At 42.4% G+C, this 57,378-nt stretch carries 62 protein-coding genes, 2 tRNA genes and 1 pseudogene (2 of these 65 cut by a window edge); 36 read left to right on the top strand and 29 right to left on the bottom strand.

Translation table 11 applies throughout. The features are described from left to right. Positions 1-437, bottom strand: the 5' portion of a protein-coding gene (locus tag KW060_RS01930; RefSeq protein WP_249036791.1) for a DUF3450 domain-containing protein. The gene continues 352 nt to the left of window position 1, outside the view; only the first 437 of its 789 coding nucleotides appear in the window; it begins with the start codon at positions 435-437; its stop codon lies off the left edge, out of view. A gap of 745 nt (positions 438-1,182) precedes the next feature. Further along, positions 1,183-1,341 (bottom strand): hypothetical protein, encoded by a 159-nt coding sequence (locus tag KW060_RS01925; RefSeq protein WP_249036790.1) that lies wholly within the window; start codon positions 1,339-1,341, stop codon positions 1,183-1,185. A gap of 343 nt (positions 1,342-1,684) precedes the next feature. Between KW060_RS01925 and ccoN the strand changes: the two genes are divergently transcribed. The 8 genes from ccoN (at position 1,685) to ccoS (ending at position 9,577) form a co-directional block, all read left to right on the top strand. Next, positions 1,685-3,355 (top strand): cytochrome-c oxidase, cbb3-type subunit I, encoded by a 1,671-nt coding sequence (gene ccoN / locus KW060_RS01920; protein ID WP_249036789.1) that lies wholly within the window; start codon positions 1,685-1,687, stop codon positions 3,353-3,355. 10 nt (positions 3,356-3,365) lie between these two features. After that, complete coding sequence (gene ccoO, locus KW060_RS01915; protein ID WP_249036788.1) at positions 3,366-4,100, top strand: cytochrome-c oxidase, cbb3-type subunit II; 735 nt, start codon at positions 3,366-3,368, stop codon at positions 4,098-4,100. A 9-nt stretch (positions 4,101-4,109) separates the two neighbouring features. Continuing rightward, the gene (locus KW060_RS01910) at positions 4,110-4,259 is read left to right on the top strand and encodes a cbb3-type cytochrome c oxidase subunit 3 (RefSeq protein ID WP_249036787.1); all 150 of its coding nucleotides are present in this window, start codon (positions 4,110-4,112) and stop codon (positions 4,257-4,259) included. 2 nt (positions 4,260-4,261) lie between these two features. Next, a complete protein-coding gene (gene ccoP, locus KW060_RS01905) occupies positions 4,262-5,128 on the top strand; it encodes a cytochrome-c oxidase, cbb3-type subunit III (protein WP_249036786.1) in 867 nt (288 codons plus the stop codon). A gap of 82 nt (positions 5,129-5,210) precedes the next feature. Then, positions 5,211-6,710: a cytochrome c oxidase accessory protein CcoG gene (ccoG, locus tag KW060_RS01900; protein ID WP_249036785.1), complete on the top strand. Its 1,500-nt coding sequence runs from the start codon at positions 5,211-5,213 to the stop codon at positions 6,708-6,710. Next, the gene (locus tag KW060_RS01895) at positions 6,710-7,195 is read left to right on the top strand and encodes a FixH family protein (protein ID WP_249036784.1); all 486 of its coding nucleotides are present in this window, start codon (positions 6,710-6,712) and stop codon (positions 7,193-7,195) included. Before ccoG ends, KW060_RS01895 begins: the two co-directional genes overlap by 1 nt. 9 nt (positions 7,196-7,204) lie before the next feature. After that, positions 7,205-9,391: a heavy metal translocating P-type ATPase gene (locus KW060_RS01890; RefSeq protein WP_249036783.1), complete on the top strand. Its 2,187-nt coding sequence runs from the start codon at positions 7,205-7,207 to the stop codon at positions 9,389-9,391. A 3-nt stretch (positions 9,392-9,394) separates the two neighbouring features. After that, positions 9,395-9,577, top strand: coding sequence for a cbb3-type cytochrome oxidase assembly protein CcoS (ccoS, locus tag KW060_RS01885; protein WP_249036782.1), 183 nt, complete (start codon positions 9,395-9,397; stop codon positions 9,575-9,577). On the opposite strand, the gene KW060_RS01880 is transcribed toward ccoS, so the two are convergent. Beyond that, entirely contained in the window at positions 9,574-9,873 is a 300-nt protein-coding gene (locus KW060_RS01880; RefSeq protein WP_249036781.1) for a hypothetical protein, read from the bottom strand. The two genes, ccoS and KW060_RS01880, sit on opposite strands and share 4 nt — an antisense overlap. A gap of 16 nt (positions 9,874-9,889) precedes the next feature. Then, a complete protein-coding gene (locus KW060_RS01875) occupies positions 9,890-10,387 on the bottom strand; it encodes a DUF2244 domain-containing protein (RefSeq protein WP_249036780.1) in 498 nt (165 codons plus the stop codon). Positions 10,388-10,488: 101 nt separating this feature from the next. Between KW060_RS01875 and nth the strand changes: the two genes are divergently transcribed. Next, a complete protein-coding gene (gene nth, locus KW060_RS01870) occupies positions 10,489-11,130 on the top strand; it encodes an endonuclease III (RefSeq protein ID WP_249036779.1) in 642 nt (213 codons plus the stop codon). Here nth and KW060_RS01865 read toward each other — a convergent pair. Together KW060_RS01865 and KW060_RS01860 are read right to left on the bottom strand one after the other, a co-directional pair. Then, entirely contained in the window at positions 11,127-11,528 is a 402-nt protein-coding gene (locus KW060_RS01865) for a hypothetical protein (RefSeq protein WP_249036778.1), read from the bottom strand. The two genes, nth and KW060_RS01865, sit on opposite strands and share 4 nt — an antisense overlap. Next, on the bottom strand, positions 11,525-12,229 hold the full coding sequence (locus KW060_RS01860) for an EI24 domain-containing protein (RefSeq protein ID WP_249036777.1): 705 nt from the start codon (positions 12,227-12,229) through the stop codon (positions 11,525-11,527). Before KW060_RS01860 ends, KW060_RS01865 begins: the two co-directional genes overlap by 4 nt. Before the next feature lie 151 nt (positions 12,230-12,380). Here KW060_RS01860 and KW060_RS01855 point away from each other — a divergent pair, with 151 nt between their 5' ends. Continuing rightward, complete coding sequence (locus KW060_RS01855) at positions 12,381-13,361, top strand: adenosine kinase (protein WP_249036776.1); 981 nt, start codon at positions 12,381-12,383, stop codon at positions 13,359-13,361. Here KW060_RS01855 and KW060_RS01850 read toward each other — a convergent pair. The 7 genes from KW060_RS01850 to hisB are packed head-to-tail and all read right to left on the bottom strand — an operon-like array spanning position 13,358 to position 17,347. Beyond that, positions 13,358-13,717: a histidine triad nucleotide-binding protein gene (locus KW060_RS01850; RefSeq protein WP_249036775.1), complete on the bottom strand. Its 360-nt coding sequence runs from the start codon at positions 13,715-13,717 to the stop codon at positions 13,358-13,360. The two genes, KW060_RS01855 and KW060_RS01850, sit on opposite strands and share 4 nt — an antisense overlap. A gap of 1 nt (position 13,718) precedes the next feature. Beyond that, positions 13,719-14,048, bottom strand: coding sequence for a phosphoribosyl-ATP diphosphatase (locus tag KW060_RS01845; protein WP_249036774.1), 330 nt, complete (start codon positions 14,046-14,048; stop codon positions 13,719-13,721). Between the two features lies 1 nt (position 14,049). Further along, the gene (gene hisF / locus KW060_RS01840; RefSeq protein WP_249036773.1) at positions 14,050-14,808 is read right to left on the bottom strand and encodes an imidazole glycerol phosphate synthase subunit HisF; all 759 of its coding nucleotides are present in this window, start codon (positions 14,806-14,808) and stop codon (positions 14,050-14,052) included. Then, positions 14,808-15,548 carry a 1-(5-phosphoribosyl)-5-[(5-phosphoribosylamino)methylideneamino]imidazole-4-carboxamide isomerase gene (hisA, locus tag KW060_RS01835; protein WP_249036772.1) on the bottom strand — a complete coding sequence of 247 codons (741 nt, stop codon included), beginning with the start codon at positions 15,546-15,548 and terminating at the stop codon, positions 14,808-14,810. The genes hisF and hisA overlap by 1 nt, the downstream gene beginning before the upstream one ends. A 7-nt stretch (positions 15,549-15,555) precedes the next feature. Further along, positions 15,556-16,101, bottom strand: coding sequence for a GNAT family N-acetyltransferase (locus KW060_RS01830; protein ID WP_249036771.1), 546 nt, complete (start codon positions 16,099-16,101; stop codon positions 15,556-15,558). Further along, the gene (hisH, locus tag KW060_RS01825) at positions 16,101-16,742 is read right to left on the bottom strand and encodes an imidazole glycerol phosphate synthase subunit HisH (RefSeq protein ID WP_249036770.1); all 642 of its coding nucleotides are present in this window, start codon (positions 16,740-16,742) and stop codon (positions 16,101-16,103) included. The genes KW060_RS01830 and hisH overlap by 1 nt, the downstream gene beginning before the upstream one ends. Before the next feature lie 2 nt (positions 16,743-16,744). Continuing rightward, a complete protein-coding gene (hisB, locus tag KW060_RS01820; protein ID WP_249036769.1) occupies positions 16,745-17,347 on the bottom strand; it encodes an imidazoleglycerol-phosphate dehydratase HisB in 603 nt (200 codons plus the stop codon). A 181-nt stretch (positions 17,348-17,528) separates the two neighbouring features. Here hisB and hslV point away from each other — a divergent pair, with 181 nt between their 5' ends. The 4 genes from hslV (at position 17,529) to KW060_RS01800 (ending at position 21,418) form a co-directional block, all read left to right on the top strand. Beyond that, entirely contained in the window at positions 17,529-18,080 is a 552-nt protein-coding gene (gene hslV / locus KW060_RS01815) for an ATP-dependent protease subunit HslV (RefSeq protein WP_249036768.1), read from the top strand. 17 nt (positions 18,081-18,097) lie between these two features. Then, complete coding sequence (gene hslU, locus KW060_RS01810; protein WP_249036767.1) at positions 18,098-19,408, top strand: ATP-dependent protease ATPase subunit HslU; 1,311 nt, start codon at positions 18,098-18,100, stop codon at positions 19,406-19,408. Positions 19,409-19,600: 192 nt separating this feature from the next. Next, complete coding sequence (locus tag KW060_RS01805; RefSeq protein ID WP_249036766.1) at positions 19,601-20,464, top strand: MBL fold metallo-hydrolase; 864 nt, start codon at positions 19,601-19,603, stop codon at positions 20,462-20,464. 6 nt (positions 20,465-20,470) lie between these two features. Next, on the top strand, positions 20,471-21,418 hold the full coding sequence (locus KW060_RS01800) for a homocysteine S-methyltransferase family protein (protein WP_249036765.1): 948 nt from the start codon (positions 20,471-20,473) through the stop codon (positions 21,416-21,418). Here the strand turns inward: KW060_RS01800 and KW060_RS01795 are convergent. Next, positions 21,415-21,561, bottom strand: a complete 147-nt coding sequence (locus KW060_RS01795; RefSeq protein WP_249036764.1) for a hypothetical protein — start codon at positions 21,559-21,561, stop codon at positions 21,415-21,417. The two genes, KW060_RS01800 and KW060_RS01795, sit on opposite strands and share 4 nt — an antisense overlap. 160 nt (positions 21,562-21,721) lie before the next feature. On the opposite strand from KW060_RS01795, the gene KW060_RS01790 reads away from it, so the two are divergent. Together KW060_RS01790 and KW060_RS01785 are read left to right on the top strand one after the other, a co-directional pair. Continuing rightward, a complete protein-coding gene (locus KW060_RS01790; protein WP_249036763.1) occupies positions 21,722-22,933 on the top strand; it encodes a multidrug effflux MFS transporter in 1,212 nt (403 codons plus the stop codon). Positions 22,934-22,972: 39 nt separating this feature from the next. Continuing rightward, positions 22,973-24,103, top strand: coding sequence for a TauD/TfdA family dioxygenase (locus KW060_RS01785; protein ID WP_249036762.1), 1,131 nt, complete (start codon positions 22,973-22,975; stop codon positions 24,101-24,103). A gap of 88 nt (positions 24,104-24,191) precedes the next feature. Here KW060_RS01785 and KW060_RS01780 read toward each other — a convergent pair whose 3' ends face one another. The 7 genes from KW060_RS01780 to KW060_RS01750 all read right to left on the bottom strand — a co-directional run bounded on the left by KW060_RS01780 (position 24,192) and on the right by KW060_RS01750 (position 29,625). Beyond that, positions 24,192-25,655 carry a pyridoxal phosphate-dependent decarboxylase family protein gene (locus KW060_RS01780; RefSeq protein ID WP_249036761.1) on the bottom strand — a complete coding sequence of 488 codons (1,464 nt, stop codon included), beginning with the start codon at positions 25,653-25,655 and terminating at the stop codon, positions 24,192-24,194. A 42-nt stretch (positions 25,656-25,697) separates the two neighbouring features. Further along, entirely contained in the window at positions 25,698-26,486 is a 789-nt protein-coding gene (locus tag KW060_RS01775) for an AraC family transcriptional regulator (RefSeq protein ID WP_249036760.1), read from the bottom strand. 382 nt (positions 26,487-26,868) lie between these two features. Beyond that, a tRNA-Arg gene (locus tag KW060_RS01770) sits at positions 26,869-26,945 on the bottom strand. 20 nt (positions 26,946-26,965) lie between these two features. After that, positions 26,966-27,253, bottom strand: a complete 288-nt coding sequence (locus tag KW060_RS01765) for an ETC complex I subunit (protein WP_249036759.1) — start codon at positions 27,251-27,253, stop codon at positions 26,966-26,968. A 100-nt stretch (positions 27,254-27,353) separates the two neighbouring features. Then, a complete protein-coding gene (locus tag KW060_RS01760; RefSeq protein ID WP_249036758.1) occupies positions 27,354-27,782 on the bottom strand; it encodes an RrF2 family transcriptional regulator in 429 nt (142 codons plus the stop codon). A gap of 122 nt (positions 27,783-27,904) precedes the next feature. Next, positions 27,905-29,056, bottom strand: coding sequence for a dual-specificity RNA methyltransferase RlmN (gene rlmN, locus KW060_RS01755; protein ID WP_249036757.1), 1,152 nt, complete (start codon positions 29,054-29,056; stop codon positions 27,905-27,907). Positions 29,057-29,106: 50 nt separating this feature from the next. Further along, positions 29,107-29,625 (bottom strand): invasion associated locus B family protein, encoded by a 519-nt coding sequence (locus KW060_RS01750; RefSeq protein ID WP_249036756.1) that lies wholly within the window; start codon positions 29,623-29,625, stop codon positions 29,107-29,109. Positions 29,626-29,874: 249 nt separating this feature from the next. On the opposite strand from KW060_RS01750, the gene KW060_RS01745 reads away from it, so the two are divergent. From KW060_RS01745 to KW060_RS01700, 10 genes are all read left to right on the top strand, one after another. After that, positions 29,875-30,582, top strand: a complete 708-nt coding sequence (locus KW060_RS01745; RefSeq protein ID WP_249036755.1) for a CoA transferase subunit A — start codon at positions 29,875-29,877, stop codon at positions 30,580-30,582. A gap of 2 nt (positions 30,583-30,584) precedes the next feature. Beyond that, positions 30,585-31,229: a CoA transferase subunit B gene (locus tag KW060_RS01740; protein ID WP_249036754.1), complete on the top strand. Its 645-nt coding sequence runs from the start codon at positions 30,585-30,587 to the stop codon at positions 31,227-31,229. Positions 31,230-31,316: 87 nt separating this feature from the next. Further along, on the top strand, positions 31,317-32,279 hold the full coding sequence (locus tag KW060_RS01735) for a hypothetical protein (RefSeq protein WP_249036753.1): 963 nt from the start codon (positions 31,317-31,319) through the stop codon (positions 32,277-32,279). Between the two features lie 24 nt (positions 32,280-32,303). Further along, entirely contained in the window at positions 32,304-33,176 is an 873-nt protein-coding gene (locus tag KW060_RS01730; protein WP_274757310.1) for a DMT family transporter, read from the top strand. Continuing rightward, positions 33,176-33,652, top strand: coding sequence for a low molecular weight protein-tyrosine-phosphatase (locus KW060_RS01725; protein WP_249036751.1), 477 nt, complete (start codon positions 33,176-33,178; stop codon positions 33,650-33,652). Before KW060_RS01730 ends, KW060_RS01725 begins: the two co-directional genes overlap by 1 nt. A 72-nt stretch (positions 33,653-33,724) precedes the next feature. Continuing rightward, positions 33,725-34,456 (top strand): Bax inhibitor-1/YccA family protein, encoded by a 732-nt coding sequence (locus KW060_RS01720; RefSeq protein WP_249036750.1) that lies wholly within the window; start codon positions 33,725-33,727, stop codon positions 34,454-34,456. A 111-nt stretch (positions 34,457-34,567) separates the two neighbouring features. Further along, positions 34,568-35,779, top strand: coding sequence for a sulfite dehydrogenase (soxC, locus tag KW060_RS01715; protein WP_249036749.1), 1,212 nt, complete (start codon positions 34,568-34,570; stop codon positions 35,777-35,779). Beyond that, a complete protein-coding gene (locus tag KW060_RS01710; protein ID WP_249036748.1) occupies positions 35,769-36,320 on the top strand; it encodes a c-type cytochrome in 552 nt (183 codons plus the stop codon). Before soxC ends, KW060_RS01710 begins: the two co-directional genes overlap by 11 nt. Positions 36,321-36,341: 21 nt before the next feature. After that, on the top strand, positions 36,342-37,571 hold the full coding sequence (locus KW060_RS01705) for an aminotransferase class V-fold PLP-dependent enzyme (RefSeq protein WP_249036747.1): 1,230 nt from the start codon (positions 36,342-36,344) through the stop codon (positions 37,569-37,571). A gap of 6 nt (positions 37,572-37,577) precedes the next feature. Next, a complete protein-coding gene (locus KW060_RS01700) occupies positions 37,578-38,486 on the top strand; it encodes a DMT family transporter (RefSeq protein WP_249036746.1) in 909 nt (302 codons plus the stop codon). Position 38,487: 1 nt separating this feature from the next. On the opposite strand, the gene KW060_RS01695 is transcribed toward KW060_RS01700, so the two are convergent. The 4 genes from KW060_RS01695 to KW060_RS01680 form a co-directional block, all read right to left on the bottom strand. Next, positions 38,488-38,934, bottom strand: a complete 447-nt coding sequence (locus KW060_RS01695) for a TadE/TadG family type IV pilus assembly protein (protein ID WP_249036745.1) — start codon at positions 38,932-38,934, stop codon at positions 38,488-38,490. Positions 38,935-38,944: 10 nt separating this feature from the next. Further along, positions 38,945-39,451, bottom strand: coding sequence for a TadE/TadG family type IV pilus assembly protein (locus KW060_RS01690; RefSeq protein ID WP_249036744.1), 507 nt, complete (start codon positions 39,449-39,451; stop codon positions 38,945-38,947). Between the two features lie 10 nt (positions 39,452-39,461). Further along, the gene (locus KW060_RS01685; RefSeq protein WP_249036743.1) at positions 39,462-40,922 is read right to left on the bottom strand and encodes a TadE/TadG family type IV pilus assembly protein; all 1,461 of its coding nucleotides are present in this window, start codon (positions 40,920-40,922) and stop codon (positions 39,462-39,464) included. 182 nt (positions 40,923-41,104) lie between these two features. Next, the gene (locus KW060_RS01680) at positions 41,105-43,120 is read right to left on the bottom strand and encodes a S9 family peptidase (RefSeq protein ID WP_249036742.1); all 2,016 of its coding nucleotides are present in this window, start codon (positions 43,118-43,120) and stop codon (positions 41,105-41,107) included. 231 nt (positions 43,121-43,351) lie between these two features. Between KW060_RS01680 and KW060_RS01675 the strand changes: the two genes are divergently transcribed. Next, positions 43,352-44,005 (top strand): APC family permease, encoded by a 654-nt coding sequence (locus KW060_RS01675; RefSeq protein ID WP_249036741.1) that lies wholly within the window; start codon positions 43,352-43,354, stop codon positions 44,003-44,005. Between the two features lie 14 nt (positions 44,006-44,019). Next, entirely contained in the window at positions 44,020-44,811 is a 792-nt protein-coding gene (locus KW060_RS01670) for a hypothetical protein (RefSeq protein WP_249036740.1), read from the top strand. Positions 44,812-44,907: 96 nt separating this feature from the next. Here KW060_RS01670 and KW060_RS01665 read toward each other — a convergent pair. The 4 genes from KW060_RS01665 to flgK all read right to left on the bottom strand — a co-directional run bounded on the left by KW060_RS01665 (position 44,908) and on the right by flgK (position 49,332). After that, positions 44,908-44,984 (bottom strand) — tRNA-Met (locus KW060_RS01665). A gap of 96 nt (positions 44,985-45,080) precedes the next feature. Beyond that, positions 45,081-46,220: a tRNA 2-thiouridine(34) synthase MnmA gene (mnmA, locus tag KW060_RS01660; protein WP_249036739.1), complete on the bottom strand. Its 1,140-nt coding sequence runs from the start codon at positions 46,218-46,220 to the stop codon at positions 45,081-45,083. A 58-nt stretch (positions 46,221-46,278) separates the two neighbouring features. Next, entirely contained in the window at positions 46,279-47,196 is a 918-nt protein-coding gene (locus KW060_RS01655; protein WP_249036738.1) for a flagellin, read from the bottom strand. Positions 47,197-47,217: 21 nt separating this feature from the next. Continuing rightward, on the bottom strand, positions 47,218-49,332 hold the full coding sequence (flgK, locus tag KW060_RS01650; RefSeq protein WP_249036737.1) for a flagellar hook-associated protein FlgK: 2,115 nt from the start codon (positions 49,330-49,332) through the stop codon (positions 47,218-47,220). Between the two features lie 470 nt (positions 49,333-49,802). Between flgK and KW060_RS01645 the strand changes: the two genes are divergently transcribed. The 8 genes and pseudogenes from KW060_RS01645 to KW060_RS01610 form a co-directional block, all read left to right on the top strand. Then, positions 49,803-51,731 (top strand): flagellar hook-length control protein FliK, encoded by a 1,929-nt coding sequence (locus tag KW060_RS01645; protein ID WP_249036736.1) that lies wholly within the window; start codon positions 49,803-49,805, stop codon positions 51,729-51,731. 13 nt (positions 51,732-51,744) lie between these two features. After that, positions 51,745-52,434, top strand: coding sequence for a flagellar hook assembly protein FlgD (locus tag KW060_RS01640; protein ID WP_249036735.1), 690 nt, complete (start codon positions 51,745-51,747; stop codon positions 52,432-52,434). Positions 52,435-52,513: 79 nt separating this feature from the next. Further along, complete coding sequence (locus KW060_RS01635; protein WP_249036734.1) at positions 52,514-52,741, top strand: flagellar basal body protein; 228 nt, start codon at positions 52,514-52,516, stop codon at positions 52,739-52,741. Between the two features lie 27 nt (positions 52,742-52,768). Continuing rightward, positions 52,769-53,587, top strand: coding sequence for a flagellar basal body FlgE domain-containing protein (locus tag KW060_RS01630; protein ID WP_249036851.1), 819 nt, complete (start codon positions 52,769-52,771; stop codon positions 53,585-53,587). Next, a pseudogene (locus KW060_RS01625) lies at positions 53,584-55,353 on the top strand (flagellar biosynthesis protein FlhA); the annotation flags it as partial. The gene KW060_RS01630 and the pseudogene KW060_RS01625, both read left to right, overlap by 4 nt. Before the next feature lie 63 nt (positions 55,354-55,416). Further along, positions 55,417-56,448: a flagellar biosynthesis protein FlhF gene (locus KW060_RS01620; protein WP_249036733.1), complete on the top strand. Its 1,032-nt coding sequence runs from the start codon at positions 55,417-55,419 to the stop codon at positions 56,446-56,448. Positions 56,449-56,452: 4 nt separating this feature from the next. Further along, positions 56,453-57,220 (top strand): MinD/ParA family protein, encoded by a 768-nt coding sequence (locus KW060_RS01615; RefSeq protein WP_249036732.1) that lies wholly within the window; start codon positions 56,453-56,455, stop codon positions 57,218-57,220. Between the two features lie 43 nt (positions 57,221-57,263). Next, positions 57,264-57,378, top strand: partial view of a hypothetical protein gene (locus KW060_RS01610; protein WP_249036731.1) — the 5' end (the start) only. 2,021 nt of this gene lie beyond the right edge of the window; the window shows 115 of its 2,136 coding nt (coding positions 1-115); it begins with the start codon at positions 57,264-57,266; its stop codon lies beyond the right edge, outside the window.

Here is a 57,378-nt window from a genome sequence, read left to right as displayed (position 1 = left end):
TTAACACGGTTAAGGCCTTCAAGGCGTGTTTCCATTTGGAAAGGAAGGTCATTGCGGATAAATTGCTCAAGGCCGTCAATCATACGGTCTAGTAGAGGCTCTACCTGACGCTTAACGTCTGTTACGTTTTTGATGTTTTCACTTAATTCTTCCATCGCCTGCATTTGGCGTTCAATGGAACGTTCCATTTGTGCGTTATACACTTTTAGACCGTCTACAGTTTTAAGTACTGATTTGTATTGAGTGATAATCTTGTCTGTGTCGCTCACAATTTCGTTAACACGTGCTTGTGATTCTTGTGCAAGTACATTTGCTGAAATTCCTTCTTCAAGGACTTCGTTTAATGTAGTTTGCCCCATTGCCGCAGTACCCATTGAAAGGGCCCCTGCTGCAACAACGGCTGAAAGAACAACTGTTCTTACTCGATGCTTAATCATGCGTCTTCCTACAGCTTTTTTTGAGTTGTTATGGTTAATCCACATTCCGTGGCATTAATAATACAAAATGAAATGGCAACATTTCGTTCAAGAGATAAATTAGATTGAACGCCCAATGCGCCCGATGTATTTCCCTTAAGCCCCATAATTGCGTATTCCCTTTAGTAATTATACGTTAATTCATTTCGGTTTTCTAATCATAATATTGACTAGCTTTCCCAAACCAATATCCATACTTATCTTATCGCTTAAATTTGTATATTTTTTTCGACAAGATAAACATGGCAGTCACAGCTCCTCCCAGAGCTTTTATCTCAGACTGCGCAAACACTACCTCAATACCTATTCAAATTTCAAGAGCTGCTTTTGGTCAAAATCAAAAAAAACGTATTTTATATCAATTTATCGAAAGGAAATAGCCAAGTTCATGATCCTATGAAACTAGCAAAGTAATTTGCTATCAACAACTTACCTTTTATTTTATATATAAAATTCACCATATAGTAAAATCGCTCTCATACTGCAATTATCACAATAAATTGACCAAATTGTGATCATATATTGCGGTTTTTAAGATAAATTCTATTTTTTTGAAGGATTCTAAAACAAGAGATTCGCGGATTGCGAAACAATAGGAAGTCCCAAGCACTTCCGGCTTGGGTACATTATCACTTTATAATACCACCAGCTTACATAATACCACCAGCTTACAATCAGGTGGCACTATAAAACGACATCGTATTCTTTATGAATGGGAACGAACCATGTTTACGGCTTGTAAAACTTCTTCCCATTTATTTTGAACACAAGTTTGTCTGGCTGCTGTGATTCCAAATCGTCTGATTAATTGATGTGCTAATTCACGTTTATACGCAAAGTCATTTTTTACTTTATACTTACTCATTCTCTCATTCTCCACTTTAATACGCCTTTACTCTAAATACTAATCCCCCCCGAGTCTCATTACTAATTGCCCAATAATCTTTACTTTACACATAAAGTATGAATCCCACGTAAAAAATTAGATACAATTTTATACAATATAAAAACCCTTAAAAACTCTCATAATTTAAAGAATTCAATCGCATTATTTTCGACATTTAGAGTTAATTGACCTAGGTCAAAGAATTAAAATTGCAAAAACCCTACTCAGTGTACTGTTCCGCTTTTTGTGGAAAAAATTTACGGTTTTAGTTACCGTATTAAGACAAAGTACTTTTTACTCTTAAAAACCAATGGGTATAAAAATGACCAATGAACACAATCCACCTACCGTGAACAGCCTCGCGCAGTCACTGACTGCGGGTGCGCTTGGGCTTGGTGCTGTATTTGCCGTGCTTGCTGCTGGTAAAACAACATCGGACGCCTTTCAGTTTCACGCTTTATTAATAGTGGCAGCATTTCTCGCTGGTATTATTGCAATTTTCAATTTAGGCAGCCGCATTAATGACGGTACGCATAAACCGTCACCATCTGGCGTATATTATAATAATACTATTGTGAAATATGGTGTTATTGCCTCTGCATTTTGGGGCATTGCTGGTTTTGTTGTCGGCGACGTACTAGCCTGGCAACTAGCCTTTCCTGCATTAAACTTTGATATGCCATGGACAAACTTCGGACGCCTACGTCCGCTACATACGTCCGCCGTGATCTTTGCCTTTGGCGGTAACGTGCTTTTGGCGACATCATTCTATGTCGTACAAAGAACATGTAAAGCACGCCTTGCAGGTGAAATTGCACCATGGTTTGTGTTCTGGGGTTATCAGCTCTTTATTGTGTTGGCGGCAACCGGATATCTTCTTGGTATTACCCAATCTAAAGAGTATGCAGAACCAGAATGGTATGTGGACCTTTGGCTGACTATTGTCTGGGTGGCTTACCTTCTTGTGTTCCTTTGCACTATCTATAAACGTAAAGAGCCGCATATCTATGTTGCAAACTGGTTCTATCTTGCGTTTATCGTAACTGTTGCGATGCTTCACCTTGTGAACAATGCAACAATTCCGATTTCATGGTTCGAACCAAAAAGCTATACTGTCTTTGCCGGTGTTCAGGATGCACTGACACAATGGTGGTATGCGCATAACGCTGTGGGTTTCTTCTTAACGGCTGGTTTCCTTGCGATCATGTATTATTTCGTACCAAAGCGTGCTGAGCGCCCTGTCTTTTCATATAGACTTTCAATTATCCACTTTTGGTCACTGATTTTCCTATATATTTGGGCTGGTCCTCACCATCTTCATTACACTGCACTCCCTGATTGGGCACAGACACTTGGCATGACATTCTCAATCATGCTGTGGATGCCATCTTGGGGTGGTATGATCAACGGTTTGATGACCCTTTCCGGTGCGTGGGATAAACTTAGAACAGATCCGGTTCTTAAAATGCTTGTGGTATCTGTTGCCTTCTACGGTATGAGTACATTTGAAGGTCCGCTTATGTCTATTAAAGCAGTGAACGGCCTTAGCCATTATACAGACTGGACCATTGGTCACGTGCATTCAGGCGCACTTGGCTGGGTTGCGTATGTTAGCTTCGGTGCTATGTACTGTCTAACTCCATGGTTATGGAATCGTAAAGGCCTATATTCACTTAAACTTGTGAACTGGCATTTCTGGATTTCCACTGTTGGTATCCTACTTTACATCTGTGCGATGTGGGTTTCCGGTATCATGCAAGGATTAATGTGGCGTGCTTACACTGACCTTGGTTTCCTTGAATATTCATTTGTGGAAACTGTGGCAGCGATGCAACCATACTTCATTATCCGTGCTGTTGGCGGCTTGCTCTTCATCGTTGGTAGCTTGATTATGTGCTATAACCTATGGCGCACTATTCTTGGCCATACTGCCGGCGAAAAATCACCTGAAAATATTGACAATGCAATTGCCGCACAGGCGTTAGGCGAGTAGGAGCAAGAAAATGAAATTATTAAACAAACACGCCATTTTCGAGAAAAACCCTATCATCTTGCTAGTCGGTATTCTTGTAATGATATCAGTCGGTGGATTGGTGGAAATTGTTCCATTATTCTATCTTGAAAACACAATTGAAAAAGTGGAAGGCATGCGTCCTTATACACCGCTTGAGCTTGCGGGGCGTAACGTTTACATTCGCGAGGGATGTTATACATGTCACTCGCAAATGATCCGTTCAACACGTGATGAAGTGGAACGTTATGGTCATTATTCACTGGCCGCAGAAAGCATGTATGATCATCCGCAACTTTGGGGTTCTAAGCGTAACGGTCCTGATCTTGCACGGGTTGGTAATAAATATTCTGACGAATGGCATAAAGAACATCTGATCAAACCAAGTTCAGTTGTTCCGGAAACCATTATGCCAGGATATCCATTCCTTGCGACTGCACCACTTAAGTATAAGCTGATTGCGAATGATCTTAAGGTAAACCAAATGATCGGTGTTCCATACACTGATGAAATGGTTGAAAATGCAGAAGCAGATCTTAAAGCGCAGCTTGATGAGTTTTCTGATGGTTATGACGCCTTTATCGAACGTTATCCAAACGCACAGGTGCGAGATTTCGACGGTGATCCTTCACAGATCACTGAAATGGATGCCTTGATTGCATATCTGCAAATGCTTGGCACACTCGTAGATTTCTCAATCTATAACGATAACGAAAACAACCGATAGGAGGACCAGATGTCATATCAAGACGTATCAAGTTTTGCTCAAAGCTGGGGACTGGTGTTCCTGATGAGCATGTTTGTGATCGCGGTTGGTTATGCCCTATGGCCATCCAACAAAGATAAATTCAATAAGGCGGCGCAAAGTCCGCTGGATGAGGAATAATCATGTCAGAAGATAAAAAAGAAATTGATGAAATTAGTGGCGTTGACACCACTGGACATGAATGGGACGGCATTAAGGAACTGAATAACCCAATGCCAAGATGGTGGGTATATACATTTTATGTAACAGTCATATGGGGTGTTATCTATATGTTCCTATACCCTTCGATCCCGCTTATTAACGATTATTACAAGGGCTATTTCGGTAAAACACTGCGCGATGGTGTTCATGAAGAATTGGCCCAAGTTAAACAGGAAAGAAGCCAGTATTCAGACAGAATGGCAACAATGGCCATTGAAGACATTAAAAATGATGGCAGCCTGAATACATTTGCCATGGAAGCTGGACGCGCTGCGTTCGGTGATAACTGTGCACCATGTCACGGTACAGGGGCGCAAGGCTTTGTTGGATACCCTAACCTTAACGACGATGAATGGATCTGGGGTGGTACACTCGATGATATCGAATATACCATCAATTACGGTATCCGCGGTATTCATGATGACACCCGTTTCAATGATATGCCAGCATATCTTCGTGATGAACTGCTTACAAAAGCAGAAATTAACGAAGTGGCCACTTATGTGGAAAGCCTATCAAACGGATCAATCGCGTCCAGCGCAGAAGGACAACAAATCTTTGTGGATAACTGCGCCATGTGTCACGGCGAAGACGGTAAAGGCATGAGAGAATTAGGTGCACCAAACCTAACCGATGCCATTACTCTTTACGTCACAGACCGCGACAGTATCGTTGATATTGTTTCCTATAGCCGTGGCGGCGTAATGCCGACCTGGAACGGAAGACTTGATGATGCGACCATCAAAAGTCTTGCAATTTATGTTCATTCACTCGGGGGCGGTGAATAACATAGTTTATTAATGTTGTTTATTCAGGGCCCGTATACGGGAGGATACTGGCCCTGATAAACAAAGAACAGGGTATATGATCATGGCAGATGAAGATATGAATGCCAAAACTCCCAATGCTGACGCAAGTGAGATTAAAAGAGCAAAAGTAGAAGCCGTTAACAAGGCGGAAGAACGCTCTCTTTATGCACCGCGTAAGAAAATCCATCCACAACGCGCCAAAGGCAAGTTTAGAACCATCAAATGGTTCATGATGCTATTCACACTTGGTATTTACTATATTGCCCCATGGATCAGATGGGACCGCGGTGAAGGAATGCCGGATCAAGCTATCTTGATCGATATTGTAGGCCGCCGATTTTATTTCTTCTTTATCGAAATATGGCCACAAGAAGTTTATTACGTCACGGGGCTAATGATTATGGGGGGTATTGCCCTCTTCCTGGTGACTTCCACCGCAGGACGGATGTGGTGTGGTTATTCCTGCCCGCAAACAATCTGGACAGATTTATTCCTTGTTGTTGAACGCTTTTTCGAAGGCGAAAGAAATGCTCGCCTTAGATTAGACAAAGCCCCTTGGACATTCGACAAAATTAGAAAACGTGTCATGAAGCATACAGTGTGGGTTATCATTGCGCTTATGACTGGTGGCGCATGGATTTTCTATTTTGCGGATGCGCCGACATTGTTCATGCAATTGATGACCAATACTGCATCTTTTGATGCATACTTATGGATGGGATTACTGGCCACATTTACATATGTGTTTGGTGGACTAGCCCGTGAACAAGTTTGTACTTATATGTGCCCATGGCCGCGTATCCAAGCCGTGATGATGGATGAAGAAACCCTTGCGGTAATGTATAGACATGACCGTGGTGAACCACGCGGCCCACATAAGAAAAACGAAACATGGGATGGGCGCGGTGACTGCGTTCAATGTCGCCAATGTATTGTTGTCTGCCCAATGGGTATTGATATTCGTGACGGAATGCAGCTTGAATGTATCCAGTGTTCGCTTTGTATTGATGCCTGTAACGGCATTATGAATAAAATCGGCCGCCCGGAAGGCCTGATCGCGTATGATAGTTTGAAAAATTTCGAACGCCGCAAAGAAGGTAAAGAAAATGTATTTCGGATCATCAGACCGCGCACAATTATTTACAGCATCATTTTGGCAGTTGTCGGTTTCATCATGCTGTTTGCGTTACTCAACAGATCACTGCTTGATGTGAATATCTTAAGAGACCGAAATCCATTATATGTTCAGCTTTCGTCTGGTGATATACGAAATGGTTACACCATCAAGATTATGAACAAATCAACATCGACCCAGAAATATTCCGTCACCTTTAGCGGCATTGAAAATTACAATTTGCGCGCAGATGGCATTAACGAGTATGATGATAATGGAAACCCGATCGTCACTGTTGAACGTGATAAATTAAGATCGCTTAAGTTTTTTGTTTCTGCCCCTGTTACTAATGTTGTTGATAGCAGTATGGATGTGACCTTCAAGATTAAAGAACTTGAAAGTGGTGCAGAAGACATTCAATCCACCACCTTTAAAGGACCAAGATAATGAGCACTCAAGCAAAACCATATACAGGGAAACGCATTCTGGCCTGGTTTGTAGGCTTTTTCTTAGTTGTCTTCACTGCGAACGGCATTATGACCTATTTTGCCCTGAACACATGGACCGGTCTTGAAACCGAAGATTCATATGTAAAAGGGCTTAATTATAATGATGAACTGGAAAATGCCCGCACGCAAAATGCGTCGGGCTGGACGATGGATATCGTTACCAAGCCCGAATCACAAACAGGGCGTTTTGAAGTAAAGATTGATTATCCGGAAAGTGCCATTGCACCATCAGAGGTAAAAGCAACTTTTATTCGTGCCGTTGTTGAGGGCCACGATCAGGAAGTAACCCTTGCCCCAATGGGTAATGGCCTTTACGGCGCACCCGTTGATTTGCCGCTTCCTGGCCAATGGAATGTTTTAGTGGTTGTGAATTCCCAGAATACCCTTATTTATAAGATGAAAGATTGGATTCTGGTTAAATAAGGACATCACATGCAGCAGGATATGTTTAAAATTGAACATTTTGTTGTCGAAGGACTGCATTGCCCGAAATGCATCCGCGAGATCGAAGGCACGCTTAGCGAAAACAAGAAAATCAAAAACGCACGTGTTAATTTGAGCACGCAGCGTCTTGCTGTTGAATGGCAGGATAATGTCGCCAATGATATTGAACATTCTGAAGAGGTGATCTCTGCGCTTGATGATATCGGCTTTAAAGCCTTTCCGTTTAAAATCACAAGTTCCCAATCCGAAGGTGACAAGGCCAGTAGCCGTCTTTTGAAAGCAATGGCAGTCGCCGGATTTGCCATGGCCAATGTCATGCTTTTATCCGTTGCCGTTTGGGATGGCAGCGAAATGAACGAAAGCACCAGAAGCCTGATGCATTGGGTGTCTGCGATGATCGTTCTACCAGCGGCGACATATGCCGGAATGCCGTTTTTTAGTTCCGCATGGAATGCCATTAAAGGGCGCCGTCTTAATATGGATGTTCCAATTTCGCTCGCGGTTATTCTTGCCTGTGGCATGTCGTTATTTCAAACATACCTGCACTCAGAAGAAACATATTATGACGCCGCAGTGATGCTTTTATTTTTCTTGCTGATCGGTCGTTTTCTGGATCAGAAAATGCGAAATCATGCAAGAAGCGTTGCCCATAATTTGATGAGCTATAAAGTATCCAAGGCGACACTACTGCATGAAGATGGCAGTACAGAAGATGTAGCAACAGAAATGCTTGTGCCAAATCAAGTGATCCAGGTTATTCCCGGCGGCCGCATACCAGCCGATGGTATTGTTGTATCCGGTACATCGGACATTGATACCAGTCTTGTGACTGGTGAAACCGTTCCCGTGAAAGCTGAAAAAGATACGGAAGTATTTGCAGGCACCATTAACATCAACGGCAATCTGAATATCAAAATCACGTCAACAACAGGCAATACCCTTCTTGATGAGATTATCGAATTAATGGAAACGGCCGAACAGGGGCGCGCCAAATACGTAAGGCTCGCGGACCGTGCCGCAAGCATTTATGCACCACTGGTTCATGCGCTGGCGGCCTTAACATTCATTGGTTGGTTTTTCTTTTCCACTGTTGGCTGGGAACAATCATTAATCACAGCTATCGCCGTTCTGATTATCACATGCCCATGTGCGCTTGGCCTTGCTGTGCCGGTGGTACAGGTCGTTGCATCCAGTAAGCTATTCAGGTCCGGCGTGCTGGTGAAAGCCGCAGACGGCATGGAAAGAATGGCTGAAATTAGCACCGTCGTTTTTGATAAAACAGGAACCTTAACATTAGGCCAACCGGAACTTGCCAATGCGGATGATGAAAATGTCAGCGCGTTTAATCTTGAGCTTGCGGCTAAGCTTGCCAAAACATCAAGCCACCCATTATGCCGTGCGCTGATTGTTGCCTGTCATGACCGCGATATTCCGACCATCGCCACAGACAGTGAAATTCATGAGGAACCAGGCATGGGTATTAAAGCCGAAATTAATGGCGTTGAAGTCAGACTTGGAAACCGTGACTGGTGCGGCATCCCACAAAGCTATTTCCCGAATAACCGCTATAGCGAACTGTGGTTAAAAGCGGAAGGCGCCAAAGCGGTACTTTTCTGCTTTAGAGACCGTATGCGCCGTGATGCCGGTGATGTGGTGAAGTGGTTCCAAAACGAAAATATGAAAGTCGTTCTTCTATCCGGTGACCGCGAAGATGTGGTGGTTGAAGCCGCAGAAGAACTCGGTATTTCACGTTATAAATTCGCCTGCAAACCTCAAGAAAAAATTGAAATCATTGAACGGATGAAATCAAACGGCGAAAAAGTACTAATGGTTGGTGACGGTATTAACGATGCCCCTGCCCTAAGTGCCGCAGATGTGTCCATATCACCGTCCAATGCCGCCGAAGTAAGTCAGAACGCGGCCGATTTCATATTCCAGTCACAAAAATTAGACAGTGTCGTTCGTGCCTATCAGGTTTCCGTCAGAAGCCGCCGTCTGGTGTTTATCAATTTTGCGCTCGCCGCTATTTATAACATTATTGCTGTGCCATTTGCGGCCGCGGGCATGTTAACGCCACTTATTGCGGCACTTGCCATGTCCGGTTCATCGGTTGTGGTAACAGCCAATGCATTAAGGCTAAATTTTGAGAAATTATTTGAAAGTAAGGAAGCATAATCCATGGAAGGATTAATTTACCTGATACCTGCTGCGTTATTATTGGGCCTCGCTGGGCTTGCAGGGTTTTTATGGTCCTTAAAAAGTAATCAATACGAAGATCTTGATGGTGCGACTTACCGCGCGTTATTCGAAGAAGATGATATGGCGGAAGAACAGCGTAAAAAAGCGGAAGAGCAAAATTAATTTTTACGCCTGTATAGATATACTGTGCCAAAAACGATGGCGCGCAATATATAGCCCATAAAAAGCAAAAATCCCCAGATCAGATATCTTCGGTAATTCAGATATTCTATTGACACCATTCCTTCATCCGGTAGTGCAAAATACGTCACCCGCAAGGTTAAGCAAAAGATCGAAATCGCCGCAAATCCACACGCAATTAATACGTCCCGCTGTGTAATCACATCGTTATCGATGCGCTTATAGGTCTTAATGATAACTGAAAGGGAAATAAATATGGCGATAAAAACAAGTAACATCAAATAATCCTATGATTCACGCGGGCCGATACTGTTTACATTCGGTCAGTGCTTGTTTCAAGGACATCATCAGCTCAATTCTTTTTTCTTGTGTCAAATAAGTGCCAAAGAATGTACCCTTGCCATGTGAACGTGCCTGAATATAGGTTTCACCAATATTTTTCGGCACATTCGGCGGACGGACCATCGAAACATTCACCCAATATGAATTATATTCAAATTCCTGTCTTTTGCCTTTGTGGTCAATGCGGGTTATCGTCAGTTTTTCGCCCGTTAGCTTGATAATTTCCGATGCTTTTCCGTGTTCATAATGAATTTGAAACGCCCAATATATGAGTAGCGCATCAAGCCCGAAGAAACCCGTTACTGGCCATGCACCAAGGGTGTAAAACATGATGCCAATGGCCGCACTTAAAACAAAAATTATGGTCATTAGAATACGAAAGCCAGTTTTCCCAAGCGATCTTTGCGGGAACAGAATTTCTTCAAACCATATTTTTTCATTATCAGCCATAAGGACACACTACACCCACAGTGAATTAATTTGAAGATGATATTTATTGCCACTTTCTTTTTTATTGCGGCTTCAGTAAAGTTTCCAAAAAAGGAACCATCATGAAAAAAGCCGACATCCACGAATTTTTCCGTAGATTAGAAGAACGCGACCCGGAACCACAGGGTGAATTGGATTACACGAACCCTTATACGTTACTGGTGGCCGTGGCACTTTCTGCGCAAGCAACCGACGTCGGCGTTAACAAAGCAACCAAGGATTTATTCAAGGTTATTTCCACACCACAAGAAATGCTGGATCTTGGTGAGGAAAAATTAAAAGAATATATTAAAACAATCGGCCTTTTTAACACCAAAGCCAAGAATGTAATCAAAGCTGCTCAAATGCTTGTGGATGAATATGATGGTGTTGTTCCAGAAGACCGTAAAGAACTTGAACGTCTTCCGGGTGTTGGAAGAAAAACGGCAAATGTCGTGCTTAATATCGCCTTTGGCCATCCCACGATTGCCGTTGATACCCATCTGTTCCGCGTTTCAAACCGCACCAAAATGGCACCCGGTAAAACCCCACTTGCTGTTGAATTAAAGTTAGAGAAAAAAATACCCAAAGAATTCGCAAGACATGCCCATCATTGGCTGATTTTGCATGGTCGCTATATCTGTAAAGCGCGCACACCAAGTTGCCCAACCTGCCCGGTTGAGGATTTATGTACATTCAAGGATAAAACAGTCTTAAAAGATTAATCCTGTAGAAAAGTTGAAATACAGAAATCAGCGTGCTGCCCTTCTAGCTCGGCTAAGTTCTTTTCTTCGCTGGTTTCAATAAATTCTACATGAAGATCACTATTGTCATTTTCATAGAAATAAACATGGGCATTGCAGAACTGATTATCATAAAGCCAGACTTCCGCATCCTTTTCCACACGTCTTAACGACGGCACACCAAGGATTTGTTCAACAGTTCCCGTTTCAAGTCCCAATATCGTATCCATTCTAAAACGAGGCTCTGCCGGTTTTGGTGCGGCGGCAACCACTGGTTCTGGTGCGGCTTCCGGCGCGGGCGGCGCCGTTTCCACAACTTCCGTCTTTGGTGTACATGCTGCTAAAAGCAACAAACTTAAGGAAATGAATATCAGTCTCATATATAATTATACCTGCTTAAATGAAACAAATGACACATCATTGCGGCACCAAGTATCGGCACTACAAGTTGCACGATCGGCACCATAAACAAAATGGTCATCACTAGTCCAGCCGTTAATATCACACCACGTATTGATTTTCTATGAACGCCGGCTTCTTTAATGCCTAAATGCCTGACCGCGACCATTTCATAATAACCCCATCCCAGTAAATAACTATTTAAGAAATAGAAAACAATTAACGGGAAAAACGGCACCCAGAAAAAGAAAATATAAAGCGGGATCACCAGAATATTAAGGATCACAATGTAAAATAAAAGCCTTGTCGCGAGGAAAGCCAAATGCCCTACCCCAAGTCTTTTACCAGCCTTATGATCTGGATAAAAACGATCTTCGACGCAATCAATAATATCATCCAGATAGATGGAAATAAAAACGGTGGATATGGGCGCAAAGAAAAAGAACAGAATGACGAAAAACGCAACATCAACCACATATCCCATGATCCAGTTAATGAAATCTTCCCACCATTGCCAGTCTGATTGATAGCCCGGCACATTTTTCATGATTTCATTGGCGCCCAGATAGGAAATAATGATGGCACCAATTGTGGTGAGTAACCCCAATAGGAAAACTTTCATAAAAGGACGGTCAAAAATTTGTTGTCCTGTACGTTCAAGTGCCGTGAGTAATGGCTTCACGAATATCAATCCTGACTATTTCCCAAAATCCCTTAAAAAAGAATATGGTATTTTCAAATAAAAAAGCAAGTACATATCAAAAGTTTACCTTTCGTTGATAAACTTTTATTAATATGCCTATCTATATTCTAATGAAGGAAAAAATAAGGCAATGAAGTATGATGTTCTTGGCATTGGGAATGCCATCGTAGATATCCTGACACATGTTGATGATGATAAATTATCCGAAATTGATGTTCCAAAAGGAAGCATGCAACTGGTTGACGAGGTTAGGTCAAATTCGATTTATAAAAAGCTTGGTCAATGTATTGAATGTTCAGGTGGTTCTGCGGCAAATACCATTGCCAGCTTAGCGTCCCTTGGATGCGATACAGCCTTTATCGGTAAGGTGAAACGTGATCAGCTTGGTGCCGTTTTCAAACATGACCTTAAAGCGATTGGCACAACATTTAATAGTGCCCCATCAATGGACGGGCCATCAACTGCACACAGTCTTGTTTTGGTGACACCAGATGCGGAACGTACCATGTGCACTTACCTTGGTGCTTGTGTGAACCTAACCGAAGATGACATTGACGAAGACATGGTGAAACAATCAAAAATCATCTATCTGGAAGGATATCTTTGGGATCCGGAAGAAGCGAAAAAAGCTTTCAGAAAAGCCATTAAAATCGCACATGACGCCGGCAACAAAGTGGCACTTAGCCTTTCTGACAGTTTCTGCGTTGATCGTCATCATGCAGAGTTTGTAGAGCTTGTGAAAAATGATGTTGATATTCTTTTCGGCAACGAAGAAGAAATTAAAATCCTTTATGGCACAGATGATCTGGCTGAGGCCGCCGCAAAATTACAAGAAGATGTCGAAATTGGTGTGATTACATGCAGCGCCAAAGGTTGCATCGTAACAGACAGCAACGGTGTTGGTCATATCCAAGGACGAAACGCGGCCCGCCTTGTGGACACAACGGGCGCTGGCGATAACTTTGCTGCCGGTTTCCTATACGGATTGACGAAGGGGAAATCTCTTGGTGAATGTGGTGCGCTCGGTAATCTTGTCGCAAGCGAAGTGATCACCCATATGGGTGCACGACCGGATATTGATCTAAAAAGATTTATTGCTGAAAATGCTTAACGGCTAAGCATCGGGCCAAGCGGTCTTCCACTTAAAATATGATAATGCAGGTGCGGTACTTCCTGATGGGCGTTCGCACCTGTATTTGCGATTAGGCGGTAACCGCCTTCTTCTAGACCCAATTGTCTTGCGGTTTCACCAACTGCGCGAATGAAACCCGTAACCAGTTCCGCAGGGGCATTGGCACTAAAATCTGCCATGCTGACATATTCACCCTTAGGGATGACAAGCACATGAACCGGCGCTTGCGGATTAATATCTTTAAACGCAAGGGCATATTCATCTTCGTAAACGGTTGCATTTGGAATTTCACCGCGCAGAATTTTTGCAAAAATATTTTCTTGATCATATGCCATATTAATTATCCCCTCTTGATTTTTTCTCTTCAATACCGGAAAGGCCCTCACGCGATGCCAATTCATTATAAATATCTTCTGGCTTAATCCCCATATCCGCCCAAAGAACCATCATGTGAAAAATAAGATCAGCCGATTCTGATACGGCCTCATCCTTATCATTATCCGCCGCCGCGATACAAAGCTCTACTGCCTCTTCACCCACTTTTTGTGCGATTTTTTTGCGGCCCTTTGTAAAGAGTTTTGCAACATAGCTCTTTTCCGCGTCACCGCCTATGCGGCTTTCGATCACGTTCGCTAAGGCTTCAAGTATTTCACTATTGTTCGACATATCAGATCCTTACATTAAGGCCGGCATTTGCCATATATTCTTTACATTCGGAAATAGTATATTCACCGAAATGAAAAATGGATGCAGCAAGCACCGCCGTCGCGTGCCCATCCCTGATCCCTTCTACCATATGTTCCAGATTTCCGACACCCCCCGATGCAATCACTGGAATTGAAACACTGTCGGCGATGGCACGGGTCAGTTCAATGTTAAAACCGCTTTTGGTGCCGTCACGGTCCATGGAGGTAAGCAAAATTTCACCTGCGCCATATTCGGCAACTTGTTTCGCATATTCCACTGCATCAATGCCTGTTGGTGTTCTACCACCATGGGTGAAAACTTCGTATTTATCAGGGCCAACCGATTTTGCATCGATGGCAACCACAATACATTGTGACCCAAATTTTTCCGCAAGCTCACGAACCAGTTCAGGGCGTTTCACCGCCGCTGTCATAACGGATACTTTATCCGCACCAGCCAGCAATAAGTTTCTAACGTCTTCTTCTGTTCTGACGCCACCGCCTACGGTTAACGGCATAAAACATTGTTCCGCCGTCTGACGAACCACATCCAAAATGATACCACGATTATCGCTTGAAGCGGTGATATCAAGGAAACAAAGTTCGTCTGCACCAGCTTCATCATAAATTTTGGCTTGTTCGACCGGATCGCCCGCATCACGAAGGCCAACAAAGTTTACGCCCTTTACAACACGGCCATCTTTAACATCCAGACAAGGAATAATTCGGGATTTAAGCATTAATTTTCACCTTTCAGGAATGCGATGCCCTCGGCAATATCAAGACGTCCGTCATAAAGTGCTTTACCGGAAATCGCACCCTCAATCGTTCCTGTTGCCTTGGCTGCCGCCGCTTTTAACACCTTAAGGTCATCAATGGATGCAACACCACCCGATGCAATCACAGGGATGCTTAATGCGTTTGCCAGTTCAATGGTACTATCCACGTTAAGACCTTCCATGGTTCCGTCACGGTCGATATCCGTATAAATGATGCTGCAAACACCCGCATCTTCAAACTTTTTCCCAAGATCAATGGCGGACATATCCGATGTTTCCGCCCAACCTTCAACCGCTACCATGCCATTACGCGCATCAATACCAACAGCAACCTTGCCCGGGAATTCTTTGGCGGCTTCAATGACAATTGATGGATCACGTAAAGCAATCGTGCCTAGGATCACACGGCTGATGCCTTTCGTTACCCACTGTTCAATGGTATTTAAATCACGAATACCACCACCAAGCTGAACCGGGATATTAACGTTTGCAAGAATACTATCCACCGCATCACCATTTACCGGTTTACCCGCGAACGCGCCATTTAGATCCACAATATGAAGCCATTCACAACCCGCATCCGCGAATTGGCGGCCTTGGTCACCCGGGTCCGTATTAAACACAGTGGCCTGATCCATTTCACCTTTATAAAGGCGTACACAATTACCGTCTTTAAGGTCGATGGCTGGGAATAAAATCATAATTTAATTAATCCAAATCTTTTGAGTAATAATAACCGGGGACAAATTTATCGTTGATCATGGCATAACGTTCCTTGATCCCCCAACGGGTCATGCCGATCCATTCACAAATGGCAATCGCCGCATGTTGATCGGCAGCCATATGACATTCAAGTGTGCGGCAGTTTTTCTCACGCGCGACATCTTCTGCTTTTTGCAGCATGGCTTTTGCAAGGTTATGGCCGCGGGCCCACGGCGCCAGGAAAAATGTTTCAAGGTTGCCGCGAAATGCGCCCGCCTCGTTATTTTTTGGCGGCTGCACAAGTTGACATCCCCCTGCGATCTGACCATCCATACGCGCAATGATCAGCGTACGTTCAGGGATGATAAACACCCCTTTCCAGAAACTCTCTAATGTCTTTTCCGGTGGCGGCGTTAACCAATTAAACCCTTCGTGGGCAAGGATGGCAATACGCGTTGCTTCACAAAGCTCTAAGATATCAACGTTATCGAGCTCGGTGACTTCATCAACGCTAAGGCGCGGACCTTTATTTTCCTGTTCCAGTTCGGACATTATGGTGTCCATTTCAAAAAGTTTTCTAGTAACTTAAGTCCAACACTTTGGCTTTTTTCCGGGTGGAACTGTGTTCCTAAAATGTTGTCACGTCCCACAATGGCTGCGATTTTACCATCATAATCCACATGTGCAAGAACGCTGTTCGGATCAGCCGCTTCAAAATGATAACTGTGAACGAAATAAGCATGTTCACCGGATTTAATACCGTCCAGCACCGGATGATCACTATCAAGTTCAAGGTTATTCCAACCCATGTGCGGCACTTTAAGTGCGGGATCATTGACCTTGATTTCTTTTACATCACCATCAATCCAGCCGAGCCCTTCGGTTCTGCCGTATTCAAGACCGGCCGTGCTTAAAAGCTGCATTCCCACACATATACCAAGAAATGGTTTACCCTCTGCATGAACGCTTTCTTCCAGTGCATCACGCATGCCATCAAGCGCGGAAAGACCCGCCATACAATCAGCATAAGCACCAACACCCGGCAGAATAATTCTGTCAGCGGATTTTACATCATCAGGGGATGAGGTCACCGAAATGTCGGCCTTTATCCCATTATCAAGGGCCGCGCGGACGACTGATTTTTCAGCAGACCGCAAGTTCCCTGATCCATAATCAATAATAACGGTTTTCATGATTAATCCGTTTTATCGCCAATCATACCTTTGGTGGATGGAATTGCATCCGACTTACGCGGATCAATTTCAATGGCCTGACGCATGGCGCGTGCAAGTGCCTTATATGAACTTTCAATAATATGGTGGTTATTGACGCCATACATATTTTCAACATGAAGCGTCATACCCGCGCCATGTGCAAATGCGCGGAACCATTCAAGGAATAATTCCGTATCCATATCACCCAATTTATCACGGGTAAATTCAACCATAAACACAGTATAAGGACGACCGGAAATATCGATGGAACAACGCGTACATGTTTCATCCATAGGAATGATTGCGTTACCGTAACGAGTAATTCCGCGCAGATCACCAAGCGCCTTGGCAATTGCTTGTCCAACCACGATGCCGACATCTTCTGTGATATGATGAAAATCGATATGGGTATCCCCTTTCGCACGAATGGTAATATCAACCAGGCTATGACGGGAAAGCTGTTCCATCATATGATCGAGAAAACCAACACCGGTTTCAATGTCATACTTGCCTTCACCATCAAGGTTAACACTAACAGAAACAGATGTTTCTTTTGTGGTGCGCTCTACTGTTGCTGTGCGCATAGGGGCCTCCTTGTACCTCTTTTTCATAATTCGCCACGACATATAGCAGCAGTTTGGCCAAAGTGCCAGCTTTTGGCGCGAATTTAAGCGTTTTTTTTATTATTTTGGCATCTTACCCTTGACCGAACCCCAAAAATTTCCCACATGATAGATCAACATTGAAAAAAATAGGTTTTTATTTATGAGCGAACAACCAAAAGGATGGCGCGGCACGACGATACTCAGCGTGCGAAAAGGTGACAAAGTTGTCATCGTTGGCGATGGCCAAGTGTCACTTGGAAATACTGTAATTAAAGCAAACGCAAGAAAAGTGCGTAAAATCGGTGATGGAAACGTTATCGCCGGCTTTGCCGGGTCAACGGCCGATGCCTTTGCATTATTTGAAAGACTTGAAGAAAAACTTGAAAGATATAACGGCCAATTAACACGTGCTTGTGTTGAAATGGCAAAAGATTGGCGTACCGATAGATACCTAAGAAAACTGGAAGCCATGATGGCCGTGGTTGATAAAGATGTATCGCTTATTCTTACCGGTAATGGTGATGTACTTGAACCAGCTGACGGCATTATTGCCATTGGCTCTGGTGGTAATTTCGCCCTCGCCGCAGCGAAAGCATTAATGGATCAGGATTTGGACGCAGAAGAAATTGGCAGACGTTCACTTGGTATCGCCGCTGACATCTGCGTATATACCAATGACAATCTTACCGTTGAAACATTAGACACTAAATAATATTGGATTAAAATATAATGACATCTTTTTCACCACGTGAAATCGTATCCGAACTCGACCGTTATATTATTGGTCAGAATAAAGCCAAACGCGCCGTTGCAATCGCCCTAAGAAACCGTTGGCGCAGACAGCAACTTGATGATCAAATGAAGGAAGAAGTACTTCCAAAAAACATTCTTATGATCGGGCCAACTGGTGTTGGTAAGACGGAAATCTCAAGAAGACTTGCAAAACTTGCTAATGCCCCGTTTGTTAAAGTCGAAGCAACCAAATTCACCGAAGTGGGTTATGTTGGCCGCGATGTTGAACAAATCATCCGTGATTTGATGGAAATTTCAATCGCACTGATCCGTGAAAAGAAAAAGAAAACAGTCACCAGTAAAGCGGAACTTTCCGCAGAAGAACGCGTTCTTGATGCCCTTGTCGGTGAAACAGCAAGCGCAGATACAAGACAGAAATTCAGAAAAATGCTTCGTGAAGGTCAGCTAGACGACAAAGAAATCGAAGTCGACGTTGTTGAAAGCCAAACTGCAAATATGCCATCCTTTGACATTCCGGGCATGCCGGGCGCCAGCATGGGTATGTTAAACCTTGGTGATCTGCTTGGTGGTGGTTTCGGTCAAAAAACCGAAAAGAAAAAAATGACCGTTGCAGAAGCACATGACGTGCTTGTCGGTGATGAAGCGGATAAGCTAATTGATGAAGACGGCATCATCCGCGAAGCCATCGAAACGACCGAACAATCAGGCATCGTATTTATTGATGAGATTGACAAAATCGCCGGTAAAGCAAACCGAAACAGCGGTGAAGTTAGCCGCGAAGGCGTTCAGCGTGATTTATTACCGTTGATTGAAGGATGTACGGTATCCACAAAACACGGCAACGTAAAAACGGATCATATCCTGTTTATTTCATCAGGCGCCTTTTCAGTGGCAAAGCCATCTGACCTATTACCTGAATTACAAGGCCGTCTTCCAATTCGTGTTGAGCTTGATGCGCTTACCGAAGATGACTTTAAACATATTCTTGTTGAACCGGACTTCAGCTTGATTAAGCAATATGTGGCGTTACTTGGCACAGAAGATGTGAAACTGAACTTCACCGATGACGGTATTGCAGAGATTGCCCGCATGTCGGCGAACATCAATGAAAATGTGGAAAATATCGGCGCACGCCGTCTTCATACGGTGCTTGAACGTATCCTTGACGAGATTAGTTTCGAAGCAACAGATATGGCAGAAACCGAGATTACCATTAATGCAAAATACATCAAAGATCATATCGGTGATCTTGTGGATACAACCGACCTATCCAAATTTATTTTGTAATTTTAAAACTATCTCTATGAAGCTCGTGCCTCTACACGCGGCTTCATAGAGTTACTGCTTATTAAAAGCATTCCTGAAATTGACGCATGTCAAAGAATTAAGGGGCAGAATAGTTAAAATACAAAGTTGATTTTTTATGCAATAAATTGCACGTTAAGTTATAGCTATTCCAACTTTTAGAGAGTTTTGAAAATGACAAATTCCGCCGATGTAAAAGCCTTTTTTGACGAAGACACCTTCACCGTCACCTATGTGATTGCCGATAAAGAGACAAACAAGTGCGCTATTCTTGATAGTGTACTTGATTATGATCAGGCGTCAGGCAGAACATCAACCAAATCAGCAGACGAAGTCATTCAACACATCAATGATAATGGATATTCATGTGACTGGATTTTAGAAACACATGTCCACGCGGATCATTTATCAGGTGCCCCATATTTAAAAGAAAAACTTGGCGGCAAAACTGCGATTGGCGAACACGTACAAACAGTTCAAAAAACATTTGGTGATGTTTTCAACGCTGAAAAAGAATTCGCAACAAACGGAAGCCAGTTTGATCACCTTTTTAAAGATGGTGAAACTTTTACCATCGGCAATTTAAAAGCAGAAGTTCTTCATACACCGGGCCATACACCTGCATGTATTTCATATGTCATTGATGGTGATTGTTATGTCGGTGATACTATGTTTATGCCAGATTTTGGTACTGCACGCTGCGATTTTCCAGGCGGTGATGCGGCGCAGCTTTTTGATAGTCTTCAACGTATTCTATCGTTACCAGATGATACGACGCTTTACATGTGTCATGATTATGCGCCGGGTGGGCGCGCCTATAAATGGGTATCATCCGTTAAAGAACAGAAAGAAAAAAATATTCATATCGCGGGTAAATCACGCGAACAGTATATTGCCGCAAGAACGGCCCGTGATGCAGAACTGAGTATGCCGAAATTGATCCTTCCGTCTGTGCAGGTCAATATGCGAGCTGGCGACATGCCACCAGCAGAAGACAACGGCATTTCATATATTAAAATTCCGGTTGATGCGCTTTAATTTTTCATGAGCAAATATCGTAGCAATTTACCATTCTCCGATGGCAGATATTTTCTGACTGATGGTGGAATGGAAACAGATTTTATATTCCATCATGGAATTGATATTCCCCATTTCGCAACATTCGAGCTTTTAAAAAAGCCGGGCATGGAAAAATTCATCCAGGATTATTTTAAAAAATATACCGATATTGCCGCCGAACATAATGCTGGCTTTATATTAGGTGGCCTTACATGGCGTGCTAATAACGATTGGGGTGCCAAGTTCGGATATGATACCCCTGATGCTGTTGACGGCGTCGTTAAAAAAGTAATCCGTTATTTAATTGAAATTCGCGATAAGCTGGAAACAGAAAATATGCCGATTGTCATCAGTGGCAGCCTTGGCCCGCGTGGTGATGGTTATGACCCGGGAAATCCAATAAGCATAGAAGAAGCCAAAAAATATCACAGCGCACAGATTAGGTCATTCTTTGACAGCGAAACAGATATTGTTTCTGCGTTGACAATGACGAATACACCAGAAACAATCGGTATCGTTCTTGCTGCCAAAGAGATCGGCATGCCGATTGCCGTTTCCTTCACCGTTGAAACCGATGGCAATTTGCCAACCGGTATGAGCATAAAAGAAGCCATTGAAAAGGTTGACGAAAATTCAAATGCCTATCCAGCCTATTATATGATCAATTGTGCCCACCCCACACATTTTTCACATATGTTAAAAGAAGACGGCGCATGGAAAGATCGACTTATTGGTATTCGTGCAAATGCCTCAAAATGCAGTCACGAGGAACTGGATAATTCAAAAGAGCTGGATGATGGAAATCCGGTTGAATTTGGCCAGGAATACAGGGAAATTTTAGCCGTTAACCCGCAAATTAAAATTATTGGTGGATGTTGCGGCACCGATCATCGTCATGTGTTCGAAGCCGCAAAAGCTTGCATTCAGTTTTAATGGCACCATTCACCATACGCATCAATATGACGACACCAATCAACATCTGTCCAAAAGCGGCTGATCTCACCCGGTGGTACCGGGCATTTATATAATCCTTTTTGGAAGCACAGTTTCTTTTGTTTATAGGTGATAAGCATCATATCTCTCCTGTTCATTATTTTTATTATTATTGACAAGAACATTATACTAATAATATGAATAAATCAAGAACAAAATGAGAACATGTATTTTTTTCATTATATGTTTGTTGTTTTGATCAATTCCACATATGAATAAAGAAACGATAAAAAAGAGCCACGAATGACCACTAAGCCAAAAATATCAGACCGTGAATTTATTGCGTTAATGGCAGTGATTATGTCATTGGTCGCACTCGCGATTGATTCAATGCTTCCTGCATTAAGCAATATTGCAGACGACATCAACATCATGGATTTAAACGACAGCCAATGGATTATTTCATTTGTTTTCTTTGGTATGTCAGCGGGACTTCTATTTTATGGACCACTTTCCGATGCTTATGGAAGAAAACCAATTCTTTATATTGGTGTAACGCTATTTCTAATCGGTGATGTTATTTCCATAATGGCATCCGACCTCACCATTATGTTAGTAGGCAGGTTCTTACAAGGATTCGGTGGTGCAGCTTGTCGTGTCATCACCGTTGCCATGGTTCGCGACCGTTTCGAAGGGGCCGAAATGGCCAAATTTATGTCGCTAATCATGATGATATTCATTTTGGTTCCCGCACTGGCACCATCCGTAGGACAATTCATATTATTTTTTGCCGGATGGGAATATATCTTTGGCTTTATGTTCTTATTCGGTTTTAGCGCGATTATGTGGTTTCATTTCAGACAATATGAAACACTCGCCCCCGAAGGAAGACATCCATTTACATTATTTAGAATTGCCACGAGAACGATTGAAGTTGTCACCAATCCTGTTTCGATTTCATTCACCATCGCTTCCGGTATAGTTTTTGGATCATTCATTGCTTATTTAAATACATCGGCCCAGATTATGCAGGGCCTATATAATGTCGGTGATATGTTTGCCGTATATTTTGGTATTCAGGCTTTTGTATATGGCGCATCTTCATTCTTGAATTCAAAATTACTTTCCAAATATTCTATGGAAACAATTTGTCTTTTCTCATTATCGACACTGACTATAACCAGCATCTTATTTTTCGGTTATTTGCAAATCAATAATCATGAAATGTCCTTTGCGATGCTGATGATATATTTATCGACAACATTTTTCAGCATAGCGCCTTTGTACGGAAACTTTAACAGTATGGCGATGCAGCCTTTCGGTCATATGGCTGGCGTTGCTACTTCCGTGATGAGCGCCATTCAAACTTTTTTCGCAGTAATTGTTGGCGCAATCGTCGGGCAAATGTATAACGGAACTGTAGAACCACTCGTCACCAGTTTTATGGTATGTGGCATCGTTACATTATTGATTTTTACTTTTGGCAGAAAAAAGCTGAACAAAGCCAAAGCATAATTTTAAATAATTGGGGGAATATTATATTTGAGGCATTAATTGAACGTTACGTTTAAAAAAAATAGACTTTATCTTACGGAACCTGATGGGTTTGATTTCACATATAGCGCCCTATGGTTAAGGGAAATGAGCGATAACCCAGCATTTCGTGACCCCCAAACTGGACACAAAATCGCGGACGCGGATGAACTTCCGCTTGATCTGGAAATTAACAATTTAAAAATCATTGATCGCCATATAGAAATAACCTTTAGCGATCTTCACCAATCCACCTATTCAATTGATAATTTACGTGAATACACCGAAGAGCCAACATCAAAAGAACTGATCGGAAGTAAAGAATATTGGGATTCAAATCTTGATCCGTTACCGTGGCATGACCTTACTGAAATAAAAAATAACCCTGAACAACTGCTTGCTGCTTTAAACGATCTTTCCAAGCTTGGCTTCGCCCTTATCAGAAATGTACCTTCTGAAATGGATGGCATGCGAGAATTCACTGATCTGCTTGGCCCGATTAGAACAACAAACAATGGAATTATCGAAGACATCAAAGCCCTTCCACCAGGTGACGTCTATGATCTTAGCATGACAGCGAGAGCCCTTGAACCGCACACAGATAATCCATTCAGGTGGCCACAACCCGGATATGTGTTGCTACATTGTCTTTCCAACACAACAGAAGGCGGTGAAAGCGGTATGACCGACGGCTTCAGAGCAGCTTATGAATTAAAAAAACAATCGCCAGAATTGTTCGATGTCCTTTGTACCGTTCCCATCAATTGGAAGTACAGTGATGAACAAGCCATTCTTGAAGATTCATCAACCTTCATCGAATTAAACCGTAATCAAGAAGTCAGCCATGTTCGTTTTCATGGTCGCAGTGACCGTGTATCTATCACAGACCCAGATAAATTGGATTTATTTTATAAAGCACGGCGAGAATTTAAAAAACTGATCCAGTCAGACGAGCTTGAAGTCCGGTTTAAATTAAAAGAAGGCGATATGTTCATTGTTGATAATTACCGCATTATCCATAGACGCACTGCATTTAAACCAGAAACGGGAAAACGTCATATGAGGCAAGCATACATTGACCGCGATGTCATTTCCAGCAGGCAAAAGGTTCTTGCCAGAGACACGAACGTTCAAGCATGGCAAGCGCGTTAATTTATGGTGTACCCGGAAGGATTCGAACCCTCGACCTACGGATTAGAAGCCCTTTGTTCAATCCAGCTGAGCTACGCGTATAATTTATTTATTCGATATGAAGTGAAGCTAATAGATTAAGACTATGTATCACATCATCATATTTGACGTTCGGATTAATGAGACATAATCTGAATACCTTCTCCTCGTAAATTTCTGTTGTTGTAATCAATGCAAATCCATCGTTAAGCAGGCCCTCGACAGCGCTACGCATTTTTTTCTCGCAGCGGTTTTCTTTTTCTTTTGATCGGAAATTTAAAACACCTATGGAGGGCTTCGTGACGATTTCCCAATCATTTGAAATATTAATATGGTGTGCTACTTCTTCTGCTATTAAGATCCCTCGTTCAATGCATTTTGTCAGTTGTTTTACACCATGGGTTTTAAAAAACATCCACAATTTTAGCGCCCGAAAAGATCGTGTTAGTTGTGGCCCATAGTCGAAAAAATTTATTTCTTTACTTAAATAATACTCGGCTTCGATACTACCATCCAATACTTCTTTTGCTTCTCGAAGATATTCCGCCTCCATGGAAAATGCATTTTTCAGCAAATGACCATTTCGCACTAACAAACAGCCAATTTCATATGGTTGGAACAACCATTTGTGTGGGTCAAGTGCCAGACTGTCTGCCATTTCTAGGCCTGCTAATAGTTTCTTACCTTTTTTAGTAAGATAGGCCGCAGCACCATAAGCACCATCAACATGCATCCACAAACTATACTGATCACAGATTGCTCTCATCTCATATAATGGGTCTATTGCACCACTGCTTGTAGTTCCTGCTGTGGCAATAACTACAAAAGGTTTGAGGCCATTTTCAATATCCTGCTTAATAGTTATTCTTAAAACATCCATTTTCATAGAGAGGTCTTCATCAACAGGTATAACTTTATATTGGTTAGGAGAAAAACCTAAAATCTTAAGAGCCTTCTTTATGGTTGAATGAGTTTGACAGGTTCCATAAACAACAAGTGCGGGATCATGTCCAGTGGGGCTTCCTAGAACATGTGTTCTGGCTGCATGCAATGCTGTAAGGTTTGCCATTGAACCACCACTTACAAAAACCCCAGCCGTTTCGATAGGAAAATTCATCAATTGTCTGAGCCAATCCAAGGTCATTGCCTCAACAGCTGCAGCAGAGGACCCAACGAATGAGTGCCCAGCAAAAATATTAAACCCAGAACTTATTGCGTCAGCAAGCGTACTAATAAAATTACCTGACCCAGGGACGTATCCATAAAAACGAGGATGGTCAGTGTGCGTGATCCCGGTAAGAATATCCTTATCAACCTGTTCCAATATCAGGGAAGGGTCCATACCATTTTCGGGCAAACTAGTTTCTAACATTGAATTATAAATCGATCGATTTTGATAATTATGGACCGGCTTTTCTTCAATATTGGCAATATGATCAACAATCATATCAATAACTTGGTACCCCAATTTCTTCATCTGACCTGGTGGCAGATTTAAGGATTCGGGTTCATTAAAATCGTATTTTTTTGTCATACGTAAATAATAACGATGTGAAAAACTAATTCTTGTACGATATTAGCAAATTCGAGTAAAAGATCGGATATATTGTCCTGGCGTCAATCCAACGCTTTTTTTGAAGTGGCGATGAAAATGGCTTTGATCAACAAAACCACATTCTATTGCTGTATCGGCTATTCTCATACCATCCAATAAATATCCCATTGCCTTTTCGATGCGGCAACTCATCAAATATTGGTATGGAGAAAGGCCAAATGCTCTTTTAAATGATCGAATAAGATGTGTTGGATGCATCCCTACAGAGTCAGAAAGAGTTTTTAATTCAACAACAGTTTGACATTCTTCTTTCAAATAACACTTTAAATTTTTGAGTTTATCACGGCTCAGTGGTTCATTTTCAAGGCTTCTGCCATATCTGTCGATCAATTTAGAAAGACATAACTCAAAATATTCTTCACTAAGCATTTTATCATAATTACCATTGGAAAGTATGAAGTAGAGTTTTTTAAGCATCGTCAATATTGTAGGATCATTTACGATAAATCCACTATCTGGTCCCTCTCCTAAAAACGATACACAATCTTTCTGGTTAAATTCAATGAAAGCTTTCGGAATATTTATGCAACTATAACGCAACCCCTCGCCATCAAAATCAGCGCCATCATGAGCTACCCCAGGATTTATGATAGTAACACTTCCGACACCTGCTATAAGCCTGTCCGAAGCACAGCTAACGTCGCATACTCCCTCATCAATGATACCGATGGAAAGTGCGTCATGCACATGTGGTTTTAAACGATTTCTTTTTATTGAAACCTCACCAACTCTTATCGAATGATTACGCATAAATGCATTTATACAGTGACCAAATTAATAGAGTAAAGGAAAAGATTCTCTACCCTAAAAAGCAATCTAGTAGCCACACACTTCCATTCACCTTCATCTGCTTCGATTTCGAGTTGGATTCAATCTATTTAAAGCCGACAAACCATTAATAAAGGGGACACCCGGAAGGTGTCCCCTTTATTAATGGCGCGCCCAAATATCAAGAATTTAAAACTATTCGGGCGCAAATCATTTCTTTTTTCCGCAAGGAAACAAGGAAGGATTGACCTCGGCCGCTACGCGCCCTCCGTCTCCTACGCTGCGCTTCGGAACCGAACAAGGCTTGAATCTTCGAGGGCACGAATTAATAAAGGGGACACCTAGAAGGTGTCCCCTTTATTAATGGCGCGCCCGGAAGGATTCGAACCCTCGACCTACGGATTAGAAGTCCGTTGCTCTATCCAGCTGAGCTACGGGCGCATAATTTATGTATTCAATGATTATGAACGATAGGCAAATACATCCGCATAGTTCTTAAGACGTTTTTTACGGACATGTGGCTCATGAACGACATAATCAATATTATTGCGCTCAGCATATGCCACAGCTTCATCCTTGCTGTCAAAGGTTAATCTTATTTGACTCTTCATATCCGATGAACCGGTCCATCCCATTAATGGATCAATTTCTTTTGATTGCTCAGGTGCATATTCAAAACGCCATTTGTCACAACGCTTCATTCCTGATTGCATAGCATTTTTCGTTGGTTTAAAGATACGTGCTACCATAATGATTACCTTCAAAATAATTTCTTGCCCTCTTTTACTCTACAATTCCAATGAGGAAAAGAAGAAATTATAAGACTCTCGGAAAAAAGATTTAAAAATATTATTTATCAAGGAAATTGATCGGCGTAGCGCCTTTTATCAAATCGGCAAGAGTGTATTTGTTAATCGTACCCATGAATGCGTCGAGTGCTTCTTGCATCACATTACTGAAATTACATTCTTCCTGTAGTAAACATCTGCCTTCTTTATTACCAAGGCATTCAACAAGGGTCATATCTTCTTCTGTGTATTTAATAAGCTCACCAATGTTGATGTCTTTTGGTTCTTTCGCAAGACGGAAACCGCCATTTTTTCCGCGAATGGTTTCCAGATAATCGCCCTTACCAAGGTGATGGATAACTTTCATTAAATGATTACTGGAAATGCCGTAAACTTCTGATACCTCGCGGATTGATGCAAGCTCGCCATTCTTTTTGGCGACATACGTCAAAACCCTAACCGAGTAATCTGTAAAAGAAGTAAGTCTCATTAATTATCCACCGGAATTTACTAAATACTGTCATAAACATGTAAAGTTTTAAACCAAACATATGGTTTAGACAAGTCTATATATAATAATAGTTCTTAAGAGCGCGGTGTAATGAAATTTTATTAGCTCGCTTGTGGCTTTTTCTTTCGTGCTTTTTCAGATTCAGATTTTAGCTGTCCGCATGCCGCAAGAATATCTTCGCCGCGCGGTGTTCTAATCGGCGCCGATATTCCACGATCAAAAATTATCGATGAGAATTTTTTAATTCTCGCGTTACTTGGTCTTTCATATTCAGAACCAGGCCACGGGTTAAACGGGATCAAGTTTACTTTTGCATGAAGCTTATAATCCTTGATTAGTTTCACAAGATCGAGCGCATCTTGATCACTGTCATTCACATTTTTTAAAAGAATATATTCCAGTGTTATTTTCCGGCTGTTTTTAATGCCTGAATAATTCTGAAGCGCCGTCATCAATTCGTGAAGCGGGTATTTGTTATTGATCGGCATAATTTTTGTGCGCGTTTCATCATTCACCGCATGAAGTGATACAGCGAGATTTACGCCCATCTCATCACCACAACGATAAATTTCCGGCACCACACCTGATGTGGATAAGGTAATACGGCGACGTGACAGGTTAATACCGTTATCATCCATCACAATATGCATCGCTTTATTGACATTATCAAAATTATAAAGTGGCTCACCCATACCCATCAGCACAATTGTTGAAACCAACCGTCCTTCAGATGGGCTTGGCCATTCACCAAGATGGTCACGTGCTACAAGCAACTGCATGATAATTTCAGCAGATGTTAGATTTCTAACCAGCCTTTGTGTTCCTGTGTGGCAGAATTTACAGGTTAATGTACAGCCAACTTGCGATGATATACATAACGTGCCGCGGTCTTCTTCCGGGATAAAGACTGTTTCTACTTCCTGCCCATCAGGGAATTTCATCAACCACTTGCGTGTACCGTCTTTGGAAATAAGATTTTCCACAATTTCCGGGCGACCGACATCAAAATTTTCATTTAACTTTCCCCGCATATCTTTTGAAATGTTGCTCATTTCATCAAATGATTTTGCACCGCGAAAATAAATCCAATGCCAAATTTGCTGAGCACGCATTTTGCATTGTTTTTCAGGCACACCGATTTCTTTTAATTTTTCGGCGACCTCATCACGTGTCAGTCCAATAAGACTTTTATTTTCATCAAAAGTATGGCGTGGTGCAACTAATGGCTCCACCCCTAACGGCAAAGTTTTCATAATCAAATCATCTCAAGTTTTAGGCAGGCTGTCAAACACAGCCAAATTCCTTAACGACAGGCGCTTGTAATCGCATTATGCGCTGCTGTAAAGCCTGATAGTGAAAATTCATAGCTTGTGGCATTACCACGACCACTGGTCGCATTAAGCACCATTCTGTTTCCACGTTTCATCGATGCAATCAACGCCGCATCCTGTTTTGCGTCATACGCCCATGCACCATCTTCGGATGTGAATAGATCATCCTGTTTTTTACGGTCAATATTGACACGAACCTGTGAACTCGTTTGGAAATTATAACCGGCAATGAAATTAAACTCATTCGTGATTTGTTTTGCAGGTTTGTGTGTCACTGTGATGAATGGATTACCGTGCCTTAATGAATTTGGTCTTTTCACTTTTGGCACAGAAATCATATAACATTCAGTTTCACCTGAATCCTTGCTCAATTTAAATGCATCCCAATCACGATTGCTGCTTAAAAGCTGGCGGCTATCCGCCATCGCAACGGATGTAAATACCAATGAAGATGAAATGGCAACAGATAACCAAGTCATTTTTTTATTCATCAAATTTCCTCTTAAAATCACATCTTTTTGGCAATTATCTGCCAAACGGTTCAAGTCTATTTTATAGTTATAAATCAATTTTGTCAGAATTTTGATTATATTGTAACGATTGTCAATAATTTCACACGATTTTTCTTTAATTTTTGCTGTTTTTTTGTCTGCTAATCTGATTATTGTAGCAATAGATCAAAATTTGATGTAACAAACATATTGTTACAAATGAAACTAATTTCAAAAGGACTTGAGATCATGAGCAAAGTCTATGAAAATGCGACTTCCGCATTGGAAGGCATCTTATCCAATAATATGACAATAATGGCTGGTGGATTTGGATTATGCGGTATCCCGGAAAATCTAATCATTGCCCTTCGCGATAGCGGCACAACAGGCATTACGGCCATTAGTAATAATGCAGGTGTTGATGATTTCGGGTTGGGATTACTTCTGCAAACCAAACAAATTAAAAAAATGATCTCTTCTTACGTTGGTGAAAACAAGGAATTTGAAAGACAGTATCTTGCAGAAGAACTTGAACTTGAATTTAATCCGCAAGGAACCCTTGCAGAACGCATTCGTGCGGGTGGCGCAGGCATACCGGGTTTTTATACGAAAACCGGTGTCGGCACATTGGTTGCAGAAGGAAAAGAACATAAAGATTTCGACGGTGAAACATACATCATGGAAACTGGTCTAAAGGCCGATGTTTCCCTTGTTAAAGCATGGAAAGGCGATAAAGAAGGCAATCTGATTTTCAGAAAAACCGCCAGAAACTTTAACCCTATGATGGCAACGGCCGGAAAAATCACCGTAGCCGAAGTAGAAGAACTGGTTGAAACAGGAGAACTCGATCCGGATCAAATCCACACACCGGGTATTTTTGTGCAGCGCATCATCGTTTCAAAAGATCTTGAAAAACGCATTGAACAAAGAACAACACAACCAAGAGAAGGAGCATAATCATGGCTTGGACAAGAGAAGACATGGCGCGCCGCGCAGCTCAGGAACTTAATGATGGTTATTATGTAAATCTTGGTATTGGTATTCCGACACTGGTTGCCAACTTTATTCCGGACGGCGTTGATGTCACGTTACAAAGTGAAAATGGTATGCTTGGTATGGGACCCTTCCCATATGAGGGCGAAGAAGATCCCGACCTGATCAATGCAGGCAAGCAAACAATCACAGAACTAAACCGCACCAGCTATTTTTCATCCGCCGACAGTTTCGGCATGATCCGTGGCGGCCATATTGACCTAAGTATTCTGGGTGCTATGCAGGTATCCGAAGAAGGCGACCTTGCCAACTGGATGATACCAGGCAAGATGGTTAAAGGCATGGGCGGCGCTATGGATTTGGTTGCTGGCGTAAAAAAAGTTGTGGTGATCATGGATCATAATGCGCGTGACGGCAGTGCAAAATTACTGAAAAAATGCACATTGCCGCTTACCGGTGTGGGCGTGGTTGATATGATTGTTTCTGATGTCGGTGTTTTCACCATAAATGATCAGGGTTTAACCTTAACAGAGCTGGCGCCGGGTGTTACAATTGACGACGCCAAAGCCAGAACCGAGGCCGATTTTAAGATTGCAGCAGATATTTCATAAAAAAATATGCCATTATGTTATAAAATACGCTATAAAGGCTGACTGATTCATAATAAAGAATAAAAATTATAGAGACTTGATTTTTGTATGCTTAATTTTAAGAAAGTCATTCTTGCATTTTCAGCGCTGATTGCATTTACAAACAACGCTGCATTAGCGACAGATTTTAAATTTGCTGATGTTGAAACCGGCATAAAAATTCTTACGGCAGATGATGAATATCTGACCGCAATGAAACCAATTGAAATTGCATTACGTGTTGGTTCGCCGACGGCTGACAAAACCATTGATGATTTAAAAGCACATTATGCGGCAAATGTCATTCCGTGGCCGGAAGCCGAAAAAGCACTTCTTAAGGCGCTTATTGTCACACATAAAAAGAAACTTGCCAAAATTGCACACTTGTTACCGGATGAGGTTTATTTCATCAAAGTTACCGATGAAATTGAAGGTGGCGTTCCGCACACGCGTGGTAATGCCTTTATTTCACCAGCGCGCAGAACATCTTTATCAACAAAGCTATTTTTCCATCAGATTTTCCACATCATCTCAAGACATAACCGTGTAAAACGCGCAAGCCTTTATAAACTGATTAATTTCCGTCCTTGTTATTTCCAACCGACGGAAGATGTTGATAAATACAGCGTCAGAAACCCGGAAGCACCGTTTACAGAATTTTTTGTACCTGTGGAAATCGATGACCGCGACACATATGTGATGACCCATCTGCATACAACACATGATGGTTTCGATGCGAGTATTGAGCGTGGTTTTGATGGTCATATATCCGCCGATTTATTAGAAGTCACCGTGGATAAAGGAATATGTAAGCCTGTGATTAAAGCGGACGGAAGCCCAAGCATTTATAAACATGAAGATGTTCCGGATTTTTATGAACAGGTTGGCCATAACACGAATTTTGATTACCACCCTGAAGAAATCATTGCAGATAATTTTGCATTTCTTATGATGAGGAAACGGGACCTGATCGATCCTGATATCCCAAGAGATATCGAAGACTGGCTCGATATAGACATCCGATCACGATAAATAAATCAAAACTGAAAGAGAACAATGGACATAAACGAAAATTTGAAAGGTCCATTGTTTATGCTGCTGAGCTGTCTTTTGTTTTCAACAATGGGCGGCCTTATCAGATATTTATCGGTTCATGATATCCACCCCTTTATGACTGCATTTGTCAGAACATTATTCGCGATCATATTTCTTATCCCCACCTTTTCCAAAGTCGGCCTTCGCGGGTTAAGAACAGAAAGATTAGGGCTACATTTCTTTCGCGGCATGGTATCAGGCATTGCGGTGATTGCCAGTTTTTATGCGGTTACCGTTATTCCGCTGGCCATATCCACATCATATAGTTTCGCGGCGCCCATTTTTGCAACGATCTTGGCAGCCATATTCTTAAAAGAACGCATCAGGTTACCACGCATCAGCGCCGTGATCGCAGGCTTTATTGGTATGCTGATACTGTTAAGACCCGGATCAATTCCGTTTAACAGCGGTGTTGCGGCAGCGCTTACTGGTGCCTTTACAGTTGCCATCGCCATTATTTGCATCAGAACCCTAAGCCAATCCGACAAACCGAATGTGGTGGCTGTGTGGTCATTGCTATTCACATTACCGCTTTCCTTCATTGTGGCGTTGACCCAATGGTCATGGCCGCCTGTCGAGTTATGGTGGGCCATCATCGCCGTGGGTATGTGTGCCGCCATGGCCCAATATTCTATTTCAAAAGCATTTGCACAATCAGAAGCCACAGCCATCTTACCCATCGATTTCACAAGATTGATTTTCGCGGCTCTGATCGGGTATTTCTTTTTTGATGAAACACCGGATATTTACACATTCATCGGTGCATCGATTATTCTAGGCAGCGCAGTATATGCCGCCCACCGTGAAGCGATTAACAGAAAACAGGATATATAATGATAAAAATACTATTCGTCTGTCTTGGGAATATTTGCAGATCCCCAACCGCAGAAGGGGTGTTCAGACATAAAGCATCAGAAGAAGGATTAACGGACATCATGATCGATAGCGCCGGAACCGCCGCCTATCATATCGGTAATCCACCTGATAAACGATCACAACACACGGCAAGTAAATATGGTATCGATCTATCCACCTTACGCGCGAGGCAGGTTGCATATTCCGATTACACAGAATTTGATTACATCATTGCCATGGACAATGAAAATTTACGCAATATGCAGTCAGAATGCCCGGGCGAACATCGTCATAAGCTTTTCAAATTTACTGAATTTTGTGATCGTCACGTTGGCGAACCGGTCGTTCCGGATCCCTATTACGGTGGAAGTGACGGTTTTGAAAAGACATTTTCAATTATTGAGGATGCCGCCGAAGGTTTCCTAAATCATATAAAAAGAGAACATAATCTGTAAAACTCTTGAAATATTGTGATGATATGACAATATATAGTGTAACTATGTTTATTTTTGAAAGGATTGATTTTAATGGTTGATCAAAACCAATATTATTCAAATTCACGCACACAGACTGCGGCAGAGATCGATGAGGGCCTGCGCGCGTATATGTTAACCGTGTATAATTACATGGCATCTGCGCTTGCGCTTACGGGTCTTGCTGCATATGTGACAGCGAATACGCCTGCATTGGCTTCGCTCTTTTTTACAGCTGAGGGCGGGCGAACAGGTTTAGGAATGATTCTATTTATCGTGACTATTGGTTTATCATTCGGAATTAGTGCAGGCTTGAACCGTATGAAAGCTTCAACTGTTCAAATACTATATTGGGTGTTTGCTGTATTATTTGGTGTTTCATTATCATACGTACTTATGATTTATACAGGTGTAAGCATAGCCAGAACGTTTTTCATAACAGCAGCGGCTTTTGGATCACTAAGTATTTATGGTTATACAACCAAAAGAAACTTGGCCCCTTTGGGAACATTCTTAATGATGGGGCTAATTGGCCTACTCATTTCCGGGCTTGTAAATGCATTTTTCTTGCAATCTACAATGCTACATTTTGTAACATCTGCAGTAGGCGTTCTAATCTTTGCAGGGTTTACAGCATACGATACACAGAAAATAAAATTATGGTATGATATTAACGACAGTCATGAGGTTGCTAAAAAGAAAGCGATTTATGGAGCTTTAGATTTATACCTAGATTTCATCCTTCTATTCTTACACCTACTCCAATTCCTAGGCAACCGCGAATAGATCGTAACCGATTGATTTAAAACCCCGCCCTTAAAAATTCGGCGGGGTTTTTTATTGCCAAATTGCATTTCAGCGATCATACTCTTTCTCCATACTCAGGGAGAAAAAATCATGAAATCATCCAGAAGACATTTTATGCAGGCTAGCCTGGCGGGAAGTGCCGCGCTGCTTGCGGATAGTGCACTCGCGCAGGATACTACACTGATACCAGGGCGCGGACCGGGGGAACCAATTGATAGTTCTGTTACCTATGCTGACAGATCACCCTATGTAAAAGACGCGAAAATGCGGGGATCTGCAAACGGTCTTGTGGGTGGTGGCTTTACCCCACTTCAACACAGCCGCGGCATGGTCACACCATCCGGTCTTCATTTCGAAGTACATCATAGCGGTGTTCCTGATATTGATCCGAGCGAGCATAAATTGCTGATCCACGGATTGGTGGATGATGAAAAAATATTTACCATGGAAAATCTTCTGAGATTTCCATCGGTTAGTCATTTTCATTTCCTTGAATGCGCCGGAAACGGTATGGGTGAATGGATGGCCCCGCGCGGCAAGACCGTTCAGCAAACACACGGACTTACAAGCTGTTCCGAATGGACGGGTGTTTCATTAAAAGTGCTGCTTAATGAACTTGGAGTTCGTGGTGACGCCAAATGGATATTGGCCGAGGGCGACGATGGCGCCCGCATGACCCGAAGCATCCCGCTTTGGAAAGCGATGGATGATGCGTTTCTTGCCTATGCGCAAAATGGTGAATTCCTTCGCCCTGAACAAGGATTCCCGCTGCGCCTTATTGTACCGGGTTTTGAAGGCAACATGAATGTCAAATGGCTACGCAGGTTAGAGGTTGGTGATAAACCATGGTGGACCCATCATGAAAACACCGAATATGCCGACCCACGACCCAATGATGAAATCCGCGCCTTTTCATTTTATATGGAAGCACGTTCTGTCATCACATCCCCATCCGGAGGAATGAAGCTGAATGGCCCCGGTTTTTATGAAATAAGCGGTCTTGGCTGGTCTGGTCATGGCACCGTCAAAAAGGTTGAAGTATCAACGGACGACGGCAACACTTGGCAGGACGCGACATTGCAAGGCCCAGTACTTCCGAAATGTCATACGCGCTTTACCCATCCATGGCGTTGGGACGGCAAAGAAACAACAATCCTTAGCCGCTGCACCGATGATACCGGATATGTTCAGCCGACCTATGATGAAATGTATAAGCTTCAGGGTCCCGTTGGCATAATGCATAACAACGCCATCCAGAAATGGCACATCGCACAAGATGGGGAGATTACAAATGTTCGCTAAATATAAAAATATTATCGGTTTTACAGCCGTTGCAACGTCCCTCACCTTTGGTGCTGTTTACGCGACTGCGCAAGAAAAATATGGCTTCGGCACATCCGTCAGCCCCGATGAAATTGCAAGATATGACGGCGATATTCATATTGATGGTACTGGCTTACCAGACGGCAGCGGCAATGTTGCCCTTGGCCGTGAATTATATGAATATCAATGTGCCGTATGCCACGGTGAAAAATTAGAAGGCGTGCGCGCAATGGGGGCAGGCAGCATGCACGAAGGTCGCCGCGATATCAAAAAGCTACCCTATGCAACATCACTGTTTGATTTTATTCGCCGTGCCATGCCACTGACCGACCCGGGCACACTTAGCAATGATGAAGCCTACGGTTTAACAGCATTCTTACTTGTTGAAACGGGTGTGATTGATGATCCGGATTTAACACTTGATGCAGAAAGCCTTAAGGCCATAAAAATGCCAAACCGTGATAAATTTATCATTGATCCGGATTCGCGTTTCACTGCTGAGGACCTGGCGGATAAGTAATTTGTAAAAGAGGGAAAATTAATGGATATCACCAGAAGAAAATTTGTTGGGGCAACTTCCGCTGCGCTTGTCGCATCGCCAATGTTAACGGCGGCGCGCGCGGCAAGTAACAGCCATGATGACCCGCTTGGTATTCGTTCAGATTTCCCGCTTTTAAAAACCACAAATTACCTCAACACGGCCTATCATGCAGTTTCCCCCAATCAAGTTGTGGAAGCAGGCATTAATTTTTTCAAGGACCGTGCTGATCCAGCCGATAGTATTGGGCCATTCCTTGCGGAAGGGCGTGTTGTGCGCGGAAAGTTTGCAAACCTTGTGAATGCGGAACAGGGCGAAATCGGACTAATTTACACCACAACAGAAGCCGAAAATATTGTCGTTAACAATCTTGGACTAAAAGCCGGTGACAATGTGGTGACGGATGATCTTCAATATAACGCGAGTTTTATTCTCTATGATTATTTCGCCAAGAATATGGGCGTAGAAGTCCGCATAGTAGAACGCGATGAAACAGGCCGCACACGGTTCGAAGATTTCGAAAAAATGGTTGATAACAATACGCGCATTGTTTCCGTGTCATTCGTATCCCATGAAAATGGTTTATGTCATGACCTTCGTCCGTTATCCGACCTTGCCCATGCAAATGGCGCCTATATTTACGTTGATGCTATTCAAGGCGTCGGCATGGTCGAACTTGACGTCAAGGCGGCAGATATCGACTTTATGGGATGCGGCACATATAAATGGCTACTCGCCAGTTATGGTACGGCTTTCTTTTATGTAAAGCGTGAATTACAGGACATGATCGCCGCTGATCGTCGCGGCATGTTCGCCGTGACCGATATGGAAAAATTCCGTGATTTTGATCCGTACCCTGATGCGGCAAAATATGGTTTTGCAACACCGGCCTTTGGGTCCGTATCTGTTGTTGGAACTGCGCTTGATTATATTGGCCGCATTGGCGTAAACAACATAGAAGGCCACACAGTTGCCCTTGCCCACAAAATGCGTGAACATATTGTGTCGCTGGGCCTTAAGTGCGATACACCCGAAGGGAACAGGTCATCGGTCGTGACTTTCTATCACGGAAAATCGCCGGATGCTGTCAGATCACAATATCAAAATGAAAACATCAAGGTCACATACAAACATGGCGGCACAAAAATCCGCGTTGGCGCATCACTTTTTAACAACGACGCAGACATTGATCATTTTAACGCGGTCACATCAGAAATCGCGAAACTGGGATAATTCACCATGACTAAAAAAGAGTTATTAGCGATTTTAATCGCCCTTTCCGCCTGCGTTATCTGGTCAGGTAATTTTGTGATCGCCCAGGGTGTCAATGAATGGATAAAGCCATTTACCCTTGCGTTTTGGCGCTGGCTGGTGGCGTTTATTTTCATATTGCCTATCGGATTAAAAGCAACCATTAAAGAATGGCATTTGGTAAGGGATAACTGGAAATTCATGGTGGTCATGGGGATTATCGGCATCGGGTTTTATAACACGCTGATTTATTTCGCAGGCCAATTTACAACAACCCATCATATTGCCATCGTATCTGCCACAGCGCCTATCGGGACGCTGGTCATTGCCGGTATCATGGGTGTGGAAAGATTATCCAGATATAAAGTTCTGGGTGCGATTTGCGCTTTCATTGGCGCGCTAATGGTTGTGACCCATGGTAATCCGCTAACCGTATTCAGTCAGGATTGGAACAATGGTGATATTATTTTGATATTCAGTACGCTGATTTGGGCGGCATGGAGCGTTGCAATTACTTTTAAGCCAAAAGAAATGTCAACGAGGACATTCTTAACCGCGATCATGGGTATTGGCACATTGTTCTTACTGCCTTGCTATTTATGGGAAGCAACCTATGTGGCACCAACCCCATTCACATTAGAAGCATGGGGCATATATGCATATGTGGGAATTATGGCATCCGTTGTCGCATGGTTCGCATGGCAGTATTCTGTGGATAATATCGGCTCCGTTAAAACCAGCCTGATTTATTACAGCATGCCAGTCTTCAGCGGCATACTCGCCATAATCATATTGGATGAACCCGTTGAAACATACCACATCATTGGGTTCGTGCTTGTATGTAGCGGAATTATCATTTCCAATTTAAGAAAACTTGGAATTGTGAAAGAGAAATAAACTAATCAATACCTTGCACAAGGAATGCTTTTGACTCACCTTTCATTGTCACTTCTAGTTCGGACAAAAGTGGCATCATAGGAGAATATGAATAACTGATAGATATATCAACATTTCTTCGCCCTTCGTCATCGGGATCAGCAGTAGTGATAGTAAAATCGGAAATCAAATTGTCATCAATTAAATACATAGAACGCTTAGCATATGTCTTGATGTCAGCTTCAAGCCCATCAAGATAATCGCTGTCAACACTCGTATTATCAAAATGCACCATGGCATATCTGGATGCTTGAGCAGCTGAATAGCTTAATACATTTTGCAAGAAAACTATTCGGCAAAGTTCAAAGAAAAAAAACGTCAATGCCAATGTAACAGGAATTACCATTGCAAATTCTACAGCAACAGCTCCATTTTCACTTTCTCTAAGTTTTCTTAACTTCTGAAACATTTAACGTCCATTATTTACTATTAATTTTTATGGTAGAGCTGGATGACAAGTTAATATATCCATCAGGCAACCAATTATAATTTAAAAGTGGTGGCACAAACGTTTCTGAAACTGTTACTTCCATATACGCACCAAAATCAGAAACACAAGTTGCCGTACATAATTGCTCAGTCCCGCCGCATGTACAATAAAGATTAGAAACAATTGTTGTTGTATCATTCGATGACGATGCAAGATGGGAATTCACTTCTGCAGAAGTAAGTGATTCAATATCTGCAATAACCGTAACTTCATTCGTATCTGCATTAACGTTTGTGATTGTAACAGGTCTCATCACCATTGCGTATTGAATACCAGCTTTTACAGCGTTTGTAATTTCCATTTGCCGCACATACGCAGAACCATAATCAACCGCAGCTACAAGCATTAAAATAATCACTGGCGACAATAGCGCAAGTTCTAACGCAGAAGTGCCGCTGTTATCTTTTGTAAATTTTTTAAGAGAAAATCTTATCATGTCACGCCCATTATTCAACCAACAACGCAATGCGAACTGACGTACCACTATTATTAATTAGGTCCCAAATACCATATGCTGTACATGTAGCCTCAGTCAACGAAAGATTATATCCGTTGCTACCTGAAAATTTTGCAGTTGCGCTAACAGACATTCCACAACCACCGACATTATTCGAATTACCAATCCATTCCAAATCCTGAGATGGCATATAAACGGCGCCATCTAATAAAACATTCGCACCACCGTTAATTTTATTGGCATTATTTTCCCAATCTTTATTTCGGTCAACATAAAGAGTAACACCTGCATATTGCGCATTTTCTGCTGACCACGATGCAACCCCAGCTACCGTGGGAGGAGTCAAATTAACGGTTGCGCCAGCATTAATATTTACATCACCAATAGATGATGAAGTATCACCAGTTAAAACGATTGACACACCTGTTCCAGAAATATTATCGCTGGAGCCAACAGATAAATTCAAACCATCATCAAATATATAGACGCCTGTATCCATTGTGATATTCTCACCACCAAAATCAATGGCGTTATTACTACTTCCCGTATTACAATAACGCCCTGGCTTAAAAGTATAACCTGTAACATCACCACTATCGTTCGTTTCTTCAATGACAAATGATGGATAATCCGATGCAAGCGTACTTAATGAATTACCTCGTCCGTTTCCAACATTTACTTCACAAGTAGACGGTATCGCAGGCACAGTTAAATCAGGAAAAGGATCATCAGTGCCAGAAGTATACGTATTAACATCTGTATCCACATGGATATCTGTGCTGCCACCAATTTTAATATTTCCAACTGCGTTAATAGCTGAAACCAATTCCTCTAGGGTTGAATTACCACTTAGAATAACTGAATCTTCAGCTGTTGAATTAGAAGAAAGCGCACAATTCACATCAATCGTTGTGGTGCCGATTGTTATAAGGGCACCTGATGCTGATTCATCCAGTGCTACGATACATCCACCGCCACCACCAGCAACAATTTCACGTGTCCCAGCAGTAGCTGATGCCGTTACCATAACGTCACTAAAACCTAAAGCTCTCGTGAAAAACCCTTCTACTGGTGATGAAATTACCGCATGCACGTAATTATTTTGACCACTATATGATCCAGCCGAAGGCGGACTGCTGACAGTTAGTGAATTGCTACCGCCAACAGTAAATCCGTTATTTGCAGCATCTGCAATTGCAATTGCAGACAAGCTTGCCTGCGTGGCTGTGCTGTTATTATCCAATTGATTTCTAATTTCCAATGCTGCGGCCATTACGGCTGCATCAACAGTACTTTGATTATGCCGTTTTTGTAAAAACCAAACAGACGTATCAAACGCCAACCCAGCAAACCCAACAAAAATCGGTAACATAATACCCAAATATACAGCTGTTACACCTTTTTGGTGACTATGACATTTCTTTAATAAATCTAGATATTTTTTTAACATCTTTAATTCCCTAGACACATTTAGATTTCCTCAATGGCCCATTTATCCATGAAATTACCATAACGAGTTCTTGTAAAAGAACCGTTAATTTAATTTAAAGTTGTAAAAAATTTGTATTGCCCAACAATTTACCAGCAGTGAGTATAACATACATCATAATTGACGGCAAGAATTTGGGAGTTTTACTGCCCTATTACATACTTATCATACCACCCCAAGAAACGCTCTAACCGATCCCGTTGGAAACTTGGCCTTCTGATGCCATGATGCTCATTTGGGTAAACGATTAATTGGGTATCAATTCCCAATCGTTTTAGACCTTGATAAAGTTGTTCTGAATTCTGAATTGGAACATTCCAATCAAGTTGTCCGCCCATCACAAGTGTCGGCGTTGTGATTTTACCGATATTATTGAACGGATTAATCGCTTCCCATGCATCAATATTTTCCCACGGAAGACCAAATTCAATTTCCCACTGAAGTTGATAATGATCATGACCATAATTGGCGCGGTGATTTACCTCGCTTGCACCGGTCACGGCACCTTTAAAGCGCCCTGATTGTGTAATCACATAATTGGTAAGAATTCCACCATAAGACCAGCCACCAACACCAAGACGGTCATCATCACTGATGCCGTTCGCCACCAAATAATCAGCAATTTTATCAACATCTGCAAAATCCGGCACTCCCCATTGGCGGTTCAGTGAATATGTAAAATCACTGCCATATCCGGTTGATCCATGCGGGTTTGGAAGGACGGCGATATATCCATTCGCGGCATATAACTGTCCCCATGTATCAAACGCCGTATCATGCTGACTAACCGGACCACCATGAAGGACAAAGATAGTCGGATAAGCTTTACTGCTGTCATAGTTTGGTGGATAGTAAACGAAACTTTCAACTGGCTCGTCATTCCAACCCGGCACTTTTAATCGTTCGACATTCGCAAGCTCAATTCCATCCAGAAGTTCATCATTAAGTGTTGTGATGCGATTTGCCATTCCATCATTCAAAACATGTACATCGTGTGGAATGTGATGGCTTGATTGGATGGTAGCGATGGTTCCATCCTGACCAACATCATAATCACGAACCGTTATTTCGCCATTTGTATGAGTGGTCATATCACCACCATTAACACCAATTGACATTAATGGGCCATTTCCACCTTCGTCGGGTAAGAAATATATACTTTGACCATCTTTTGAAAATGATGGGCGGTAGACCATATAATCATAATCTTTGGTCAATATGTTGGCCTTGCCACTACCGTCCGATGCAATTACCGCAAGCATTGATGTCGCATACCATAATTTTTCAGGCTCCGTGATTGTAATGTGGGCAATCCATTTTCCATCCGGCGACCATGCAGGGCTGCTGTCTGATCCTTTATTCTTGGTAATCTGGGTCGGTGTATATTCGCCCGCATCCGGATCAGCCGTTACCACCCAAATATCACTGTTGGAATTGCCGTCCGGATCACCTTCTCTTTTGGACACAAATGCAATTTTGCTTCCATCTGGTGACCATTTTGGATCACTATTATCATAATCACCGGCTGTAATTTGAATTGGATCTTCATCACCATTATGAAGGTATAAATGCGTTCTACGGCGATCTAAGTAACCCACATAATCGCGTTTAAACTGTAGGCGGTCGATAACGAAGGGCTTTTCTTTTGGTGCATCAACCTCTTCACCATTCTCATCCAGTTCTTTTGGTTCCGGATCTTTGATGGATAGTAACATTTTACTACCATCCGGCGACCAAAGAAAACCTGAAACGCCTTGCTCAACATGGGTATATTGCTGCGCCTCACCACCACGGCGGTCAAGCAGCCAAACTTGTGATTTGGCATCATCGCCTTTTCCACGTGTGCCTATAAAACCCAACGAACTGCCATCAGGGTTCCACTGCGGACTTCCCGCATTTAAATATGATGCTGTCATTGGGATTGTTGTTTTTCCATCAACGGATGTCATCCAAATTTGGGAATACCCCTTATCTTCTTCTTCGTCATTGCGACTAACAACATAAGCAACCCATTCACCATCCGGGCTCACCGTCACAGCACTAGGGGTTTGAATACCAAGAATATGATCAATACCAAATTTATTTCCTTCATCAGCAAATGCGGTTGCTGATAAAAACATTACATTTAAAATCACTACTGCAATATTTTTAATGTTCATGACATTCCCTTTATTTTTTGATGTTGTGTAATTATTATTTTTGATAAACATGCAACAAAATCCTAATTAATATGAATATGTCGCAACTCACATTCTATGCATTATACAATTAATATAATTGTATTCTAGTTCATTTATTTTCGCATAGCTGAAAAAGAAAGAACTTATATTTCTAATCGTTATAATTAATATCAGCATTTAGGGATAAAGCAATTACAGGGAACCAATAGCATGAGTACAAATACACTGGCAAAAGGCGTAAAATTGCATCAATTATTTGCCATTGGATTTGGTACTATGGTCGGTGTTGGCTGGATTATGCTCGCCGGCGGATGGATAGAAAGCGCAGGCACTTTTGGCGCTTCTATTGCATTTTTTGTGGGTGCCCTCGCCGTGATGATCATTGGTTTATGTTACGGTGAAATGGGGATGATGTTCCCACAATCCGGGGGCGAAGTTGTTTACGCATACGAAGGATTTGGCACAGAAATTTCATATGCAATGGGCTGGTTTTTAGCATTAATTTTTATTTCAGCATGCGCCTTTGAGGCAGTCTCAACCGCCTGGATACTCGGTGCCATTTTCCCTGCCCTCAGCCAAGGCACAGCACTTTATGAATTTTTAGACGCACCAATTACCGTTTATTCATTATTAATTGGCGTAGGCGGCAGCGCCATCCTCACATGGATAAATTTACGCGGCGGTAGAACGGCAGCAAAATTTCAAAACTTAGTAATTATTCTATTCATTCTTTCTGCAGCTTTTTTTATCATTGCCGGTATTGCAAACGGCTCTATGGAAAATGCCAAGACAAGCTGGATGGCGAAAATCAAGAGCATGAAAGTAATAATTAATTCTGACAATTTTTTAACAAACACTTATTGAACAAAGGTCGATTTATGAGTGAAGAAAACGAAACAGATTTTTCCATTTCTGATTTATTAAAATGGGGATCATTAATATCAATTGGTCTAATTATGTCATATCAAGTTGGATTCTACCAAGAGATAGGCTTCCAGTTTTTCACAATACTGAGTTTGCAAGATCATATAATGATTTTTTTAAAGTTAACACCATATGTATTTTTATCACAAGCACTTGCTTTCTATATTGGGTTGTCTGCAGCAGAAGAAAATAGTATCGCAAAAGATAGTGCTATTAATTCAACAAAATATAAAGCAATTTTTTTTGATATATTAATGCACTTTGCTGCATTCTTAATGATACTTAAACTACATTCGTGGCTCAGCGTATTGGGGTGGTTTTCAATGCTTATATGGTTAAAGTATGGACTAAGCATGTTAACACCTGCGCAAAACTATATTGATAATAACGTGGCGTTAAGAAATGCAATTCATTGGCTTCCGGCATTTTTCGCTTTATCATTCACTTATGGTGCTGAAAAAGGAAGCATTCTTTTATATGATGAAATTAAAAAGCCTTGGGTGATTTGCAATGAAGTAACTTTTCAATGTAAAAATGCGGAAGTCATTTCGATTTTTGAATATGGAATTTTATTTAAAACGGAAAAAAGAGTGAATTTTAAGTATAATAGTTCAAATATAATTGTCTCTTCCTCTTTTACAAATGACGTCCACACAACACCTTGGCAAGATATAGGTGATTTCTTGAATATTGAATGGATAGCAAATACGATTGATATTAGTCATCCGAAGAAAAGCAGCACGTAAAACTAATTATAAGTATGGTGACCCAAGATAGGAACTACATCGATAGATACTTTATTATAAAAAAACCGACCCAAAAGGTCGGTTCATTTAAACATTTGGTAGCGGGGGAGGGACTCGAACCCCCGACACGCGGATTATGATTCCGCTGCTCTAACCAGCTGAGCTACCCCGCCATACCAAATATGTTTTCCGACTCTAAAATAGCGTCAGACAGCGCTCTTATAGTGAATTGTTATTTCGCTGTAAACAGATATTTTTAATTATTGAAATTATAATGTGAATGATGTCTCAGCGCTGGCAATCCAGCCACCACCAAGCACTCTGTCATCTTTATAAAAAACGGCTGCCTGTCCTGTCGAAACGCCGTATTCAGGTTTGGTCAGATTAAAATAGGCTTCTTGTGAATTTTCACCTGGGAAAAGTGTCGCTGGCTCCGCAGGGCGTGTCGATCTAACCTTGACCATTACATCAAGACCGTCTTTCGGAATTTCAACATCACCAAGCCAGTTAACCTCTTTAATGCCGACTTTAGAAATTTCGAGCGCTTCCTTTGGCCCAACGATGACTTGTTTTTTATGAGGGTCAAGCTTGATGACATATAACGGATCGCCACCGCCGATACCCAGCCCACGACGCTGGCCAATTGTATAATAAATAATACCTTTATGTTCACCAAGCACACGACCATCCATATGAACGATTTCACCAGGTTCACCAGCGCCCGGCCTTAAGCGTTCAATTACACTCGCGTAGCCACCTTCTGGTACAAAACAGATGTCCTGACTATCCGGTTTATTGGCTATGCTTAAACCATATTTTTCCGCAAGTTTACGCACGTCATCTTTAACCATACCGCCAAGAGGGAAACGTAAATAATCCAGTTGATCTTGCGTGGTTGCAAAAAGGAAATAGCTTTGATCTTTTGCCGGATCCACCGCTCGGCGCATTTCTGATTTAATTTCACCATCAATGCGCTGAACATAATGTCCTGTGGCCAATACATCTGCATCAAGATCTTTTGCTGTGATTAGCAAATCTTTAAACTTCACTTCCTGATTACATCTGACACAGGGAATGGGTGTTTCCCCGCGAATATAACTGTCGGCGAAATCTTCCATCACGCTGTCTTTAAAACGGCTTTCATAATCGAGTACATAATGGGGGATACCGATGGCTTCGGATACACGGCGCGCATCGTGAATATCTTGACCCGCGCAGCATGCGCCTTTTTTCTGAATAGCAACCCCATGGTCATAAAGTTGAAGCGTAATACCGATCACGTCATAACCCTGATCTTTTAACATTGCAGCCACAACGGAACTATCGACACCACCTGACATGGCGACGACAACACGCGTTTCACTTACGGGCTTGGCAATTCCAAGGCTATTGACTTCATTCTGTTCCATGACCGTCACATAATGCTTTGGCTGCAAAACTTCAAGTCATTAAGTAATTTTCAAGTCATTAAATGAAGTTCAGTAACGATAATCGGGATAATTCACTGGTTAGCTTATAAGAAACCTCAAGCGCCGTTTGATCATTATTCACACGAGTGATCGCTTCGGCCATATTCACATCTTCGATATCGGAAATGAAATTTAACATGAAGTTTTCTTGTTCCTGATGCTCCTCGAGCAGTTCATCCGCACGGCCATAGCGCATACCGTTACTAGATAGAACGATACGCAAATCTTCGATCACCGCGTCAAAAGTTGCCAGCTCACCTTCAATGAATGCATTCTGCGCTGGTGTCAGATCACCCTGAATTGGGGTCAGGTTATTAAAATCTGCAATGGTTTTAATTGCTGCGAATAAATCTTCTGCAACTTCATCCGCAAGCAAGCTATATTCCATATCCGTATTTTTACCAATTTTTGCAATGGCCTTACGACCATCATTTTGGAACATATCTGACGCAGAGGCAGCGGCAACAAGATCATTTAATTCAGTTCCAACAATCGGATCAACATCTGTGCGACCACCACTGAAAATATGGACGCCGCCAATATCAGTATTTAAGGATGCAATCATTGAACTAAAGGCTTCTTCAATTGTATCCATAAGTACAAATGTTTTATCCTGCGCAATACTTTCAAGCATCGCATGGCGAATATCTTCCGCCTTACCAATGACATTTTCAAGCTGAAGGTTATTAACATCAAGATTACGTTTCACATGTGTCGCCGCATTGATGTAACTTGTCGTGCGGTCAAGAACGTTTTTAGAGCCAAGAAGCGTGCTTAAGTCACCACTAACCTCTTTATAACTTTCAAACTTTTTACCCGTCGCAACCTGTTTTTGATCTTCGAATAATTTGGATTGGTTATTAAGCAGGCTATTTAACATTACCTGCTGTTGTCCGAAACTTGATACGCGTGTCATTTTCTTATCCTATCCTTATTATTACTGAATTAACCCGATTAGCTCGTCATACATTTCCTTTGCCACATTCAACATACGGGCTGATGAACTATAGGCATTCTGAAAAACGATCATGTTACTGAGCTCTTCATCGACGTTAACACCGGAAATACTTTCAATGCGTTGGTTAATTTCACCAAGAAGCACATTACTATCTTCGCCAAAACTTTCCGCAAGTTGGGCACGGAAACCAAAATCAGCAAGCACAGCTGCCGCATATTGACCAAGCGAGCTGTTAAACTGATTTAATCCGCCAGCCGCCGCAATATTCACAGTTGCATTTTCAATATCCTGAAGGGCGATACCACCGCGTTGATCACCGAAACTAATGGCTGTCCCACCAACAAGGGCCGTATCATCAAAACGGGCAAGCGAAAGTAAATTTACATCGTCGTTAATTCTATCCACGACCGAGAAATCAAAAGCAGCATCAATTTTATATCTGCTATCCATACCAAGGAAATCTGAAATTGGAACCGCTGTTGTACCCCGTGATGTACTGTCTGATTTCACATGTAATTTTGCTTCCGGATAGCCGGCGTTCGGTGTGGATGTAAATTCACCATCCGCATTAATGGCAAAATTCATATAAGCACCAAGCGAGCTTGCATTAAGATCCGTCAGTATATCGTTATAAGTCTGTCCGGCAGTTACGGTATAAGTATAACTGGCAAGATCGATGCCACCCTCACCCTTAATTTCCAGGTTGATAGTACTGCCGCCGACAAGACCATGTGCATCAGTTGCATCAATACCTGTTTTATACATGCCCATTTCACGAGCTTGCACCAAATCATTCATTCCAAAGAAATGTGAGAAACCCTTACCAGCACGGTCACTTTCGTTACCAGCGACTTGCGAAATAGAAACACCGTTTGACCCATTGGTCGCAGAAAATGTTAAAACACCGTTCGTAAGAGCCATGGAACCATTACCAGCAAGCCCCGCATTCACGGCACTGATCACATCAGAAAAGTTAGGACCTGTTACACCAAAATCAATGGTTACGCTGTCCACCAAATTTCCATTTGCATCTGTAATCGCGAATGTGCTTTCCCCCGTAAAACGGTGCGGGTCTGTTGCAAGCATTCCTGTATTAATACCTGTTAGACTATTGGGTGGCGGCGCAGCCGTATTTTCATTATGAACTTTATTAAATTCATGCATCACTGCAGCACCTAACGCGCCAAGCTCTTCTGACATTGCGACCAGTTCAACATCACGAAGATGCATCAGACCATAAATCTCACCAGACGAAATATTGCCATCTAATGTCAGACCGGTTGGTGTTACATTACCACTTGTCGGATCAACATCATGAACCGTAATAGGCGGGAATGGTGTCGCAGAACTAACAAGGCCAGGTGTATTATATTGTAATTCACGTCTGACATTACCAAGTAAGCTTAAGCCTGATTTGGTGTTAATTTCGATTTTATTGTTACCAACTTCGACAATATTAATATCAATTAATTTTGAAAGCTCGCTTAAGGCTTGTGAGCGCTGCTCAATAAGAGCACCAGCATCACCGGTTGTCACAGTTTCTTTCACAATTAGCGGATTAAGATATTCAACGCGTCTTACAAGACCGTTAATCTTTTCAATTGTTTCACTGATTTGGGTACTGGCATCCAGACGCATGCTTTGGATATTTTCCGCAATCATTCCAAGTTCGGTACCGAATGAATTGATACTAGTAACGGTGGACTCTTTTAAAATAGTTGAAAGCGGATTAAGTGCCAGTTCAGACATAGTGGTAAAAATGTTATTCATTTTACCACTTAATGAACTATTCACATCCGGGCGACCAAGCAATGCCTGCATTCGAGCGTGAAATGTATTTTCTAGCTCGTATCTTGATGCTTCAGCGCTGGTTTCATATGAAGATTTCACAAGAAAGTTGTCAACAACACGTTCGATGGATGTGATATCAACACCGGCCCCTTGTGCCCCTGTAATTTTTGGATCAAGCCTTACGACCTTACGGGCATAACCTTCGGTATTTACGTTGGATACGTTATCCGTAATTGTACGAAGCGCGGCTTGGCTTGTAAAAATACCGGTCAGTGAATTATTGATGATTGTGCTAATAGTCATTTTACACGTCTCCAATTCGCCAAACATTCATTAAAAGGATAGGCAACTGTTGCCCGAACAGGAAAAAATTACGCGTATCTGCAGCGTTTCTAGCCACATTCACTTTATTATTATCCGTTATATTTTTTTCCATAATTTCTTTATAACCAACTGTTAATAAACGTTTTTTATAATTTTATAAGAACGAACTTTTACACATCTCGCATTTTCTTCGCTCTTTGCTACCCCTTATATATGCAAACATGATGCCAACTTTTTTCGCTTCCCTAAAATTGGCATCAATTTACGTTCAATAGGCAAAATCGGCTGAACTGTGAAAATTAATCCTCATGGGGCGGGAATCTTTTGCCTTTTTGGCCTTCAAATCCAATTATAAAAAATAAAAACCTTTTAATATCAATGGTTTATTTTTTTGGCCCGCTTTTTGCATTTAATGGGCTGAGTTAAATTATTTTGGATAAAAACGTAAAATGACAACTGGCGTTGACATATTATTTAAAGAGCTTCCGACAGTAAGCCGTGCAGATGACCGCATCAGTCGCCCTGATGCGCCATCTGTAAATTCGGATTACAGTCAGGAACGTTCTTCTGTATCCAGAAATGATAGAAATGACGAGGTTCGTGAAAAATCATTCACCGATCATCTTGAAAATGAGCGTGTATCTGACGAACGTCCTGTAACGGATAACGCAAATAACACACGTGCAGATAACAATGATCAAAATACCCCTCAAGAACGCCCTGCATCAGAAGATAATAACAATAACCCTAATGATCAGCAGGCGCACGCAGAACAAAACATTGAAACAGGCGAAAAACCAGTACAGCAAAATTCAGAAAATGAAACAAATGTCGTATCTGAAAACGCTAGTACACAAAAGCCCGCTGATCATAAACCCGGCTTAACCACAAAAGATCTTTTGATTTCTGAAGTTGCACCAGAAAAAGCAGCAGTCGTCAGCAACCAAAATTCAGCTATAAACACTGAAAATTCTGAAAATAAATCTGTGCCACAAACCGCACTAAATGCGGTTATGAAATCATCATCAGAAGCTGGTGGAAATGCTGAACAAAATAACAATGGTCAAAGTAAACCAAATGCAGGTAACGGCCTTCAAACCGCGCTTGAAAACAACAATGTGAATGCACAGGAAAAAGCGCCTGTTTTTGCGGCAAATACGACTGAAATTCCTGAAGAAACAAAAGTTCAGGAACCAACAATCGCAACAAATAACGCTGCACCTGCTTCGACAAAAACCGCTACGAAACCTGTTATAGAAACTTCAGAACAATTGCCCGTTAATAATGCGGCAACCGATCCGAAAAACACTGGCATAGTTGCAGCAAGCCAAGCTGATGAAACTGTTAAACCCGTTTCAAATGGTGGCGGCATTGCAGAAGAAGTTGCAAAAGTTTTAGAACAACAAAAGCCACAAAACCAACAAAACGCAGCGGTTAATACCCCTGCCCCATTGGTGAATGAAGAAGTTCAGCATTCAGAAATCGGCGCATCTGTTTCAGCAATGGCAAAAGCCATGAAAGATCAGATCAATAACGCTGAACTCATGCAAAAACCAGCACCGCAGCCGGAAACAGTGGCCATGGAAAGCAAAAAAACACTTCCGTTTGCTGTGGTACAAAGCCCGAATAATGCTGCAAGACCATCATCCGCGGGTAAAAAGTCAGGCTCTTCGGTTACTGCTACAAAAGTTACAGGTGCTTCTTCTGCAAATAATGTAGCTGCCCAGGCAATGCAAAATAGTGCGTCACAGTCAGCGCTACTAAACGCACAAAAAAGCGATATTCAGCTTGATATGGGCTTAGCCGGTCAAAAATTTGACGCTCCGCTTGGCCAAAGCATGACCGCAAATGGTGGATCAACATTACCGAACAACAGCATGCTTGCCGCACAGGATGTAAATTTCCAAAAAACACTTTCGAGTGTCGGTGCAACATCCAAAACCGATCTGCCTTCGAGCGCCAAAATGATTAATGAACAAATCACAGTGGCGATCAACAAAAACGTTGTTAAAGGATTAAACAATTTCAGCATTCGCTTGCATCCAGCCGAACTTGGACAAGTGGATATCAAACTGGAATTTGCCGCTGACGGTAAAATGCAGGCATCAATGATGGTTGAAAATGAAAGAACACTATCAATGCTACAACGCGATCAAGCATCGCTTGAAAAAGCATTACAGGATGCAGGCATCAATCTTTCGAATAAGAATTTGAGCTTCTCATTGATGAAGCAAAACCAGCAAAATAACGCAAGGCATTTTGCAAACATGACCCAGTCATCAAATGATGAAATGGGTATGGATGAATTTATGGATATGGCAAGCGTGCAAGAAATTCGCATGGCCTACTCTAATCAAGCCCTGGATATAAGCGTATAGAAAAGGACGTATAATGGATATTGGCGCAATCGTAGGACAACAACAGGCACAAGAAAGTGCCGCTGGAAATTCAGCAGCAACGCTGGCAAAGGATTTTGATAATTTCTTAAGTCTGCTAACAACGCAACTTCAGTATCAAGACCCGCTTTCCCCTATGGATTCCAACCAATTCACACAGCAACTTGTGGCATTTACCGGCGTAGAACAAGCCATCGCAACCAACCAGAATTTGGAAGCAATCGTAAATCAGAATAATGCCAACAAAGCAAGCAATGCCGTAAATTATCTGGGTCGCGAAGTAATCGTTGAAACCAACAAAGCCGGTGTCGCAGAAGACGGCACAGTCAATTGGGAATACACGCTGGATGCATCAGCAAGTACCAATAAAATCACAATCAGAGACGAGAACGGCTTTGAAGTGGATAGTTTCAACGGTGAACTTAAAGCAGGAACACATGAGCTAAAATGGCCGGTTCCTCAAGGATCAGAACCTGGTATTTACCGAGTAGAAATCGAACCGCTTTCAGGGAATGAGGAAGCAATCAGTCACTCTGTTTACTCAAAAGGAGTAGTCACAGGAGTTGAAAAATATAATGGCGACGTTTTGCTCGCCGCTAATGGAATTCTCACCTCACCAAACAATGTATTGGTCGTAAGAGAAATCAAACAAGAACCCGCGCCTGCAGAAGCAAGCACAGAATAATGTGTGAAACACACGAAAAACAATTGAATGAAATGTCGCAGGACAACGGACATTTAAAAGATAAAGAAGGAGTACAATTATGAGTCTTTACGCATCCCTATTCTCAGGCGTATCAGGCTTGGCCGCGAACAGCAGTGCGATGGGTATGATTTCCGATAATATCGTGAACATCAATACCGTTGGTTATAAAGGCACACAGGCGAAATTTTCGTCTCTTGTGACAGAATCAAACTCTACTGCGTCGTATTCACCAGGTGGTGTACAAGCAAAACCACAAGCCTTAATCAGTCAACAGGGCCTATTGTAGGGTTCCACATCCGCAACGGACCTTAGTATCGATGGTGCCGGATTCTTTGTCGTATCCAATCAACCGGACGGCACAGATGCTGACTCAACAATTTCCTATACGCGTGCTGGTTCCTTTACACCTGATGACAATGGCTTCCTGCAAAATACAGCAGGCCTTTATTTACAAGGCTACGCCCTTGATTCAAGTGGTAATGCACCAACGGTAAATATTGATAACCTTGAACCGATCAACGTATCGAACTTTACCATCACCGCGGAAGCAACCACGGACGTAACAATCCGTGCGAACCTTCAATCATCACAAGCACTTCACCCATCAATTACGGGTGGTACTTATGATCCAAACTCTGTTGCAAACTCTATGGCCGGATATGATGCTGATATTTCAGCAGGCATTATCCCTGCAACACAAGGTGTGCAGCCGGACTTCCAAACAAATATTCAGGTTTATGATGCAAAAGGTGGTATCCACACAGTAACTTTTGCAGCAATGAAACAAGCTGACAATCTTTGGAATGCTGAAATTTTCATCAGCCCTGCTGCTGATATTACAGCTGGTACTCTTGCCGGTACTGGTCAAATTGCATCAGGTCAGATCGCGTTTAATGGTGACGGTACAATTGATGTTGGTGCCTCATCCGCTGCGCTGCTTGCACCGCTTACAGTGAACTGGGCTGGTGGTGCTGAGCCAGGACAGATCACATTTAACTTAGGTACAGATGGCGAAAGTGATGGTATTTCAGAATTCGCTGGCGAATCAACCGTGATTTCATCAACAACAAATGGTGCCAAGTTCGGTAGTGTGATCGGTGTTAGTGTTAATGAAGAAGGTATCGTAACGTAATCGCCGCCTTTGGATCATTTGTAACAGGTGGCAGTTACATTGTAGGCGGTATCGTTTTCATCATCCTTTTGATTGTAAACTTTATGGTTATTACCAAAGGTTCTGGCCGTATCGCAGAAGTGGCCGCGCGTTTTAGCCTCGACGCCATGCCCGGCAAACAAATGGCAATTGACGCGGATTTATCATCCGGTCTTATTGATGAGGATGCCGCACGCGCACGCCGTAAGGAACTTGAGGACGAAAGCTCGTTCTTCGGTGCCATGGATGGTGCATCCAAATTTGTTCGTGGTGATGCTGTCGCGGGCCTATTGATTACATTCATCAATATCGTCGGCGGTATTATTATCGGTGTTGCCCAAAACGGCATGTCATTCAGTGCGGCCGCCAATGCATATACACTGTTAACCATTGGTGATGGCCTCGTTAGCCAGATCCCTGCCCTGATCGTATCTGTTGCAGCTGGTCTTTTAATCACCAAGGCAGGTGTTACAGGTAAAACCGATAAAGCCCTAATTAATCAGCTTTCACTTAATCCGGGCGCTTTATATGTTACGGCAGGACTTCTTGCTGCGCTTTCCTTATTACCTGGTATTCCGTTTTTACCATTTGCCGTATTTTCTGCACTGCTTGCATCAGCTGGCGTTGTTGCTGCCAGAAATAAAATCGAGGAAGCCGAACGCGAAGAAGCTCTGGCCCTTGAAGATTTAACCAAAGAGGAAGATGAGCCCGTTGAAGAGCCGATTACAACGGCCCTTGCCATTGACCCGATCCGTCTTGAGCTTGGATACAGTCTATTATCATTAATTAATGATGATACGGGTGTAAAACTTACTGATCAGATTAAAGCGCTTCGTCGCCAGATGGCATCGGAAATGGGATTTGTTATGCCGTCCGTTCGGATATTGGACAATATGCAATTACCCGCGACCACCTATGTTGTAAGACTTAAGGAAACAGAAAGTGGGCGGGGTGACATTCGCCCGAATATGTTAATGGTGATGGACCCACGCGGCGAACAAGTCGCCATTCAGGGCGAAGCCACCACAGAACCGGCATTTGGTCTGCCTGCCGTTTGGGTTGATCAAAGCATGAAGGAAGAAGCATCATTCCGCGGTTATACGGTCGTCGATGCCGCAACCGTGATCACCACCCATATTACCGAAGTGATTAAAGACAATATGTCTGAACTGTTATCTTATGCGGAGGTACAGAAACTGCTGGATGATCTGCCATCAGAACATCAAAAACTTGTTGCTGATTTGATCCCGTCGCAAATTTCACAAAGCAGTGTACAGCGTATATTGCAAAATTTATTGGGTGAACGTGTATCAATCCGTGATCTGCCAACCATTATGGAAGGGATATCAGAAGCAAGCGGATACACACAGAATATTATCATGGTAACAGAACACGTCAGAACCCGACTTGCGCGTCAGATTAGCCATGACAATGCCGATGCGGAAGGTGTCGTTGCCCTTATCAGCATGTCACCGGAATGGGAACAAAACTTCCTTGAATCACTCGTTGGACAAGGCGAGGAAAAACAACTCGCCATGGCGCCAAGTCAGCTACAGGAATTTATCGGTCTGGTCCGAATGACATTCGAGGATCAGGCCCATGCAGGTGAGCTTCCGGTTCTGCTAACAAGCCCGATGATCAGACCATATGTCAGATCCATTATCGAACGTTTCCGTCCCGCAACTGTGGTGCTTTCACAAAATGAAATTCATCCGAAAGTTAAGATTAAAACCTTGGGACAGATTTAATGCTTTTTCAGAATATTATTGATATAAGTGGTTCTCATTTTGGAAAAAGGCAGGGCCAATAAAATGAAGCTGAAAATCTTTAGCGCACCAAGTATGGAAGAAGCATTAAAGCAGGTTCGAAAGAAACTTGGTGATGATGCTGTTATCATTGATACTACAGAACAGATTATCAATGGTGTTAAAACGGTTAAAATCACGGCCGCGATTGAGGCACCAGCCCCGCGTGTAAACCCGCATGTGAACCCTGCGCCAAAACCAAAACCAGCCCCGGTTAAAAAATCACTTCGTGAACTGGATGAACAATATTCAACGGATGATAAACTCGATCTGGTCAGCAGCTTAAAACATCATGGTTTTGCTGACGGTTTGCAATTGAAACTGATGGATCTTGGTAAATCCCTTGAATGCGAAACACCGGAACTGACGCTGGCCACGGCCCTTGATAATATTTTCCATTTCGAACCGATCACAGACACAGTGCCCAATCGCCCGATTATGTTAATCGGCCCACCCGGTGCTGGTAAAACAATCACCACGGCGAAAATCGCAAGCCATTATGTGATTGGTGGAAAGAAAGTCCATTTCATCAGCACTGATGTTTTCAGAACCGGTGGCGTCGCCCAACTTGAAGGATACGCAAGTGTCCTTGACGTTAGCCTGACCGAAGCCGAAAAACCAGAAGACTTGGATATCGCCATCAAAACGGCCGAAAAAGAAAGCGATGTCATTCTAATCGATAGCATGGGGTATAACCCATACAGCAAAAAAGAAATGTCAGAGCTGCATTCCTTTTTAAAAACCACGAACTGCGAAGCCATTTTGGTGGTGCCCGCCGGCATGGACCCCTATGAAGCCAGAGAAGTGGGCGAAACATATGCCGGACTTGGCGTCAAAAGGTTTATCACAACAAAACTTGATGTCGCGCGTAGGTACGCAAGCCTGCTTTCTATTGCAGAAAGCGGAAAGATGGCTTTCGCTGGTGTTGGTATCACACCTTACCTTGGCGATGGGATTGAAACACTGGATAGTATGAAGCTATCCAGGCTTCTAACCAAAATCCCGAAAAAGAATAATATTAGCTTTGAAAGAGATTGATAAGATGAATGATCAGGCACAAAATAACGATTTGACGAAAATGCTTGTGACAGTGGCATCAGGCAAAGGCGGTGTTGGTAAAACATGGTTCGCCGCCACTCTTTGTCAGGCTCTTGCATCACGCGGTAAAAAAGCGCTTCTTTTTGACTGTGATTTTGGTCTTGCAAATGTGGACATTCAACTTGGGCTCATGCCCGAAAATGACTTGGGCCAAGTTATCTCAAGCGAAATAAGCATGCTCGAAGCTATTTACCCGCAAACTGAATCCGGCCTTTCATTTGATGTCATTTCAGGTCAATCCGGCAGTGGGGCACTTGCATCCCTCACCATGGAAAGCTTGATTTCATTGGGCAAAGATATCAGCGGCATTTCACAGGAATATGATTATACCGTTATGGACCTTGGTGCTGGTGTTGAAAATTCCGTAATGACACTTGCACGTGCATCAGACAAAATTCTTGTGATTATTACACCTGACCCAACATCGCTTACGGATGCTTATGCTTTTATCAAGCTTTACAGAATGCGCAATGAAAAGGCGGAAATTAATATCGTCGTTAACATGGCAGAAGATCAAACCGAAGGACGGCGTGCCTTTGATAAAATCAATAAAGTCTGCCAAAGCTTTTTAAATCTAACACCAAAGCTGCTTGGCGTTATTGTGAGGGACAAACATGTCGCGCAGGCAATCCGTTCTCAAACACCGCTATTAAGCAAGTACCCACAATGTAAAGCGGGTGAGAATGTGATTGAAATTGCCAAAAAGTTGTAAACTGGTGTAGAATCACTTCATTGACCATCAATGAAGGGATGTAATGAGCGAAATCACACAGCAACCACAGGAAATACCAACCGGGGATACAAGTTCCCGGATTAACCGTATTGGTGCTTCTGCTGATCAGGAACCTTCAAGAAAACAGGCTGGCGAAC

Source organism: Pseudemcibacter aquimaris, from assembly GCF_028869115.1.
GTDB lineage: Bacteria > Pseudomonadota > Alphaproteobacteria > Sphingomonadales > Emcibacteraceae > Pseudemcibacter > Pseudemcibacter aquimaris.
This window is presented reverse-complemented; position numbering and strand designations above follow the sequence as displayed.

Excerpts from the sequence above, each read along its gene's own strand:
- KW060_RS01655 (WP_249036738.1), bottom strand. The coding sequence starts at position 47,196 with ATGACACGCGTATCAAGTTTCGGACAACAGCAGGTAATGTTAAATAGC.
- KW060_RS01875 (WP_249036780.1), bottom strand. The coding sequence starts at position 10,387 with ATGGCTGATAATGAAAAAATATGGTTTGAAGAAATTCTGTTCCCGCAA.
- KW060_RS01710 (WP_249036748.1), top strand. The coding sequence starts at position 35,769 with ATGTTCGCTAAATATAAAAATATTATCGGTTTTACAGCCGTTGCAACG.
- KW060_RS01670 (WP_249036740.1), top strand. The coding sequence starts at position 44,020 with ATGAGTGAAGAAAACGAAACAGATTTTTCCATTTCTGATTTATTAAAA.
- KW060_RS01890 (WP_249036783.1), top strand. The coding sequence starts at position 7,205 with ATGCAGCAGGATATGTTTAAAATTGAACATTTTGTTGTCGAAGGACTG.
- hisB (WP_249036769.1), bottom strand. The coding sequence starts at position 17,347 with ATGCGCACAGCAACAGTAGAGCGCACCACAAAAGAAACATCTGTTTCT.
- KW060_RS01645 (WP_249036736.1), top strand. The coding sequence starts at position 49,803 with ATGACAACTGGCGTTGACATATTATTTAAAGAGCTTCCGACAGTAAGC.
- KW060_RS01880 (WP_249036781.1), bottom strand. The coding sequence starts at position 9,873 with ATGTTACTTGTTTTTATCGCCATATTTATTTCCCTTTCAGTTATCATT.
- KW060_RS01765 (WP_249036759.1), bottom strand. The coding sequence starts at position 27,253 with ATGGTAGCACGTATCTTTAAACCAACGAAAAATGCTATGCAATCAGGA.
- KW060_RS01790 (WP_249036763.1), top strand. The coding sequence starts at position 21,722 with ATGACCACTAAGCCAAAAATATCAGACCGTGAATTTATTGCGTTAATG.
- KW060_RS01750 (WP_249036756.1), bottom strand. The coding sequence starts at position 29,625 with ATGAATAAAAAAATGACTTGGTTATCTGTTGCCATTTCATCTTCATTG.
- nth (WP_249036779.1), top strand. The coding sequence starts at position 10,489 with ATGAAAAAAGCCGACATCCACGAATTTTTCCGTAGATTAGAAGAACGC.
- KW060_RS01745 (WP_249036755.1), top strand. The coding sequence starts at position 29,875 with ATGAGCAAAGTCTATGAAAATGCGACTTCCGCATTGGAAGGCATCTTA.
- KW060_RS01855 (WP_249036776.1), top strand. The coding sequence starts at position 12,381 with ATGAAGTATGATGTTCTTGGCATTGGGAATGCCATCGTAGATATCCTG.
- hslU (WP_249036767.1), top strand. The coding sequence starts at position 18,098 with ATGACATCTTTTTCACCACGTGAAATCGTATCCGAACTCGACCGTTAT.
- KW060_RS01725 (WP_249036751.1), top strand. The coding sequence starts at position 33,176 with ATGATAAAAATACTATTCGTCTGTCTTGGGAATATTTGCAGATCCCCA.
- KW060_RS01680 (WP_249036742.1), bottom strand. The coding sequence starts at position 43,120 with ATGAACATTAAAAATATTGCAGTAGTGATTTTAAATGTAATGTTTTTA.
- KW060_RS01795 (WP_249036764.1), bottom strand. The coding sequence starts at position 21,561 with ATGATGCTTATCACCTATAAACAAAAGAAACTGTGCTTCCAAAAAGGA.
- KW060_RS01705 (WP_249036747.1), top strand. The coding sequence starts at position 36,342 with ATGGATATCACCAGAAGAAAATTTGTTGGGGCAACTTCCGCTGCGCTT.
- KW060_RS01805 (WP_249036766.1), top strand. The coding sequence starts at position 19,601 with ATGACAAATTCCGCCGATGTAAAAGCCTTTTTTGACGAAGACACCTTC.
- KW060_RS01760 (WP_249036758.1), bottom strand. The coding sequence starts at position 27,782 with ATGAGACTTACTTCTTTTACAGATTACTCGGTTAGGGTTTTGACGTAT.
- KW060_RS01895 (WP_249036784.1), top strand. The coding sequence starts at position 6,710 with ATGAGCACTCAAGCAAAACCATATACAGGGAAACGCATTCTGGCCTGG.
- KW060_RS01730 (WP_274757310.1), top strand. The coding sequence starts at position 32,304 with ATGGACATAAACGAAAATTTGAAAGGTCCATTGTTTATGCTGCTGAGC.
- ccoO (WP_249036788.1), top strand. The coding sequence starts at position 3,366 with ATGAAATTATTAAACAAACACGCCATTTTCGAGAAAAACCCTATCATC.
- KW060_RS01865 (WP_249036778.1), bottom strand. The coding sequence starts at position 11,528 with ATGAGACTGATATTCATTTCCTTAAGTTTGTTGCTTTTAGCAGCATGT.
- KW060_RS01845 (WP_249036774.1), bottom strand. The coding sequence starts at position 14,048 with ATGTCGAACAATAGTGAAATACTTGAAGCCTTAGCGAACGTGATCGAA.
- KW060_RS01850 (WP_249036775.1), bottom strand. The coding sequence starts at position 13,717 with ATGGCATATGATCAAGAAAATATTTTTGCAAAAATTCTGCGCGGTGAA.
- hisA (WP_249036772.1), bottom strand. The coding sequence starts at position 15,548 with ATGATTTTATTCCCAGCCATCGACCTTAAAGACGGTAATTGTGTACGC.
- ccoS (WP_249036782.1), top strand. The coding sequence starts at position 9,395 with ATGGAAGGATTAATTTACCTGATACCTGCTGCGTTATTATTGGGCCTC.
- rlmN (WP_249036757.1), bottom strand. The coding sequence starts at position 29,056 with ATGAAAACTTTGCCGTTAGGGGTGGAGCCATTAGTTGCACCACGCCAT.
- ccoG (WP_249036785.1), top strand. The coding sequence starts at position 5,211 with ATGGCAGATGAAGATATGAATGCCAAAACTCCCAATGCTGACGCAAGT.
- KW060_RS01720 (WP_249036750.1), top strand. The coding sequence starts at position 33,725 with ATGGTTGATCAAAACCAATATTATTCAAATTCACGCACACAGACTGCG.
- KW060_RS01780 (WP_249036761.1), bottom strand. The coding sequence starts at position 25,655 with ATGACAAAAAAATACGATTTTAATGAACCCGAATCCTTAAATCTGCCA.
- KW060_RS01775 (WP_249036760.1), bottom strand. The coding sequence starts at position 26,486 with ATGCGTAATCATTCGATAAGAGTTGGTGAGGTTTCAATAAAAAGAAAT.
- KW060_RS01690 (WP_249036744.1), bottom strand. The coding sequence starts at position 39,451 with ATGATAAGATTTTCTCTTAAAAAATTTACAAAAGATAACAGCGGCACT.
- ccoN (WP_249036789.1), top strand. The coding sequence starts at position 1,685 with ATGACCAATGAACACAATCCACCTACCGTGAACAGCCTCGCGCAGTCA.
- mnmA (WP_249036739.1), bottom strand. The coding sequence starts at position 46,220 with ATGGAACAGAATGAAGTCAATAGCCTTGGAATTGCCAAGCCCGTAAGT.
- hisF (WP_249036773.1), bottom strand. The coding sequence starts at position 14,808 with ATGCTTAAATCCCGAATTATTCCTTGTCTGGATGTTAAAGATGGCCGT.
- KW060_RS01615 (WP_249036732.1), top strand. The coding sequence starts at position 56,453 with ATGAATGATCAGGCACAAAATAACGATTTGACGAAAATGCTTGTGACA.
- KW060_RS01800 (WP_249036765.1), top strand. The coding sequence starts at position 20,471 with ATGAGCAAATATCGTAGCAATTTACCATTCTCCGATGGCAGATATTTT.
- flgK (WP_249036737.1), bottom strand. The coding sequence starts at position 49,332 with ATGACTATTAGCACAATCATCAATAATTCACTGACCGGTATTTTTACA.
- KW060_RS01700 (WP_249036746.1), top strand. The coding sequence starts at position 37,578 with ATGACTAAAAAAGAGTTATTAGCGATTTTAATCGCCCTTTCCGCCTGC.
- KW060_RS01830 (WP_249036771.1), bottom strand. The coding sequence starts at position 16,101 with ATGTCCGAACTGGAACAGGAAAATAAAGGTCCGCGCCTTAGCGTTGAT.
- KW060_RS01925 (WP_249036790.1), bottom strand. The coding sequence starts at position 1,341 with ATGAGTAAGTATAAAGTAAAAAATGACTTTGCGTATAAACGTGAATTA.
- KW060_RS01640 (WP_249036735.1), top strand. The coding sequence starts at position 51,745 with ATGGATATTGGCGCAATCGTAGGACAACAACAGGCACAAGAAAGTGCC.
- KW060_RS01675 (WP_249036741.1), top strand. The coding sequence starts at position 43,352 with ATGAGTACAAATACACTGGCAAAAGGCGTAAAATTGCATCAATTATTT.
- hisH (WP_249036770.1), bottom strand. The coding sequence starts at position 16,742 with ATGAAAACCGTTATTATTGATTATGGATCAGGGAACTTGCGGTCTGCT.
- hslV (WP_249036768.1), top strand. The coding sequence starts at position 17,529 with ATGAGCGAACAACCAAAAGGATGGCGCGGCACGACGATACTCAGCGTG.
- KW060_RS01910 (WP_249036787.1), top strand. The coding sequence starts at position 4,110 with ATGTCATATCAAGACGTATCAAGTTTTGCTCAAAGCTGGGGACTGGTG.
- soxC (WP_249036749.1), top strand. The coding sequence starts at position 34,568 with ATGAAATCATCCAGAAGACATTTTATGCAGGCTAGCCTGGCGGGAAGT.
- KW060_RS01620 (WP_249036733.1), top strand. The coding sequence starts at position 55,417 with ATGAAGCTGAAAATCTTTAGCGCACCAAGTATGGAAGAAGCATTAAAG.
- KW060_RS01635 (WP_249036734.1), top strand. The coding sequence starts at position 52,514 with ATGAGTCTTTACGCATCCCTATTCTCAGGCGTATCAGGCTTGGCCGCG.
- KW060_RS01740 (WP_249036754.1), top strand. The coding sequence starts at position 30,585 with ATGGCTTGGACAAGAGAAGACATGGCGCGCCGCGCAGCTCAGGAACTT.
- KW060_RS01695 (WP_249036745.1), bottom strand. The coding sequence starts at position 38,934 with ATGTTTCAGAAGTTAAGAAAACTTAGAGAAAGTGAAAATGGAGCTGTT.
- KW060_RS01685 (WP_249036743.1), bottom strand. The coding sequence starts at position 40,922 with ATGTTAAAAAAATATCTAGATTTATTAAAGAAATGTCATAGTCACCAA.
- KW060_RS01735 (WP_249036753.1), top strand. The coding sequence starts at position 31,317 with ATGCTTAATTTTAAGAAAGTCATTCTTGCATTTTCAGCGCTGATTGCA.
- ccoP (WP_249036786.1), top strand. The coding sequence starts at position 4,262 with ATGTCAGAAGATAAAAAAGAAATTGATGAAATTAGTGGCGTTGACACC.